Genomic DNA, 56,583 nt, shown 5'->3' on the forward strand with positions numbered 1-56,583 from the left:
GTGATCTACCAGGGCCACCACGGCGACAAGGGCGCGCACCGCGCCGACGTCATCCTGCCGGGTGCGGCCTACACCGAAAAGAACGCGACCTACGTCAACACTGAGGGCCGTCCGCAGACCGCCCGCCTGGCCGCCTTCCCGCCGGGCGAAGCGCGCGAAGACTGGAAGATCCTACGCGCCCTGTCGGAACTGCTCGGCACCAAGCTGCCCTACGACAGCCTGCCGCAGCTGCGCCAGCGCATGGTCGAGGTCAACCCGGTGTTCGGGAAGGTCGGGTCGGTGGTGCCCGCAGCCTGGGGGGCGTTCGGCTCCGCCGGTGCGCTGGATGCCGCGCCGTTCGTGTCGCCGGTCGCGAACTACTACATGACCGACCCGATCAGCCGCGCCTCGGTGACCATGGCTCGTTGCACCGAGACGTTCGTGAAGTCCGCCGAGAGCGCTCAGGAGAGGACCGGTACCCATGGCTGAGTTCTGGAGCGGCTTCCTGCTGCCGCTGATCATCATCGTCCTCAAGATCCTGGCGATCGTCGTGCCGCTTCTAGTCGGCGTGGCCTACATGACCTACGCCGAGCGCAAGATCATGGGCGCCATGCAGCTCCGCCAGGGGCCGAGCATCGTCGGCCCGTTCGGACTGCTGCAGCCTTTCGCGGACGGCCTCAAGCTGTTCTCGAAGGAGCACATCCTTCCGGCCGGGTCAAACCGCGTCCTGTTCTACATGGCGCCGATGCTGACCTTCTTCCTGGCGCTGGTCGCCTGGGCGGTCATTCCCTTCGACACGGGCATGGTGCTGGCGGACATCAACGTCGGCATCCTCTACCTGTTCGCGATCTCGTCGCTCGGCGTCTACGGCATCGTCGTGGCGGGATGGGCGTCGAACTCGCGCTACGCCTTTCTGGGCGCGCTCCGCTCCGCGGCGCAGATGGTGTCCTACGAAGTCTCCATGGGCCTCGTCATCATCTCGGTGCTGCTGTGCGTCGGCTCGCTGAACCTGACGAAGATCGTCGAGGCGCAGCAGACCATCTGGTTCGCCATCCCCTTGCTGCCGATGTTCGTGATCTTCTTCATCTCGGCTCTGGCGGAAACCAACCGTTCGCCCTTCGATCTTCCGGAAGGCGAGTCGGAACTGGTGGCCGGCTTCATGGTGGAATACAGCTCGATGCCCTTCGCGCTGTTTTTCCTCGGCGAATACGCGAACATGATCCTGATGAGCGGGATGACGAGCATCCTGTTCCTCGGCGGCTGGCTGCCTCCGCTGCCGTTCGCGCCTTTCACCTGGATCCCGGGCCCCATTTGGTTCGCCCTGAAGATCGCGCTTTGCCTGTTCGTGTATGTCTGGGTCCGCGCGACCATGCCGCGCTACCGCTACGACCAGCTGATGCGCCTGGGTTGGAAGGTGTTTCTGCCATTCTCGCTCGTGTGGGTTGTGCTGACGGCTGGCGTCCTGGTGACGTTCGGCTGGCTGCCGAAGTAACCCCGTCCATCCGGCGAGATATCAAAGAATGCGCGGGCGCCGTTGGTTCGGCGCCCGCAAGGAAGGAGACGAAGAGGCCATGGCGTTCCTCGATCGTGCGGCGCGCAGCCTGTTCCTGACCGAACTGTTGGGCGGCCTCGGGCTCACCCTGCGCTATATGTTCAAGCCCAAGGTGACCCTGAACTACCCGTTCGAGAAGGGCCCCATCAGCCCGCGCTTCCGCGGAGAGCACGTCCTGCGCCGGTATCCCGGCGGCGAGGAGCGCTGCATCGCGTGCAAGCTATGCGAGGCGGTGTGCCCGGCCCTGGCGATCACCATTGAGGCCGAACCGCGTGACGACGGCAGCCGCCGCACCACGCGCTACGACATCGACATGACCAAGTGCATCTACTGCGGCTATTGCCAGGAGGCATGCCCGGTGGACGCCATCGTCATGGGCCCGAACTTCGAGTTCTCGACCGAGAACCGCGAAGAGCTTTTCTACAACAAGCAGAAGCTGCTGGCGAACGGCGACCGCTGGGAGGCGGAAATTGCCCAGAACCTCGCGGCCGAGGCTCCTTACCGGTAAGTGCAAACAGGGCGGTAAGCGGAAACGGGGATTTCGATGATTATCCAAGGCATCGCCTTCTACGTGTTTGCCGCGCTTCTGGTGGCCTCCGGTGTGATGGTCATCTCGGCGCGGAATCCCGTTCATTCGGTCCTTTATCTGGTCCTGGCATTCTTCCAGGCCGCTGGCTTGTGCGTTCTGCTCGGCGCCGAGTTCATCGCGATGATCCTCGTGATCGTCTATGTGGGCGCGGTCGCGGTCCTGTTCCTGTTCGTGGTGATGATGCTGGACATCAATTTCCGCGAGCTGCAGGCGGGTGCCATGCAGTATCTGCCGCTGGGCGGCCTGATCGGCGTCATCCTGCTGGCCGAACTGGCCGCCGTGCTCGGTGGCTGGATCATAACGCCGGCGGCGCAGAAGATCGCGTCGGCTCCGGCCGCAGCGATGGGGTCGGCGACCAACACCGAACAACTCGGGCAGCTCATCTACACCCACTATGTCTACCTGTTCCAGGCATCGGGCATCGTGCTGCTGATCGCCATGATCGGCGCCATCGTGCTGACCCTGCGTTCGCGCGAGGGTGTCCGGAAGCAGAACGTCGGTGCCCAGCTCGCCCGTCGGCGCGAGGACGTGGTCGCCATCCGCAAGGTGCCGACCGGGGAGGGCGTGTGATCATGGACATCGGTCTCGGACATTACCTGACGGTCTCGGCCATCATCTTCACGCTCGGCGTCCTCGGCATTTTCCTGAACCGGAAGAACGTCATCATCATCCTGATGTCCATCGAGATGATGCTGCTGGCGGTGAACCTGAACCTCGTCTCCTTCTCGGTCTTCCTGAACGATCTGGTTGGGCAGGTTTTCTCCATGATCATCCTGACCGTGGCCGCCGCCGAGGCGGCAATTGGGCTGGCGATCCTGGTGGTCTACTTCCGCAACCGCGGCTCGATCCGAGTCGAAGACATCAATCTGATGAGGGGCTAAGGCCGCGCCATGGAAGTCCTTGTCGTATTCCTCCCGCTCCTGGCGTTCCTCGTCGCCGGTTCGATCGCGCTGTTCGGCGGTCCGAAGGCCGAGCCGGCTCCGGCCGGCCACGGGCACGGCCATGATCACGGACACGGGCATGGTCACGACGACCACGCCCACCACATCTCCCATGACGAGCTTCACAACGCGCACGACGATGCCCACGACGACCACCATGTGGTCGCGGGCCCGCCGACGCCGGCGGATCGCGCCGCCCAGTTCGTCACCGCCGGTGCCGTCCTGGTCGCCGCGGTCCTATCCTGGATCCTGTTCTTCGACGTCGCCGTCGGCGGTCATCCCCGCACGATCGAGCTGATGAGCTGGATCCGCAGCGGAAGCCTGGACGTGTCCTGGGCGCTGCGTGTCGACCAGCTGACCGCGGTCATGCTGGTGGTGGTCAACACCGTGTCGGCGATGGTGCATGTGTATTCCGTCGGCTACATGGCTGAGGATCCGCAGAAGCCGCGCTTCATGGGCTACCTGTCGCTGTTCACCTTCGCCATGCTCATGCTGGTGACGGCGGACAACCTGGTGCAGCTCTTCTTTGGCTGGGAGGGCGTTGGTCTCGCCTCCTACCTGCTGATCAACTTCTGGTACGAGAAACCCTCGGCCAACAACGCGGCCATCAAGGCCTTCCTGGTCAACCGCGTCGGCGACTTCGGCTTCGCGCTCGGCATCTTCGCGATCTTCGTGCTGACCAACTCGGTGCAGTTCGACGCAATCTTCACCAAGGCCCCGGCCCTGGTCGGCCAGAAGATGCATTTCCTGAGCTGGAACGTGGACGCGCTGACCGTCACCTGCCTGCTGCTCTTCATGGGCGCGATGGGCAAGTCGGCCCAGCTCGGCCTGCACACCTGGCTGCCGGACGCGATGGAAGGCCCGACCCCGGTGTCGGCGCTCATCCACGCGGCCACGATGGTCACCGCCGGCGTGTTCATGGTGTGCCGTCTGTCGCCGGTGTTCGAGTATGCCCCGACCGCCCTGGAGGTGGTCGCCGTGGTCGGCGCCCTGACGGCCTTCGTCGCCGCGACGATTGGCTTCACCCAGTTCGACATCAAGCGGGTCATCGCCTATTCGACCATGAGCCAGCTCGGCTACATGTTCTTCGCCGCGGGCGTGTCCGCCTACGGCGCCGCGATGTTCCACCTGTTCACGCACGCTTTCTTCAAGGCCCTGCTGTTCTTGGGCGCCGGTTCGGTGATCCACGCCCTGCATCATGAGCAGGACATGCGGAAGATGGGCGGTGTCTGGCGCAAGATCCCCTTCACCTACGCGGTGATGTGGATCGGCAACTTGGCACTCGCCGGCCTGCCGATCTTCGCCGGCTACTACTCCAAGGACATGATCCTGGAGGCCGCCTTCGCCTCGGCCAGCCCGGTCGGCAAGTTCGCTTTCGCCTTGGGCATCGCGGCTGCGTTGCTGACGGCATTCTACTCCTGGCGCCTGCTGTTCATGACCTTCCACGGCAAGCCGCGGATGGACAAAGAGGTCTACGACCACGCCCACGAGTCGCCGATCGTCATGCTGATCCCGCTGGCGGTGCTGGCTCTTGGTGCGCTGTTCGCGGGTATTGGCTTCCACAACCTGTTCATCGGTCACGAGATGGACCACTTCTGGGGCAAGGCCCTGCTGGTCCTGCACGACAACAACAGCATCGAAGCCGCTCACCATCACACCCCGGCTTGGGTCTCTCTGGCGCCGCTGGTCGTCGGTCTTATCGGCATCGCGCTCGCCTACATCATGTACATGGCGGTTCCGAGCCTTCCGGCGAAGGTCGCCGGCACGTTCCGTGGTCTCCACCAGTTCCTGTACAACAAGTGGTATTTCGACGAACTGTACGACTTCCTGTTCGTGCGCACGGCGAAGGCCCTTGGTTACGGTCTGTGGAAGTCCGGTGATGGTGCGGTGATCGACGGCGTCGGTCCGGACGGCGTTGCCGCGGCCACCCGCGACGTCGCGGCCCGCGCCAGCCGCCTGCAGTCCGGTTACGTCTACCATTACGCGTTTGCCATGGTGATCGGCGTCGTTCTGCTGGTCGCTTGGCTGTCGATGTTCGGTTGAGCGGTTTGAAGGGGAACAAGAACAATGGCTAGCTGGCCGCTCCTGTCGTTCACGACCTTCCTGCCGCTTGCCGGTGTGGCGCTGATCCTGCTGTTCTGCAGGGGCAACACCCCGGACGTCGTGCGGAACGTCCGTTACGTCGCGCTCTGGACGACGGTCATCACCTTCGTCCTGTCGCTGTTCATCTGGTTCAACTTCGACCCGCGCAACCCCGGCTACCAGCTGGTGGAGAAAGCGTCGTGGATCCCCGAGTTCGGGATTTCCTACCATATGGGCGTGGACGGCATTTCGATGCTGTTCGTCATCCTCTCGACCTTCCTGGTGCCGCTGTGCATCCTGTCGAGCTGGGAGGCGGTCCAGAACCGTGTGAAGGAGTACATGATCGCCTTCCTCGTGCTGGAAACCCTCATGGTGGGGATGTTCTGCGCGCTGGATTTCGTCCTCTTCTACATGTTCTTCGAGGGCGTCCTGATCCCGATGTTCCTGATCATCGGTGTCTGGGGCGGTCAGCGCCGGGTCTACGCGGCGTTCAAGTTCTTCCTCTACACGCTGCTCGGCTCGGTGCTGATGCTGCTGGCCATCCTGGCCATGTACTTCGTCGCCGGCACGACCGACATCCCGACCATCACCGCCACGCACTTCCCGCGGCAGATGCAGCTCTGGCTGTGGCTGGCCTTCTTCGCCTCCTTCGCGGTGAAGGTGCCGATGTGGCCCGTGCACACCTGGCTGCCGGACGCGCACGTCGAGGCGCCGACCGCCGGGTCGGTGATCCTGGCCGGCGTCCTGCTGAAGATGGGCGGCTACGGCTTCCTGCGCTTCAACATTCCGATCCTGCCGGAGGCAACCGAGTATTTCGCCCCGCTGATCTACACGCTGTCCATCGTCGCGGTGATCTACACCTCGCTGGTCGCTTTGGCGCAGGAGGACATGAAGAAGCTGATCGCCTATTCGTCCGTCGCGCACATGGGCTTCGTGACGATCGGCATGTTCGCGCTGAACCAGCAGGGCATCGAGGGCTCAATCTTCACGATGCTGTCGCACGGCATCGTGTCGGGCGCGCTCTTCCTCTGCGTCGGCGTCGTTTATGACCGTCTGCATACCCGCGAGATCGCCCGCTACGGCGGCCTCGTGAAGAACATGCCGAAGTACGCGGTGGTGTTCCTGTTCATGACCATGGCCTCGGTCGGTCTGCCGGGCACCTCCGGCTTCGTCGGGGAGTTCCTGGTCCTGCTCGGCGCCTTCCGCGACAACACCTGGGTGGCCTTCCTCGCCGCCACCGGCATGGTCCTGGGTGCCGCCTACGCGCTGTGGCTCTACCGCCGCATCGTCTACGGCAAGCTGACCAAGCCGGACGTCCGCGCGATGTTCGACCTGAGCCCGCGCGAGGTTGCGATCTTCCTGCCGCTGATCGCGGTGGTGCTGTGGATGGGCGTGTACCCGACCAGCTTCCTTTCGATCACCTCGGCTTCCGTGGGGCAGGTGATCCAGACGTACCAGACGAAGCTGGCCGCCGCGCATGGCGGCGAGACCGGCGACGTCTCCGTGGCCGCGCGTTGAGGGTTCCGACATGACCGCTGTGTTTCCTGACATCTGGCCGGCCCTGCCGGAGATCTTCCTCGCCTGCGCCGGCATGGCCCTGCTCATGATCGGTGTGTTCCGCGGCGACGGCTTTACCCGGCCGATCGGCTACATGACGATGGTGGCGCTGCTTCTCGGCGCCATCCTCACCATGGGCTACGGCACCGGCCGCGTCGTCACCTTCAACGGCCTCTTCGTGATGGACGCCTTCGGCGTCTTCATGAAGGTGCTGATCCTCGTCGCCGCAGCCCTGTCCGTCATGCTCTCGCTCAGCTTCAACGAGCGGGAGAAGATGGCGCGGTTCGAGTTCCCCGTGCTGATGCTCTTCGCGACGCTCGGCATGCTCATGATGGTGTCGGCCAACGACCTCATCTCGCTGTATGTCGGCCTGGAGACGCAGAGCTTGGCGCTCTACGTCATCGCGGCCTTCCGCCGCGACAGTGCGAAGTCGTCGGAAGCAGGCCTGAAGTACTTCGTCCTCGGCGCGCTGTCGTCCGGCATGCTGCTCTACGGCGCGTCGCTGGTGTACGGCTTCGCCGGCACGACGGCCTTCGACAAGATCGCGGCGCTGTTCGCCGGCGGTGCCCACCCGTCGGCCGGCGTGATCATCGGCCTTGTCTTCGTGACCGCCGGCTTGGCGTTCAAGATTTCGGCCGTGCCGTTCCACATGTGGACGCCGGACGTCTATGAGGGTGCGCCGACCCCGGTGACCGCCTTCTTCGCCGCCGCTCCGAAGGTGGCTGCGATCGCCCTGTTCACCCGCCTGCTGATCGAGCCGTTCGGTCATCTGGTGCACTCGTGGCAGCAGATCATCATCGTCAGCTCGATCCTGTCGATGGCGCTCGGTTCCTTCGCGGCGATCACGCAGACCAACATCAAGCGCCTGATGGCCTACAGCTCCATCGGCCACGTCGGCTACGCGCTCGTCGGACTTGCGTCGGGCAGCCAGGAAGGCGTGCGCGGCGTGCTGATCTACATGGCGGTCTACATCGTCATGAACATCGGCACCTTCGCGGTCATCCTCTGCATGAAGCAGCAGGGCCGCATGCTGGAGGAGATCAAGGATCTGTCCGGCCTGTCGCGCACCAACCCGCTGCTGGCGGGCGCGATGGCGGTGTTCATGTTCTCCATGGCCGGCATCCCGCCGATGGCCGGCTTCTTCAGCAAGCTGTACGTATTCCTCGCTGCCATCCAGGCGCAGCTCTACACGCTGGCTGTGATCGGTGTGCTGACCAGCGTCGTGGGTGCCTACTACTACCTGCGCATCGTCAAGATCATGTACTTCGACGAACCGGTCGAAGCCTTCGACAAGATCGGCGATGATGGCATGACCGGTATCGTGGTCGCGACCGGTCTGTTCACGCTGCTGTTCTTCGTGGTTCCGGCGCCGATCCTGAACTACGCGGCGGCGGCGGCGGCGTCCCTGTTCGCGGGATGACGCCCCACTCTGAGGCGGAGGCGGCGCAACTGCGCCTGCCTCCGGGCTTTCGGCTCAAGGCCTTCGACTCCGTCGGCAGTACGAACGACGAGGCGAAGGCCTTTGCCCGTTCTGGGGCACCCGAAGGCACCATCGTCTGGGCCAAGCGGCAGGAGGCGGGTCGGGGGAGGCGCGGGCGCGTCTGGACCTCGCCGGAGGGCAACCTCTACACCTCCACGATCCTGCGCCCGAACCGGGCGGCCGCGGAGTCCGCCCAGATCTCCTTCGTCGCCGCCCTGGCGATCGCGGACACCGCGGAGTCCGTGCTGCCGGAGTCGGCGGAGGTGCGGTGCAAATGGCCAAACGATGTCCTGGTGAACGGGCGAAAGGTGTCCGGCATTCTTCTGGAGTCGGAAGCGGCGCCAGCTGGCGGGCTGGCTTGGCTCGTCCTCGGAGTCGGCATCAATTTGCGCCATTTTCCCGAGTCGACGGAGTTCGCGGCGACCTCGCTGAGCGCGGAGGGGGCGCCGACCATGGCGCCCGCTGCGTTGCTCGAGGTCTATGCCGCCGCGCTGGAGCGCTGCTACGGGGCTTGGCGCGACCATGGTTTCGGCCCGATCCGCGATGCTTGGCTGCGGCGCGCCAAGGGGCTGGGGGAGCCGATCGTGGTGCGGCTTTCCGACCGGACGTTGTCCGGCACCTTCGCCGATCTGGACAGGGACGGGGTTCTGTTGCTTGATCGTGACGATGGCGCGGGGCGGCAACGCATCGCGGCCGGAGACGTGTTCTTCCCACCCGTGGTGGAGACCTGACATGCTGCTCGCCATTGATGCCGGCAACACCAACGTGGTGTTCGCGATTTACGACGGCGACGAACAGCGCGGCATCTGGCGGACGGCCACCGACCAGAAGCGCACGGCCGACGAATACATGGTTTGGCTGACGCACCTCATGGCTCTGAAGGGGCTGCGTCCGGTGGACATTCAGCACGCGATCATCGCGAGCGTGGTTCCCGGTGCCACCTTCAACCTCAAGCGCCTGACGAAGGACCATTTCGGCTGCGATCCGCTGGTCGTCGGCCAGCCGGGTGTCGACCTCGGCACCAAGGCGCTGGTCGATAAGCCCGAGGAGGTCGGGGCCGACCGCTTGGTGAACACCGTGGCGGCGGCCGCCACCTACAAGACGCCGCTGATCGTCATCGATTTCGGCACGGCGACGACCTTTGACGTGGTCGACCGGGACGGCAACTACCGTGGCGGCGTGATCGCGCCGGGGCTGAACCTGTCGCTCGAGGCGCTCCAGATGGCGGCGAGCAAGCTTCCGAGGGTCGAAATCCAGCAGCCGGGCCACATCATCGGCAAGAACACCATCGAGTGCATGCAGTCGGGCATCTTCTGGGGTTATGTCGGCTTGATCGAAGGTTTGGTCGCGCGCATCCGCGCGGAGTACGGCGAGCCGATGACCGTCGTTGCCACCGGCGGGCTGGGTGTGCTTTTTGCGAAGGCCACCCATGTAATCGAACACACCGACGGCGAATTGACGCTGCGCGGCCTCCTCCAGATCCACAAGCGCAACACGGCCCAATGACCCACACCCACCCCGCTCAGCCCGCCCTCACGGATGCGGGGGAGGGCGATCCGTTCGCTCCCGAGAACGACGCCCTGTATTTCCTGCCGCTGGGCGGATCGGGCGAAATCGGCATGAACCTCAACCTCTACGGCCATCGCGGCAAGTGGTTGATGGTCGATCTCGGGATCAGCTTCGCCGACGACACCATGCCGGGCCTGGACGTGATCATGCCGGACCCGGCCTTCATCGCGGAACGCAAGGACGACCTGGTCGGCCTCGTGCTGACGCACGCGCATGAGGATCACCTCGGCGCCGTCCAGTACCTGTGGCCGGACCTCCGCTGCCCGGTCTATTGCACGCCCTTCACCGCCGCTGTGTTGCGGGCGAAACTGCACGAGCGCGGGCTGGCGACGACGGTTCCGATCCACGAGGTCCCGCTCGGCGGCACCATTGAGGTTGGTCCGTTCTCGGTCGAATATGTCGCGATGACGCACTCGATCCCCGAGCCGAACGCGCTGGCCATCCGCACCGCGGCCGGGACGATCCTGCACACGGGCGACTGGAAGCTCGATCCGGAACCGCTCATCGGCCGCACCGCCGACGAGGATCGCCTCCGTCAGATCGGCGACGACGGGGTTCTGGCCCTCATCGGCGACAGCACCAACGCGCTCGTTCCCGGCAGCTCCGGGTCGGAGGCCGGCGTCCGCACGGCGTTGACCGAGGTGATCGGGCAGCACCCGACCGTCCGCGTCGCGGTCAGTTGCTTCGCCACCAACGTTGCCCGGCTGGAAAGCATCGCCCGCGCGGCGGCCGCTCACGGCCGTCATGTGGCGCTGGTCGGCCGCTCGCTCTGGCGCATCAACGAGGCGGCACGGTCCAACGGCTATTTGGCGGACCTTCCGCCCTTCCTGACCGAGCATGACGCCGGCTATCTCCCGCGCGAGAAGCTGGTGCTGATCTGCACCGGGAGCCAGGGGGAGCCACGGTCGGCCCTGGCACGCATCGCGTCCGACGACCATCCGCAGGTGTCGCTCCAGCGAGGAGACGTGGTGGTGTTCTCCTCGCGCGAGATCCCCGGGAACGAGCGCGCCATCGGCCGGATGCAGAACCAGCTGGTCTCGCAGGGCATCCAGGTGATCACCGCCGATGACGCGCCGGTCCATGTGTCCGGCCACCCTGCGCAGGACGAGCTTGTGCGTATGTACCAGTGGGTCCGCCCGCGCGTTGCGGTGCCGGTCCACGGCGAACAGCGCCACCAGCAGGAGCACGGCCGGATCGCGCTCGGCTGCCAGGTGCCCGAGGCCCTGATTCCCTCGAACGGCGATTTGATCCGGCTGGGCCCGGGCGGCCCCGCACGGGTCGTTGCCCAGGTGCGGACCGGCCGGCGCGCCCTGGACGGAAAGCGGCTGGTGCCGCTGGACACCGGGCTGATGCGGGCCCGTCATCGGATGGTCCACAACGGCGCCGCCGTCGTCACGTTGGTGATGAACGGCAAAGGCGAGCTGATCACCGCACCCCAGGTCGCGGTCATGGGGCTGGTCGACGACGCGAGCGACCGGGATCTGCTTCTGGACGTCGTGGACGCCGTGCGCGAGGCCGTGGCGGAAATGCCGAAGGCGGCGCGTATGGACGATGAGCAGGTGCGCAACGCCGCACGCATCTCCGTGCGCCGCTCCTTCAATGCGACGCATGGCAAGAAGCCGGTAACGGACGTGCACTTGGTCCGTGTATAAGCGGTTTCGATTGTTCGTGCAGTTGTGGGATTTTCGGGGGGAACCATGATCGGGAAGTTGAACCACGTCGCCATCGTCGTGCCGGACCTGCCGGCGGCCACGGCGCTGTACCGGGACACTCTGGGCGCGGCTGTGTCGCAACCGGTGGACCTGCCGCCGCATGGCGTTACCGTCGTCTTCGTCACCCTGCCCAACACGAAGATCGAACTGCTGCACCCCTTCGGCGAAAAGTCGCCGATCGCCGGCTTCCTGGAGAAGAACCCGTCGGGCGGCATCCACCACATCTGTTATGAGGTGGAGGACATCCTCGCGGCGCGCGATCGGCTGAAGGCGCAGGGCGCCCGCGTGCTGGGCGACGGCGAACCGAAAATCGGCGCCCACGACAAGCCGGTGCTGTTCCTCCACCCGAAAGACTTCGTCGGGACGCTGGTCGAGCTGGAGCAGGCGTAATCATCGGGGGAGGGTGCGATGGGCTGGGTGACCGGGGTTTCGGTCTATGTGGTCGTCTGGTGGGTGGTGCTGTTCGCGGTCCTGCCTTGGGGTGTCCGCACGCCGGACGCGCCGGAGCCTGGCATGGCCGACAGCGCGCCCGTGCGCCCACGCATCCTCCTGAAATTCGCGGTGACGTCTCTGGTCGCCGGGATCGTCTGGCTCGGCATCTACGGGCTGGTCGTGTCCGACCTGATTTCCTTCCGCGAGATGGCGAAGTCGCTGTAAGACCAGGGAGCGGCGCTCGTGAGCTTGACCTATTGTGAAGCCGCGCCGGGCCACCCGACGCACGCGCCCTATCACGACGGCGAGTATGGCTTTCCGAGCGGTGACGACCGTGTCCTGTTCGAACGGTTCGTGCTGGAGATCAATCAGGCCGGGCTGTCCTGGCTGACCATCCTGAAAAAGCGCGACGCCTTCCGCGTGGCTTTCGACGGCTTCGATGTCGATCGGGTGGCCGCCTACACCGACGACGACCGCGCGCGCTTGATGGCCGATGCGGGCATCATCCGCAACCGTCTGAAGATTGACGCCGTCATCGAGAACGCGCGCCGCATCGTCGCGTTGCGTGCGGACCACGGTTCCTTTGACGCTTGGCTGCGCGCTCACCACCCGCTGTCCAAGGCGGAGTGGATCAAGCTGTTCAAGCGCAGCTTCCGTTTCACCGGTGGGGAGATCGTCGGCGAATTCCTGATGAGCCTCGGCTATCTGCCCGGGGCGCATCACGCCGGCTGTCCGGTCTGGACCCGAGTCGCGGCCCTGGATCCTCCCTGGATGGCCGCGGTGCGCCAGGGGTTCGCAGGTTACGACGCCCAATCGTTGAGCAATTCCTTGCCTTCGCCGTAATCAAGCGCCCAACGCTTGTGCGGAATGATGGAATTATTGCGCAGAGACTTTGGTTACCCCGCAATCTGTCTTGTCAGGCCGGTAAGACAGGTTCACTCTACTTAGCGTGATGAGAGGGTTTCTTCCCTCTTTTCCGACGCCTGGTGGCGATTCCTCCCTAACCTCGGGCCGCGCCGCGTTTGCCGCGCGGTCCTTTTTTATGCGCGTTTGGCGGGACGGGTGCGATCGACCGTTTCTCTCGTGCGCCGGGCCATCTTTCTTCCCCGGTAGAGAATGAGTTAACGCTTCGCGGGGTAATGTTGTATCAAATTCCGGTGGCCGCTCCAGGCGATTGCCCGTGGCGCGCCGGTCCTATCGGAGAACCAGGCTTGGCGGCGCCCGAAGGACTCGGGCTTCCGAAGCGAGTGAAGTGGTGTCGAGGCATCGATGGCCGCCAATGACAGCGATAAGGTCGAACAGTTCGCGGCCGTCTTGTTGACCGAGATGCTGGAGCGCACTCGGAAGAACATGGAGCTTCTGTCGCCCGAGGAGCAGCCGAGTTCAAGGCTTCCCTTCGCGCTGACTCCCAGCTTCCGCGAACTCTATGCGGAATTGGTGCGGGTCGGCATTTTTCCGGTTGTGATCAGCCGGCGGCCGGTGCGCGCCATCGTCGGCGACGTGGATTGGCGGCGGGAAGGGCGCGAGTACCTGCTGACGGTGCTCGACGATCGGTCCAACGCGGTCTTCACGGCGTGGGACTACGCGTGGGACGCTCTTTGGGACGAGCGCAAGGTCAGCGCGGAGTCCATCCATGGGGCACAGTCGGGGAAGGAGAAGAAGGGCTTCTTCGCAAGCCTGTTCGGCCGCCGGGGCGCGGCGAAGCCCGATGCCAGGACGGTCGACGAAGACCACCACGGCGACGTGATGGCCGGACTTCACACCATGCTGACCGAACTGGCGGACCGCCGCGGCTATCTGCCGCTGTTCCACGACGACGTGAAGGTGCTGAAGGGCCTGATGCGCGTCAAGCCGGCGCGCCTGCTCAAGGCTTGGAAGGAGATCAACCAGTACCACCAGCAGGAATTCTACATGACCGGGCAAGACCAAGCGAAGCCGGGGGTGACCTCGGACTGCCTGCAGAAATGGCACTACAACCTGCCGGATCGAATCGGGGAGTTCCTGGTGCTGAAGGCGGCGGTGGACCTGGAGTTCGTGAACAAGCCTTTCATCGCCAAATACATCCGCCAGTCCGCACGGACCCAGGAAGAGGCGGAGAAGGGCATGCCCTACCTCTCCATCTACTGCAAGACCATGCCACACGCCCCGGTCACGCAGTCCTGAGGCCGTCCATGCGCATTGCCATTGCCGTCGCCGTCGCCGCTTCCCCGCTGATCCTCCTGGCCGGCTTCTCCGGCACCGCGGCGGCGCAGCCGGTCGACTTGTCTGTCTGCCAATACCTGACGGCGCACCGACCGGCGCCGGACGTGGAGTACACCCCCGGCGTGGATGTGAAGGGCCGGCCCGTGGCGCCCGCCGACCTGCCGGGCTCCGCCGGAACCGCGCCCGCGGCGGAGCGGTTCGACTTTCCGCTGACCATCGACTTCCTGCGCCGCTCCGGCGTCCGGGTTCCGCCCGGGGCCGCGGCGAAGGTGCCGGGCACGGGGGAGATCGGCGTTCTGACGCTCTACGGCAACCGCTTGTACTTCAACGGCCAACCGCTCGGCGGTGCGACCGAGGCCGAACTTTACGCCTATTGCCGCACGGTGAAGTGACGCCCCCGCCCTCCGTCCGGCTCTGTGACGATGGACTTTCCCGCCCGTCCTTCCTAAAGTCCCTGTCCCCAATGGCGGCCCCGCGACCGGCGGGTCCGGACACACCGAGACCGAGAGCAAAGCCATGCGGCTGTCCACCTTCTTCATGCCGACCCTCAAGGAGACCCCGACCGAGGCGCAGATCGTCTCGCACCGCCTGATGCTGCGCGCGGGCATGATCCGGCAGACCAGCGCCGGCATCTACGCTTGGCTGCCGCTGGGCCACCGGGTGCTGAAGAAGATCGAGCAGATCGTGCGGGAGGAGCAGGACGCCGCCGGCGCGCAGGAACTGCTGATGCCGACGATCCAGTCGGCGGAGTTGTGGAAGGAAAGCGGCCGCTACGACGACTACGGCAAGGAGATGCTGCGCATCACCGACCGTCACGACCGCGAGATGCTGTTCGGCCCCACGAACGAGGAGATGATCACCGACATCTTCCGCGCCTTCGTGCGGAGCTACCGCCAGCTGCCGCTGAACCTCTACCACATCCAGTGGAAGTTCCGGGACGAGATCCGGCCCCGCTTCGGCGTGATGCGTGGCCGCGAGTTCCTGATGAAGGACGCCTATTCCTTCGACATCGACCCGGCCAGCGCCCGGCGCTCGTACCAGAAGATGTTCCTGGCCTACCTGCGCACCTTCGCCCGCATGGGGCTGAAGGCCATCCCGATGCGCGCCGACACCGGCCCCATCGGCGGCGACCTCAGCCACGAGTTCATCATCCTGGCCGAGACCGGCGAGAGCGGCGTCTTCTGCCACAAGGACTGGCTGACCTTGGACGTGCTGCAGAACGCGCCGGGCTTCGACGAGGACCTGCAGCCCTTCTTCGACCAGTACACCTCGATCTACGCAGCGACCGACGAGAAGCACGAGCCCGGCAACTGCCCGGTGCCGGAGAGCGACCTCGTGTCGGCCCGCGGCATCGAGGTCGGTCACATCTTCAACTTCGGCACCAAATACTCCAAGCCGATGAACGCCGTTGTCGCCGGCCCGAACGGCGAGCCGGTGCCGGTCGAAATGGGGTCCTACGGCATCGGCGTGTCGCGCCTGATGGGCGCCATCATCGAGGCCAGCCACGACGACAACGGCATCATCTGGCCCGACTCGGTGGCCCCCTTCAACGTCGGCCTGATCAACCTGAAGGTCGGCGATGCCGAAACCGACCGGGTCTGCCAGGAGCTGTACTTCAAGCTGCGCGCCAACGGCCTCGACGTGCTCTACGACGACCGCGACGAGCGGCCGGGCGTGAAGTTCGCCGACATGGACCTGATCGGCGTGCCGTGGCAGCTCGTCGTCGGCCCGCGCGGCCTGAAGAGCGGCGTGGTCGAGCTGAAGCGCCGCGCCACCGGCGAAAAGCAGGAGCTGTCGGTGGAGAGCGCGCTGGAGAAGCTGACGAAGTAAGACTGCCGCGCAGGGCAGGGCACCTTCGCAGCGTGCCCTTTTCCTGCCACGGTTAAGTCCTTATGTTGCGGGGCGGCGGGCGACGGCTCGCCGCCCTTTTCGTTGCTGGGCTCTCCCAGTCCGAGGACATTCATGATTTTCTCCGCCTTCGAACGCATGGTCGCGATGCGCTATCTGCGGGCGCGCCGCCAGGAAGGGTTCATCTCGGTCATCGCCGGATTCTCGCTGCTGGGCATCGCGCTCGGCGTGGCGACGCTGATCATCGTCATGTCGGTGATGAACGGGTTCCGGGCGGAGCTGCTGGGCCGCGTGCTGGGCCTGAACGGGCACCTCAACGTCTACAACGTGCGCGGCGGACCGCTGCCCGACTACGACCCGCTGACGCAAAAGCTGCGCAGCCTGCCGGGCGTCATCAACGTGACGCCGACGGTGGAGGGGCAGGCGCTCGTCTCCGTGCGCGGGGTAGCGTCCGGCGCTGTGGTGCGCGGCGTGCCGCCAGAGGATTTCCGGGTGCGCCCGACGCTGGCCCGCAACATCGTGCGCGGCACCGTTGACGCCTTCGGGGAGGACAACATCGCCATCGGCGCGCGCATGGCGCAGCGGCTCGGCCTGTCGGTCGGCGACCAGCTGACGCTGATCGCGCCGCAGGGCAACGTGACCGCCTTCGGCACTGTGCCGCGCATGCGCGCCTTCACCATCGGCGCGGTGTTCGACGTCGGCATGTTCGAATACGACAACAGCTTCATCTTCCTGCCCCTGCCGGAGGCGCAGACCTTCTTCCGCACCGGGGAGGCGGTGACCTCGCTGGAGGTGTTCGTCAGCGACCCCACCCAGATCCGCGCTGCCCGCGACGCCATCCAGGCGGCGGTCGCCGGAATCGGCCGCGTGGTGGACTGGCAGCAGTCGAACGCCAGCTTCTTCACCGCACTCCAGGTCGAACGGAACGTGATGTTCCTGATCCTGTCGCTGATCATCATGGTCGCGGCCTTCAACATCATCTCCAGCCTGATCATGCTGGTGAAGGACAAGGGGCGCGACATCGCGATCCTGCGCACCATGGGCGCCACGCGCGGCATGATCATGCGCATCTTCTTCCTGTCCGGCGCCTCGGTCGGCGTCACGGGGACGATCCTGGGGCTGATCCTCGGCGTGTCCTTCGCGCTGAACATCGAGACCATCCGCCAAGCCATCCAGGGGCTGACCGGCACCAACCTGTTCAACGCCGAGATCTACTTCCTCTCGCAGCTGCCGGCGAAGATCGACTGGTCGGAGGTCATCCAGGTGGCGGTGATGGCGCTGGGCCTGTCCTTCGCCGCCACGATCTACCCGTCCTGGCGCGCCGCGCGCCTCGATCCGGTGGAGGCCCTGCGCTATGAGTGAGCCCATGCTGGAACTGTCGGGGATCGTCCGCACCTTCGAACAGGCGGGCACGGAGCTTCAGGTGCTGCGCGGCGCGGAACTGACCGTGCGGGCCGGCGAACTGGTCGCGCTGGTTGGCCCGTCCGGGGCGGGCAAGTCCACCTTGCTGCACATCGCTGGCCTGCTGGAGCGCCCCACCGCGGGGACCGTGCGCATCGCCGGGACGGACGTGTCCAGGCTGGACGACGGCAAGCGCACGGAGGTGCGGCGCCGCTCCATCGGGTTCGTCTACCAGTTCCACCACCTGCTGCCGGAGTTCTCCGCGCTGGAGAACATCGTGCTGCCGCAGATGATCAACCGTGTGCCGAAGCGCACCGCCAAGGCGCGTGCCATGGAGCTGTTGCGCATGGTCGGGCTGGAGCCGCGCGCCAGCCACCGGCCCGCCCGCCTGTCGGGCGGCGAGCAGCAGCGCGTCGCCATCGCCCGCGCCCTGGCCAACGCTCCCAGCCTGCTGATCGCCGACGAGCCGACGGGCAACCTCGACCCGCACACGGCGGACGGGGTGTTCGCCATGCTGACGGCCATCGTCCGGCAAGCCCGCGTCGGCGCGCTGATCGCGACGCACAACCTGGACTTGGCCCAGCGCATGGACCGGGTGCTGGAAATGCGCGACGGCCTGCTGGTGGAGCACACGCTAGCCCCGGCTTTCCCTGAAGGGGCCGACCCCGCGCATTTGTGAACGGACGGGTGGTTGTCAGTCTTCGATTCGGCCGCCACACTCCTGGCAAACCAACGGGAGGGTGATGGTGGACCAGAAGATCATCGACCTTTACGACGAGTATACCCACAGGCCGCTGCCGCGCCGGGTGTTCCTGGAGCGGCTGGCGGTGCTGGTGGGCAGCGCCACGGCGATCCCCGCCATCTTGGCGCAGATCGAGCCGAACTACGCGCTCGCCGCCCAGGTCCCCGGCGACGATAGCCGGATCGCCGCCGACCGCATCAGCTATCAGGGCGCCACCGGCGACGTGGCCGGCTATCTGGCGCGGCCGAAGCTGGTGGAAAAGGCGCCGGCGGTCATCGTCATCCACGAGAACCGTGGCCTGAACCCCTATGTCGAGGACGTCACCCGGCGCCTCGCCGTCGCCGGCTTCATCGCCATGGTCCCGGATCTGCTGTCGCCGCTCGGCGGCACGCCGCAGGACGCCGACCAGGCGCGCGACATGATCGCCAAGCTCGACCCCGACAAGACGGTGAACAACCTGATCGGCGGCATGAGCTTCCTGATGGCCCACCGCTATTCCAACGCCAAGGTCGGCGCCATCGGCTTCTGCTGGGGCGGTGGCTTCGTCAACCGGCTGGCCATCAAGGCCCCGGACCTGAAGGCCGCCGTGGCCTTCTACGGCCCGACGCCCGACCCGGCGCTGGTCGGCACCATCAAGGCGCCGCTGCTGCTGCACTACGCCGGCCTGGACCAGAACATCACCGCGAAGGTGCCGGCCTACGACGAGGCGCTGAAGAAGGCCGGGGTGGAGCACACGATCTACATCTACGAGGGCGTGAACCACGCCTTCCACAACGACACCTCGGCGGAGCGCTACAACAAGGACGCGGCCGAGCTGGCCTGGGGCCGGTCCATCGAGTTCCTGAAATCGAAGCTGTCTTAGTCGGCGCTCACGCCTTGTTGGCTGCCGGCCTCAGCGCCGGCAGCTTCAGCACCGCGACGGCCAGTCCGCCGAAGACCAGAAGGGCGCCGATCAGCTTCACCGGCGTGAACCCCTCGCCGAGCAGCAGCGCGCTGGAACTCATGCCGAAGATCGGCACCAGGAGCGAGAAGGGCGCGACCAGACTGGCCGGATAGTGCCGGAGCAGGAAGCCCCAGGCCGCGAAGCCGAACAGGGTCGCCCCGCCCGCGATGTAGGCCAGCGCCGCGAGGCCCGGCAGGGTCAGGCTGGTCAGGGCGTGGGCCATCCGCTCCGGCCCCTCCACCGCATAGGACAGCAGCAGAAGCGGAAGCGGCGGGACGAGGCTGACCCACAGCATCAGGCGCAGCAGGTCCGGCGCCTTGGCCTGCTTCATCAGGATGTTCCCGACACCCCAGGCCGCCGCCGCACCGATCAGCAGCGCAAGGCCCAGCAGCGAATCGCCGGTGGGCATCTCCGTCGCGATCACGCCGATTCCGGAAAAGGCGACGACCATGCCCAGGATTTGCCGGGCGCTGGGTCGGTCGCCCAGAACGACCGCGGCGAACAGGGCCGTGAAGAAGGCTTGGGATTGCAGCACCAGGGAGGAAAGGCCGGCCGGCATCCCGATGTTGATGCCGGCGAACAGCAGGGAGAACTGGATCGCTCCCAGGAACAGCCCGATGCCCAGCACATAGCGCCACGCCACCGGCGGTCCCTGGCGGAACCCCAGGAACAGCAAAGGCGTTGCGGCCAGCACGAAGCGCAGCACGCAGAACAGGATGGGCGGGAAATCCTTCAGCCCGACCTTGATGGCGACGAAGTTGAAGCCCCAGACCGCGGCGACCGCGACGGCAAGGCCGATGTGGGATGTGCGCATGGCCGGAAGGCTAGAATCCCGGCCCGCGGGGGTCAACGCGTCACGGTTGCGCGGGGCGCGGGGCAGCCTCGGCGAATTGTCCGTCGGTGTGCAGGATGCGGCACTCGTCCAACGCATTCAGCGCCCAGGAGGAGCCGCCCAGGCTGACGTCTCCAATCTTGTCGGCATCCGCCGACTTCAGCGTCACGGCCTTGGACCGCATGAAAGGTTCGAACAGATCCTCGTACTTGGGCAGTTCGACCGGCACGATCACGCCGCCGTTGGGCAGTGGCTTCGCCTCCAGCGCCATGCTCGCCCCGTCGGGGAAAATGGCCGTCAGGCGGCTTTCCCCGGCCCTTTCCCCGGTTGGCGGCTGCGCCTTCTGGTCGCCGTTGACCAGCATCGCAGCACCCTTCGCGGTGGCGCGGAAGGACAGGGGCGACGCCGAGTCGGCCCGCGTCGCGAGGCAATAGGCGGAGCCGGTCTGTGTGGCGGGGTGGGCGCGCACGACCCAGCCCTTGTTCTGCGCCACGACCCGGCCCGGCGCGTCGGACAGGCCGGAGTCGCTGGGCCGGACAAAGGCGGTCGGAACCGCGGCGCGCGGCAGGGGCGGGGAGTTGGTCGCTTGGCAGGCGGGCAGCAGGGCTATGGGCAGCAGCAGGGCTGCGACGCGGACGGCGGTGCGGCCGGAACGGGCTCGGCGCATCGGATGGGTCACCCCCAAAGTGGTGGCGCTAGGCCTTTCGATAGCATGAACACGCACAATCGGCGAATCTTCCCGCCGTCCCCTCCTTCATACCGCGAGGGCTTCGCTTGATCGCTTGATTCAAACGGGGTGGATGCGCGACCACTAGGGGACACGCTACCCATTCCGCCCGACACGGTGCCGAACCCGACCATGCCCCACGCCGACTTCATCCACCTGCGCGTCCACTCCGCCTATTCCCTGTCCGAGGGCGCCATCAAGGTGAAGGAGCTGGTCAAGCTCTGCCAGAAGAAGGGGATGCCGGCGGTCGCCGTGACCGACACCGGCAACCTGTTCGGCGCGCTGGAATTCGCGCTGGCCGCCGCCGATTCGGGCGTGCAGCCGATCGTCGGCACGGTGCTGGGCATCACTCGCGTCGGCCCGGCCAACAGCAAGCCCGGCCTGCCGGGCAAGGGCGCCGCCGTTCCCGACCAACTCGTCCTGCTCTGCCAGACGGACGAGGGCTACCGGAACCTGATGAAGCTGGTCTCCAAGGCCTTCCTCGAGTCGGACCCCATGGCCGGCCCGCAGGTGACGCTCGATGCGCTGGAGGGGCATTCGGCCGGCCTCATCGCGCTGACCGGCGGCCCCGGCGGCTCGGTCGGGCGGCTGCTGGGGGAGGGGCAGAAGGATCTCGCGCTGGAGGTGCTGGAAACGCTGAAGCGGCTGTTCCCCGGCCGCCTCTACGTGGAGCTTCAGCGGCACGGCGGGCATTTCACCGCGGTCGAGGACGCCATCGAGCCGGCGCTGATCGACCTCGCCTACGCGCACGACCTGCCGCTGGTCGCCACCAACGACTGCTACTTCGCGACCGAGGACATGCACGAGGCGCACGACGCGCTGCTCTGCATCGCCGAGGGCGCCTATATCAGCCAGACCGAGCGCCGCCGCCTGACCGCCGACCACCGCTTCAAGTCGGCCGAGGAAATGCGGGAGCTGTTCAAGGACCTGCCGGAGGCGGTGGACAACACCGTGGCCATCGCCCGGCGCTGCTCCTTCCTGCTGAAGCCGATCAAGCCGATCCTGCCGCCCTTCCCCTGCGAAGGCGACCGCGACGAGTCGGAGGAACTGCGCGCCCAGTCCCGCGAGGGTTTGGCGATGCGCCTCGACACCGTCGTCTTCCGCCCGGACATGACGCCGGAGCAGCGGGAGGAGACGCGCAAGACCTACTTCGAGCGGCTTGAGTTCGAGCTGGACGTCATCGTGAAGATGAAGTTCCCCGGCTACTTCCTGATCGTGTCGGACTTCATCAAGTGGGCGAAGTCGCACGACATCCCCGTGGGGCCGGGCCGCGGTTCGGGTGCCGGTTCCGTCGTCGCCTGGGCGCTGACCATCACCGACCTCGACCCCCTGCGATTCGGACTGCTGTTCGAGCGTTTCCTGAACCCCGAACGCGTGTCCATGCCCGACTTCGACGTGGACTTCTGCCAGGACCGCCGCGAAGAGGTGATCCGCTACGTCCAGGACAAGTACGGCTACGACCGCGTCGCGCAGATCATCACCTTCGGTAAGCTCCAGGCGCGCGCCGTGCTGCGCGACGTCGGGCGCGTGCTGCAGATGCCCTACGGGCAGGTCGACAAGATCTGCAAGATGGTGCCGAACAACCCGGCCAACCCGGTGACGCTCCAGCAGGCGCTGGACAGCGAGGAGATGCTGCGCCAGGCCCGCGACGGCGACGAGACGGTGGCCCGCCTGATCAACATCGCGCTGAAACTGGAGGGCCTGTACCGCCACGCCTCGACCCACGCGGCCGGCGTGGTGATCGCCGACCGCCCGCTGCACGAGCTGGTGCCGCTGTACCGAGACCCGCGCTCGGACATGCCGGTCACCCAGTTCAACATGAAGTTCGTGGAGCAGGCCGGGCTGGTGAAGTTCGACTTCCTGGGCCTTAAGACGCTGACCGTGCTGAAGACGGCGGTGGACCTGATCCCCGAGAAGCCGGACTTGACCACCGTCACGCTGGACGACCCGCGAAGCTACGAGATCCTGGGGCGCGCGGAATCGACCGGCGTGTTCCAGCTGGAAAGTTCGGGCATGCGCGACGTGCTGCGCCGCCTGAAGCCAAACCGGCTGGAGGACATCATCGCGCTGGTGTCGCTCTACCGTCCGGGCCCAATGGACAACATCCCCAAATACATCAAGGTCAAGAACGGGGAGGAACTGCCCGACTACATGAACGATGCCCTGGAGCCGATCCTGAAGGAGACCTTCGGGATCATGATCTACCAGGAGCAGGTCATGCAGATCGCCCAGGTGCTGTCCGGCTACTCGCTGGGTGGCGCCGATCTTCTGCGCCGCGCCATGGGCAAGAAGATCAAGGAGGAGATGGACAAGGAGCGCGACAAGTTCGTCGCCGGCGCCCAGGGCAAGGGCGTGGACCCCGACCAGGCCAGCATGATCTTCGACCAAGTGGCGAAGTTCGCGGGATACGGCTTCAACAAGTCGCACGCCGCCGCCTATGCGCTCGTCGCCTACCACACGGCCTACCTGAAGGCGAATCACCCGGTGGAGTTCATGGCGGCGTCGATGACGCTCGACCTCGGCAACACCGACAAGCTGAACGTCTTCCGGCAGGAGCTGTCGCGCCTGAAGATCAAGCTGCTGACCCCGGACATCAACAAGTCCGACAGCATCTTCGGGGTGGAGACCCTGCCCGACGGCAGCAAGGCCGTGCGCTACGCGCTGGCGGCGGTGAAGGGCGTCGGCCTGCCGGCCATGAAGGCCGTGGTGGAGGAGCGGCGCAAGAACGGCCCGTACAAAAGCCTGTTCGACTTCGCCCGGCGCCTCGACCTGAAGACCATCAACAAGCGCCAGCTGGAAAACCTGAGCTGCGCCGGGGCGTTCGACGAGATCAACCCCAACCGCGCCCAGGTGCACGCCGCGCTGGAGACGCTGATCCGCTACGCCCAGGCCGAGACGGCGGAGCGCGAAAGCGGCATCGGCAACCTGTTCGGCGGCAGCGGCGGCGGGTTGAAGGAACCGGATCTGCCGAAGGTCGCGGAGTGGGAACCGCTGGAGAAGCTGAAGCACGAGTTCGGCGCCATCGGCTTCTACCTGTCCGCCCACCCCCTAGACGCCTTCGCCGGCCCGCTGGCGCGCATGCGGGTGGTGAAGTCGGCCGACCTCGCCCAGGCCGTGTCCGGCGGCGGCATGACTCGGCGCAGCGTCGCCGGCATCGTGGTCAGCCGCAAGGAGAAGACCGCCAAGTCGGGCAACCGCTTCGCCTTCGTGGAGCTGTCCGACTCCAGCGGCGGCTACGAGGTAACCGTCTTCTCCGAAATTCTGGCCGGCAACCGCGAGCTTCTGGAGGCCGGGCGCCCGGTGCTGATGACTGTGGACGTCCAGATGAACGGCGAGGACATGCGCCTGACCTGCCAGGAGGTGAAGCCCCTGGAGGACGCCGTCGCGCAGGTTTCCGACGGCCTGAAGGTGGTGCTGCGCGACGGCGCCCCGGTGGACAGCATCCGCGGCATGCTCGATCGCCTCGGTCGAGGCAAGGGCAAGATCCACGTTCTGGTCGAAATCGACCCGCTGAAGGAGGTCGAAATCCAGCTCCCCGGCGCCTACAGCATCACCAAGCAGAGCCGCGCCGCCCTGAAGGCCGTGCCGGGGGTGGTGGAGGTGGTGGAGCTGTAGCGGGCGGGGGGGCGCTACCCCGTCGTCCCTGTCCGGATCACCCGGATCCGGTCCAGCCCCGACTCCGGCACCCACACCTCGCCCGGCCGTCCCAGCAGTTGGCGCACATCCGCGTTGTTGGCGCTGTTGGGGAAGGGCGTGAATCGCTCGGTAGCCGGGTCGAAGCGCAGGACGGCGTTGGAACCCCAGTCGCTGACCCACACCATGTCCCGGTCGTCCACATAGACGGCGTAGGCCGACGGGTTGCGGCCGGGCAGGGGCCAGACCTTCCATTCCCGGGTCGCCGGGCTGTAGCGGCTGAGCTGGCCCACGTTCCATTCGCTGACCCACAGGTTGCCCTTGGAGTCGGACCAGATGCGCCGCGCCCCTTGCTCCTTGGTCGGCGGCTCGATGACCGTCGCCTCGGCGGTCGCCGGGTCGATGCGGGCGATGTGGTTGCCGGCCAACGAGGCGTAATAGACGGCACCGTCCGGAGTCGCCGTGATCCCGTAGGGGCCGGTCCCCCTCGGTGCCTTGCGCACCAGCATGGCCCCACTCTTCGGGTCGAACCGCCCGTACACGCCGTTCTGCCCGGTGAACCACAGGATGCCTGATCGGTCGAACACCGCGGTGTTGAGGTTCGCCCGCCCGGACTCGGTCGGTAGCGGCCAGACATCCACCTTGTCCGTCCGGGGATCGACGCGGACAATGGCGTTCTGCCCGCCATCCGTGATCCAGGCGGCACCGTCCGGCCCGGCGATCACGCCGTGCGGGGCCGATCCCTTCCCCAGCGGCACCTGCCGCACCTTGCCCGTGGCCGGGTCCAGGATGCCCAAGGCGCCCTGGCCCTGCGCGGTGTACCAGACCTTGCCGTCCAGGGTCGGGGCGACGTCGTGCGGACGGGCTCCCTTGGGCACCTCGAAGGTTTGCGTCTCCGAAGCGGCCGACGCGCCGGTGGCGATTCCCATGATCAGAAGAAGGGCCGCGAGGGCAGGGCGAAGGGACGGCATGGACATCTCCATGGCTCGGGTGTTGGAGTCAGATGGTGCAGTTCTGCGGCGGGGCCAACGTACGTATCCCGCCAACGCTGTTGCCAAAGCGGTTTCGCCGGGCTATGTAAGCGCCGTCGTCAAAACCTCACGCGGGCTGGCGGACCCTCGGCTTTACCCCGAAGGCCCGATCCGGTGTCTTGTCACAGGGACAATGCCCGCGGCGGAGCAACCGGAAAAGGACGTTTTCCAAATGGCTATCCCGACCTTCACCATGCGCCAGCTGCTCGAAGCCGGCGTGCACTTCGGCCACCACACCCGCCGCTGGAACCCGAAGATGTCCCAGTACATCTTCGGCGTGCGCAACGGCGTGCACATTATCGACCTGGAGCAGACCGTCCCGTCGCTGCACCGCGCCCTGCAGGCTGTCCGTGACGTCGTCGCTGGCGGTGGCCGCGTCCTGTTCGTCGGCACCAAGCGCCAGGCCCAGGAGAAGGTGGCCGAGGCCGCGTCGAAGTGCGGCCAGTACTACGTCAACCACCGCTGGCTCGGCGGCATGCTGACCAACTGGAAGACCATCTCCCAGTCGATCAAGCGCCTGCGCGAGATGGAAGAGCGTCTGGCCGGCGACACCTCGGGCCTGACCAAGCGCGAAATCCTGGAGCTGACCCGCGAGCGCGACAAGCTGGAGCGCGCGCTGGGCGGCATCAAGGAGATGGGCGGCCTGCCGGACGTCCTCTTCATCATCGACACCAACAAGGAGTCGATCGCGGTCAAGGAAGCCAACAAGCTCGGCATCCCGGTCATCGCGGTGATCGACAGCAACTCCGATCCGGACGGCGTGGCCTTCCCGATCCCGGGCAACGACGACGCGCTGCGCGCCATCGACCTGTACTGCGAGCTGGTCAACGGCGCCGTGCTCTCCGGCCTGCAGGCCGAGATGAGCGCCGCCGGCATTGACGTCGGCTCCAGCGAGGAAGCCCCGGCCGAGCAGCTGCCGGAAGAGGAAGGGGTCGCGGCCGAGCAAGCCCAGGCCTGATCCCGGTGATACGGGGCAGCCGGGCCTTATGACCTATGGCCCGGCTGCCTTTTTTATGAGTTGTTTGCGTCAACCCGATCCGCTTGGATCCGTTCGGAAGGAAGAGGGCGAAACCATGGCCGAGATTACCGCCGCGCTCGTCAAGGAACTGCGCGAGAAGACCGGTGCGGGCATGATGGACTGCAAGAAGGCGCTGGCCGAGACTTCGGGCGACCTCGAGGGCGCCGTCGACTGGCTGCGCAAGAAGGGCCTCGCCGCCGCCGCCAAGAAGTCGGGCCGCGTCGCCGCCGAGGGCTTGGTCGCCGTCGCCACCGCCGGCACCGCCGGTGCCGTCGTCGAGGTGAACGCCGAGACCGACTTCGTCGCCCGCAACGACAAGTTCCAGGGCTTCGCCCTCAAGGCCGCCGAACTGGCGCTGACCAGCGCTGGCGACGTCGAGGGCTTGAAGGCGACCGCCTATCCGGGCGCCGGCCGTTCGGTCCAGGAAGAACTGACCAACCTGATCGCCACCATCGGCGAGAACATGAACATCCGCCGCTCGACCAAGCTGTCGGTCCCGGCGGGCGTCGTCGTGTCCTACGTCCACTCGGCCATCGCGCCGGGCCTCGGCAAGATCGGCGTTCTGGTCGCCCTGGAGTCGACCGGCGACGCCGCGAAGCTCAACGATCTGGGCAAGCAGATCGCGATGCACATCGCCGCCGCCCGCCCGGATGCGCTCGACATCGCCGATGTCGACACCTCGGCGCTCGAACGTGAGCGCAACGTGCTCGCCGAGCAGGCCCGCGCCTCCGGCAAGCCAGAGAACATCGTCGAGAAGATGCTCGAAGGCCGCATCCGCAAGTACTACGAGGAAGTGGTGCTGCTGGAGCAGACCTACGTCATCGACGGTGAGACCAAGGTCCGCAAGGTCGTCGAGAACGCCGCCAAGGACATCGGCGCCCCGGTCAAGGTGACGGGCTTCGTCCGTTACGCGCTGGGCGAGGGCATCGAGAAGGCGGAAAGCGATTTCGCTGCTGAGGTCGCCGCCGCCGCCGGCCAGAAGTAAGGACCCAGAAGTAAGGACCGGGCCGCAACCGCCGCAATCCTTTCATGCCAATCGGGAGAATGCCCCCCATGCCCCAGACCACCGGGACCACCGTGCCGGCTGACGGCGTCCGCTTCCGCCGCGTCCTTCTGAAGGTGTCCGGCGAAGCGCTGATGGGTCAGCGCGATTACGGTCTCGACCCGGAGGTGGTGAACCGCGTCGCCAACGAGGTGAAGGCGGTGATCCAACTCGGTGTCCAGGTCAGCCTGGTCATCGGCGGGGGCAACATCTTCCGCGGCGTGAAGGGTGCGGCGGGCGGCATGGAACGCGCGTCGGCCGACTACATCGGGATGCTCGCCACCGTCATGAACGCGCTCTCCATGCAGAGCGCGCTGGAACGGATGGGCGTGGTGACCCGCGTGCAGTCGGCCATCCCGATGTCGTCGGTGTGCGAGCCGTACATCCGGCGCCGGGCGATCCGCCACATGGAGAAGGGCCGGGTGGTGATTTTCGCCGCCGGCACCGGCAACCCGTTCTTCACCACCGACACGGCCGCAGCGCTCCGCGCGTCGGAGATGGGCTGCGACGCCTTGCTGAAGGGCACACAGGTCGACGGCGTCTACACCGCCGACCCGAAGAAGGTGCCGGACGCGTCGCGCTACGAACGTCTTACCTACCTCGACGTGCTCGCGAATGACCTTCAGGTGATGGACGCGTCCGCAATCTCCTTGGCGCGCGAGAACCGCATCCCCATACTCGTCTTCTCGATCCATACGCCCGGCGCCTTCGCCGAGGTCATGCAGGGTCGGGGCAAGTTCACCATCATAACAGAAGAAACGGAGTGAGCCCGTGGCTGCACCCGACACATCGGATCTCAAGCGCCGCATGGAAGGAGCGCTTGAGGCGTTTCGCAAGGAGTTGAGCGGCCTCCGCACCGGCCGTGCCTCCGCCAGCCTGCTTGAGCCCGTGACCGTCGAGGCCTACGGCAGCAAGATGCATCTGAAGGAGGTCGGCACCGTCAGCGTGCCGGAGCCGCGCCTGATCGTCGTCCAGGTCTGGGACCGGGGCATGGTCAAGGCGGTGGAGAAGGGCATCCGCGATTCGGGCCTGGGCCTGAACCCACAGACCGAGGGGCAGAGCATCCGCGTGCCGCTGCCCGACCTGACGCAGGAGCGCCGCAAGGAACTCGCGAAGGTCGCCCACAAGTACGCGGAGCAGGCCCGCGTCGCCGTGCGCAACGTGCGCCGCGACGGCATGGACATGCTGAAGAAGGCCGAGAAGGCCAGCGACATCTCCCAGGACGAGCACAAGGGCCTGGGCGAGAAGGTGCAGCAGCTCACCGACCAGTACATCAAGCTGGTCGACGATGCGCTTGCGCAAAAAGAAAAGGACATCATGCAGGTCTGACGGTATGCGCGACGCGGAAGACAGCCGTCCCTTGCGCCCGCCCGCGCACGTGGCCGTGATCATGGACGGCAACGGGCGCTGGGCGAAGGCCAGGGGCCTGCCGCGCACCGCCGGCCACAAAAAGGGCGTGGACGCGGTCCGGCGCACGGTCGAGGCCGCGGGCGATCTGGGGATCGGTTATCTGACGATCTTCAGTTTCTCCTCCGAGAACTGGCGCCGGCCGGAAGAGGAGGTGACCGACCTCATGCAGCTCCTGCGCTTTTACCTGCGCAGCGAGATCGCCGACCTGCATCGGAACGGCGTGCGCCTGCGCGTGATCGGCGATCGCGCGAGGCTGTCGGCGGACATCAACCGCCTGATCGACAACGCCGAGTCCCTGACCAAGGACAACCGCAAGCTGACGCTCGTGGTGGCGCTCAGCTACGGGTCCCGGCAGGAGATGACGCTGGCCGCGCGCCGGCTGGCGGAGGAGGTCAAGGCGGGGACGCTCGATCCGCAGGACATCGACGAGGAACTGTTCTCCAGCCGCCTGTTCACGGCCGACATTCCCGACCCCGACCTGATCGTCCGCACCAGCGGCGAGAAGCGCATCAGCAACTTCCTGCTCTGGCAGGCGGCGTACGCCGAGCTGGTCTTCGTGGACACGCTCTGGCCCGATTTTACCAAGCGTGACCTGGAGGCGGCGATTGAAGAGTTCCACCGACGGGAGCGTCGCTTCGGCGCCACGGCCGGCTCCCGCTAAATCCGGGGATCTCAAGACACGCGTGCTGTCGGCGCTGGTCATGGCGCCGGTGGTGCTCGCGGCCGTCTGGGCCGGCGGCTGGTTCTTCCGCGCGCTGATCGCCGTCGGCGCCGTCGCGGCGGCCGTGGAGTGGGTCAACCTCGTTCCCAGCGCGCGCAAGACGCCGGCCTTGGCCCTGTCGGTCGCCGGCGTCCTTCTGGCGTTTGCCGTGCAGATCGCCATAGGGCCATTGGAAGCGGTGATCGTCGCCGCGGTCTTTGCCGTTGCGGTGGCGCTGGTCGGCGGCGGAGCCGACCGGGGCCTTCTCGGGATCGGCGTCCTGTATGTGGCCGCGGGCGTTCTCGGCCTGGTGTGGCTGCGCGACCTTCCCGCCGGCGGGCTTTCCCTGTTCCTCTTCACCATGCTCGCGGTCTGGGCGACCGACGTCGGCGCCTACGCGGCCGGCCGGACGATCGGCGGGCCGAAGCTGGCGCCGCGCATCAGCCCGAAGAAGACCTGGGCCGGCCTGATCGGGGGCATGGTCAGTTCCGCGCTCGTTGGATGGGGCATCGCTGCGGCCTTCGGCGCGCAGCGCCCGATCCTGGCGTTCGCCGTCGGCGGACTCCTCGCTGTGGTGGCGCAAGCGGGTGATCTCTTCGAATCCGCGGTAAAACGTCGTTTCAACGTCAAGGACAGTGGCCATCTCATACCCGGGCATGGTGGAATCCTTGACCGCATCGATGGGCTTTTGGTCGCCGCCCCGGTGCTGGCTCTTTTCCACGCGACTTTGGGGACGGCGTTGTCATGGTGGTGACCCCTGATGCGGCCACGGTGGATCTCGTGGCTCCTCAATCGGCCGATGCGATGCGCCGGGTGACGATCTTGGGTTCCACCGGATCGGTCGGGACGCAGACAATCGACATCGTCGCGCGCAATCCGGACCGCTACGCCGTCGAGGCATTGACCGCCAACCGGAACGTCGCACTGCTCGCCGAACAGGCCCGGCAACTGAAGCCCAGGCTTGCTGTGGTGGCCAATCCGTCGAAGTACGCGGACTTGAAGGATGCCCTTGCCGGGACCGGCGTCGAGGCTGCGGCGGGGCCAGAGGCGGTCGCCGCGGCTGCGGCGCTGCCGTCGGACTGGGTGATGGCCGCCATCGTCGGCGCGGCGGGGCTGGAGCCGACGCTCGCCGCCGTTCGCCGCGGCGCCTGCGTGGCCTTCGCCAACAAGGAGGTGCTGGTCTGCGCCGGCGCGCTGATGATGGAGGAGGTCGGCCGCCATGGTGCCACTCTTCTGCCGGTCGACAGCGAGCATTCGGCCATCTACCAAGTCTTCGACTTCGACCGGGTGGACAGCGTCCAGCGCCTGATCCTGACCGCGTCCGGCGGGCCGTTCCGCACCAAGGACCGCGCCTTCATGGCGACGGCCACGCGGGAACAGGCGGTGGCGCACCCGACCTGGGACATGGGCGCGAAGATTTCCGTCGACAGCGCCACGATGATGAACAAGGGCCTGGAGATCATCGAGGCCCATTTTCTGTTCGGCATCCCGGAGTCGAAGATCGACGTGCTGGTCCACCCGCAGTCGGTCGTGCACTCTCTGGTCGAGTATGTGGACGGGTCCGTGCTGGCCCAACTCGGCACGCCGGACATGCGGACGCCGATCGCCTACGCGCTCGGCTGGCCCGCGCGCATCCCGACACCGGCGGAGCGACTCGACCTCGTCAAGGCCGGCACCCTGACCTTCGAGGCACCGGATCCGGAGCGTTTCCCCGCCCTCCGGCTCTCCCGGGCCGCCTTGCAAAGCGGTGGTGGCGCTCCTACTATTCTCAGTGCTGCCAATGAAGTGGCCGTGCAGGCCTTCCTCGACCGCCGCATCGGCTTCCTCGACATCGAACGCGTCGTCGAGGGAACGATGGAGGCGCTGCCGCACCGGCCGATCCGCGACCTCGGAGAGGTCCGGGACGCCGATGCCGAGGCCCGCCGCGTGGCGGCCGATCGGGTGGCCGCCGTCAGCCGATGATCCCCGGACGATGAGCGGGGGCGGCACCACGGCGCTTAAAGGCGATTTGCAAAGGGTGTGATGGGCGTCATGGGCGGATTCGGGACCACGCTGCTGTCTTTCCTGCTGGTCCTAACCGTGCTCGTGTTTGTGCACGAACTCGGCCACTACCTCGTCGCGCGCCGCAACGGCGTGCGCATCGAGGTCTTCTCCATCGGGTTCGGGCCGGAGCTGTTCGGATGGACCGACCGCTCCGGCACGCGCTGGAAATTCAGCGCGATCCCGCTGGGAGGCTACGTGAAGATGTTCGGCGACGCGGACCCGGCCAGCACGCCGGGCGCCCACACGCATGACATGACGCCTGCCGAAAAGGACGTGTCCTTCCACCACAAGCGACTGGGTCAGCGCGCCGCCATCGTCGCCGCGGGCCCGATCGCCAACTTCGTCTTCGCCATCGTCACGCTGACGGTGCTGTTCGCCACGGCGGGCCAGTCCTTCACCCCGCCTGACGTCGGCGGTGTGCAGCCGGGCAGCGCCGCGGAGCGCGCCGGGCTTCAGCCGGGCGACGTCATCCAGTCGATCAACGGCAGCGGTATCCAGCGCTTCGAGGAAATCCGCCAGATCGTCTCCATCCAGCCGGGCGAACCGCTGCAGATGGTCGTGCTGCGCGACGGCCGCACCGTGAACCTGACCGCCACGCCGGACGTGAAGGAGGTCAGCGACCGATTCGGCAACACGCACCGCATCGGCCAGCTGGGCATCATGCGCGGCGGCGCCGAGAACAAGCGCCACGACCCGCTGACCGCCTTCTGGCAGGCCGGGCGGGAGGTAACCGGGATGGTCACGGGGACCTTCACCGCGCTCGGCCAGATGATTCAGGGATCGCGCGGGACCGAGGAATTGGGCGGCCCGCTGCGCATCGCGCAGATGTCCGGGGAGGTCGCGCAGAGCGGTTGGTACCCGCTGGTCTGGTTCATGACCTTCCTGTCGGTCAACCTGGGTCTGATCAACCTGTTCCCCGTTCCCCTCCTGGACGGCGGCCATCTGATGTTTTATGCGTTCGAAGGTCTGCGTGGCCGCCCGCTTGGACCTAAAGCGCAAGAATACGGTTTCCGCATCGGTCTTGCTTTGGTATTAACGCTCATGGTTTTCGCCACGTGGAACGATCTTGTTCAGCTTCGCGTGGTGGAATTCTTTCGGGGGCTGATTTCCTAGTCGCCTCCAAAGCCAGGGAGCGTGCTTTGCGGGTGTCGAGCAAGGTTCTGGCGTTCAGCCTGATGGCTGGGTGCGCCATGACGACGGTTACTCTTGCCCTTTCTCAAACCGGCTGGGCCCAGACGGGTGGGGCTGCCGGTGGGGCTGCACCCGGGGCCGCCGGGAATCCGGGGGCGATCGGCCAGATGTTCTCGGGTGGGACCATCCGCGACATCCGCGTGGAGGGGGTGCAGCGCATCGAGCCCACCACCGTGCGCTCCTATCTGGCCGTGTCGCCCGGCGATCCCTTCGAACCAGACCGCATCGACCAGTCGCTGAAGAACCTGTTCAACACGGGCCTCTTCGCCGACGTGGTGCTGAAGCGCGACGGCGACGTGCTGGTGGTGTCGGTGGTCGAGAACCCGATCATCAACCGCATCGCCTTCGAGGGCAATCGGCGCATCGAGAAGGACAACCTGGAAAAGGAAATCCAGCTGCGCCCCCGCGTCGTCTACACGCGCACCCGCGTGCAGAGCGACGTGCAGCGCATCCTGGACATCTACCGCCGCCAGGGCCGCTTCGCCGCGACGGTCGAGCCGAAGATCATCCAGCTCGACCAGAACCGCGTCGACCTGGTGTTCGAGATCAACGAAGGCACCCGCACCGGCGTTCGCCAGATCAGCTTCGTCGGCAACGAGAAGTTCTCCGACGGATCGCTGCGCGAGGCGATCCAGACGAAGGAGAGCGCCTGGTGGCGATTCCTGACGTCGGACGACAACTATGATCCGGACCGTCTGAACTTCGACCGCGACCTGCTGCGCCGCTTCTACCTGAAGGAAGGCTACGCCGACTTCCGCGTCGTCTCCGCCGTCGCCGAGCTGACGCCGGACCGCGAGGACTTCGTCATCACCTTCACGGTGGATGAGGGCGAGCGGTACAAGTTCGGCAAGATCGACGTCAACACCACGCTGAAGGCGCTCGACCCGGAGCAGGTCCGCGGCGTGATGACGACCAACGAGGGCGACTGGTACAACGCGCAGGAGGTGGAGAACACCATCAACAAGCTGGCCACCGCGGTCGGCGACCTGCAGTACGCCTTCGTCGACGTCCGCCCGCGCATCACGCGCAACCGCGAAAACCAGACGATCGACATCACCTACGAGATCGTCGAGGGACCGCGCGTCTTCGTCGAGCGCATCGACGTCACGGGCAACGTCCGCACGCTGGACAAAGTCGTCCGGCGCGAGATGCTGGTATCCGAAGGCGATCCGTTCAGCGCGACGAAGCTGCGCCGCTCGGAGCAGCGCATCAAGGACCTCGGCTTCTTCGAGAAGGTGAACGTCACCACGGCCGAAGGGTCGGCTCCCGACCGCAGCATCGTGAACGTCGAGGTGACGGAGCAGTCCACCGGCGAAATCGCCATCGGCGCCGGTTACTCGACCTCCGACGGCCCGCTGGCCGACTTCTCGATTCGCGAGCGCAACCTGCTCGGCCGCGGCCAGGACCTGCGGTTCGGCGCGACCATCTCCGGCCGGCGCAAGGAGTACGACGTCTCCTTCACCGAGCCGTACTTCATGGATCGCGACATCTCGGCCGGCATCGACCTGTTCCGCATCACGCGCGACTACCAGGACGAAAGCTCCTTCGACGAGAAGAACACGGGCTTCGCCCTGCGCATGGGCTATCCGCTGACCGAAAACCTGCGGCAGCGGCTGTACTACCAGCTGCAGAACACGGACATCACCAGCGTCCCGTCGACGGCGTCGCAGTACATTCAGGACCAGAAGGGCGCGCGTCTGACCTCGCTGATCGGCCAGGAACTGACCTACGATCGCCGGAACAGCCGCCTGGATCCGACCGACGGCTACTACGTCAAACTGTCGACCGACTTCGCCGGCGTGGGCGGCAACGCCCGCTACGTCCGCGGCCGTCTGTCCGGTGGCTATTACCTGCCGCTGTTCAACGAGAGCTGGGTGCTCGCGACATCCGGTGAAATCGGCTACATCGCCGGCGTGGGCAAGGACGTGTCGCTGTCCGACCGCTTCTTCATCGGCGGCGACACGCTGCGCGGCTTCAACACCGCCGGCATCGGCCCGCGCGACCTGCGCACCGGCGACGCGCTGGGCGGCGAGCGCTACTACCGTGCCTCGGTGGAGTTGAACTTCCCGCTTGGCCTGCCGGAGGAGTTCGGCCTGAAGGGGCACGCCTTCTCCGACGTGGGCACGCTGACCGAGACGAACATCAAAAACGATCCGCTCGTCGCGGACAGCGGGTCGATCCGTCTGTCGGCGGGCGCCGGCGTGTCGTGGAAATCGCCCTTCGGGCCGATCCGCCTTGATATCGCCGTACCAATCCTCAAGGAAAGCTACGACAAGAAAGAGCTTTTCCGTTTCAGCTTTGGAACCAGGTTCTAACCATGCAGTTCAGCAAGTTCAGGGCGTTGGTCGCCGCCGGCGCGGTCATGGCGGGGGTGGCCTTCGCCGCCCCGATGGCCTCGGCGCAGGAAACGAAAACCGATCTGAAGGCTCCCGTCATCGCAGTGATGGATGTCCAGAAGGTCATGCAGGAGTCGAACGCGTCCAAGGGCGTGTCGAAATCCTTCGAGACGCTGCGCGACGCCTACCAGAAGGAGGTCGCCTCGCTGGAGGACAAGCTGCGCAAGTCCGACGAGGAACTGCGCAAGCAGCAGACGGTGCTGTCTCAGGACGCGCTGGCCGCCAAACGCCGCGATTTCGAGAAGCAGCTGGCCGACGTGCAGAAGACGGTCCAGAACCGCAAGCGCGCCCTGGAAGGCGCGCTGAACGAGGCGATGGGCGTCATTCACCAGAACATGGTGCAGATCGTCCAGGATGTCGCCAAGGAGCGCGGCGCCAACCTGGTGCTGACGCGCCAGCAGTTCGTTTTGGTGGACACCCAGCTCGACATCACCGACACGGTGATGGATCGGGTGAACAAGAAGCTGCCTCAGGTCGCGCTGAACGTTCCGAAGCAGTGACGCCGCTGCGTGGACCCACCGGTCCACGGACGTCCGGGATCATCCGGGCTGCATGGGAAGGGCCGCGGTCGCCGGTCAGGCGAGCGCGGCCTTCTGTGTTTGGTGCCGGGCCGCGACCGTGGGCGCAGACGGGCGCGGCGGGCGCGGGATTGCCAATTCCCGGAAAATGGGGCACAAGGGGCGTCTCCCCACCGGACCGCGTGCGGCGCGGCGGGGGAAACACCCGGAGATTTGAAAGGCGAGCGTCCGGACCATGGATGTGACGGCGGAAAACAAGAAGATGGCCGACCTCGATATCACGCGGATCATGCAGATGATCCCGCATCGATATCCGATTCTGATGATCGACCGCGTGGTGGACATCACGCTTGGCGAGAGCGCAACGGGCGTCAAGAACGTCACGATCAATGAGCCGTACTTCCAAGGGCATTTCCCGTCGCGTCCGGTCATGCCCGGTGTCCTGATCATCGAGGCGATGGCGCAGACCTCCGCCGTTCTGGTCGTCGGCACGCTGGGCGCCGAGGCTGAGGGCAAGCTCGTCTATTTCATGACGGTGGACGAGGCGCGTTTCCGCCGGCCGGTCACGCCCGGCGACACCATCCACATCCATGTGTCGAAGCAGCGCCAGCGCGCCAACGTGTGGAAGTTCAAGGGCGAGGCCAAGGTCAACGGCGTCCTCGTCGCCGAAGCCATCTATTCCGCCATGATTCTGGACGAGAAATGAGCGTTTCCATACACCCGTCCGCGGCCGTCGATCCGGCGGCCAAGCTGGGCGAGGGCGTTTTCATCGGTCCCTTCTGCGTCGTCGGCCCGGATGTCGAGCTGGGCGACCGCGTCCGGCTGGCCTCCCACGTCGTGGTGGAGGGGCGCACGAAGGTCGGTGAGGACACGGTCATCTACCCCTTCGCGTCCATCGGCCATCGGCCGCAGGACCTGAAGTTCAAGGGAGAGCCGTCGGAACTGGTCATCGGGCGCCGCAACCAGATCCGCGAGCACGTGACGATGAGCCCGGGGACCGAGGGCGGCGGTATGATCACCCGCGTCGGTGACAACGGCCTGTTCATGGTCGGCGTCCACGTCGCCCACGACTGCGTCGTCGGCAACAACGTGGTTCTGGCGAACAACGCCACGCTCGCCGGGCATGTGGAACTGGGTGACTTCGTCACCATCGGCGGCCTGTCGGCGGTGCACCAGTTCGTCCGCATCGGCTCGCACGCCATGATCGGCGGCATGTCCGGGGTGGAGAAGGACGTCATCCCCTACGGCCTCGTCATGGGGGAACGCGCGCGGCTGGCCGGCCTGAACCTGGTCGGGCTTGAGCGCCGCGGCTTCCAGAAAGACGACATCCACGCGCTCCGCGCCGCCTACCGCCTGCTGTTCGGTGCCGAAGGCACCTTCGCGGAGCGGATGGACGAGGTCGGGCGTGACTTTGGGGAGAAGACGCTCGTCTCCGACGTGTTGGACTTCATCCGGTCGCGGGCCTCGCGTTCGCTGTGCCAGCCCCGCGAGGGCTGACGGGACCGCCTGAGTTCCCGACGTCATGGCAGCTGGAGTGGAAGCCGTGTCGCAGCCGCGTCCAAAGCTCGGCATCCTGGCCGGCGGCGGCACCTTGCCCGCCCGGATCGCCGAGGCGGTGCGCGGGCAGGGGCGCGACGTGTTTATCGTCGCCTTCGAAGGCCACACGGACCCGGCGACGGTTGATGGACGCGCCCATCTGTGGAGCCGCTTCGGCGCGGCCGGCAGCATCATCGCGCGCCTGAAGCAGGAAGGCGTCGGCGACCTTGTGTTCGCCGGTCCGGTGCGCCGGCCGTCCTTCACCGAACTTCTTCCCGATTGGTACACGACGAAATTCCTCGCCAAGGTCGGCACGCGCGCGCTCGGCGACGACGGGCTGCTGCGCTCCGTGGCGAAGCAATTGGAAGGCGAAGGGTTCCGGGTGGTCGGTCTCCACGAGCTGCTGACCGGCCTTTTGACCGCCCCCGGGCCGGTCGGGCGCCTGATGCCCGACGAGGAGGCGGCGGGCGATATCGCCCGCGCCGTCGAGGTCGCCCGCGCCCTCGGGGCGCTCGACGTCGGGCAGGGGGCGGTGGTCCAGCAGGGCATCGTGCTGGCGGTGGAGGCCATCGAAGGGACGGACGCCATGCTCGACCGCTGCGCCGTCCTGCGCCGTCCCGGTCCCGGAGGGGTCCTCGTCAAGGTGAAGAAGCCGCAGCAGGACCGCCGCGTCGACCTGCCGACCATGGGCGTCACCACGGTGGAGAACGCCGCCCGCGCCGGGCTGCGCGGCATTGCGGTGGAGGCCGGCGGCAGCCTGCTTGTGGACCGCGCCGCCGTGGCCGAGGCCGCGGACCGGCTTGGCCTGTTCGTCGTGGGAATCGCGGTTCCGGACGCGCGTCCTGGGGAGCCATCGGCGTGAACGAAACCCGCGGGCCGCTGCTGTTCCTAATCGCGGGCGAGCCGTCGGGCGACGCGTTGGGCGCGCGTTTCATGGCGGCGTGCAAGCGCCTGACCGGCGGCCGAGTCCGCTTCGCCGGGATTGGCGGGGAACGGATGATCGCCGAGGGGCTGGAGAGCCTCTTCCCCATGGGCGAACTGACTCTGTTCGGCGTGTTCGAGCTGCTGCCGCACCTGCCAAACCTGCTCCGCCGGATGGACCAGACGGTGGAGGAGGTGCTGCGCCTGCGGCCGGACGCGGTGATCGGCATCGATTCGCCCGGTTTCACCGTCCGCATCGCCAAGCGCTTGCGCCAGCAGGCGCCCGACATCGCGCTGGTCCATTACGTCGCCCCGACGGTCTGGGCCTGGAAGCCGAAGCGCGCCGCCAAATACGCCGCGATCTACGACCATCTTTTGGCGATCCTGCCCTTCGAGCCGCCCTATTTCGAACGCGAGGGGCTGGCCTGCAGTTTCGTCGGCCATTCGGTGGTGGAGAGCGGGGCGGGGCAGGGCGACGCAGCCCGGTTCCGGGCCGAGCACGGGATCGCTGATGACGCGCGGGTGGTGGCGGTGCTCCCCGGCAGCCGCAAGGGGGAGGTGAGCCGCCTGTTGCCGGATTTCCGCGCAACGGTTGAACGCCTTCTTTCGACGCATCCGAATTTGGTCGTCGTGGTGCCGACGGTCGCCACCGTCCGGGATCGCGTCGCCGCGGCCTTGGCTGATTGGCCCTTGCGGACCATCCTCGTCGAAGGCGATTCGGCCAAGTACGACGCCTTCGCGGCGGCGGAGGCCGCGCTGGCGGCGTCTGGCACCGTGGCGCTGGAACTGGCCCAGGCCCGGCTACCGGCGGTGATCGCCTATCGGCTGAATCCGGTGACGGTCGCCTTGTATCGGCGCCTCATCCGGGTCAAATACGTCAATCTGGTCAACCTGATGCTCGACCGCATGCTGGTGCCGGAACTGCTGCAGGAGGAGTGCCGGCCGGACCGGCTGGCCGCCGAACTCGGCCGCCTGCTCGACGATCCCGCCGCGCGCGCCGCGCAGGTGGACGGGGTCGCCGAGGTTGCCCGCTGGCTCGGCCAGGGCGGCACGCCGCCCAGCGAACGCGCCGCCCGCGTGGTTCTGGACCTCGTCGCGATGCGTCAGGGCGATCACGTTGCCGATCAGGCGCCACGCCTTTCCGAAAGCCCGTTCAAGGGAGAAGAGACATCATGAGCGAGTTCCGCCTGCTCCACACCATGCTCCGGGTGTTCGACCTGGAGAAGTCGCTGGACTTCTACACCCGGCTGCTCGGCATGAAGCTGCTGCGCCGCAACGACTATGAGGGCGGTCGCTTCACGCTGGCCTTTGTCGGCTACGGCGACGAGAAGGACACCGCCGTCCTGGAACTGACCCACAATTGGGACCAGGCTGAGCCCTACCAGATCGGCACCGCCTACGGGCACATCGCGCTGGGCGTTCCGGACATCTACGCTACCTGCGAGCAGCTCGCGAAGGAAGGCGTGAAGATCCCGCGCCCGCCCGGTCCGATGAAGCACGGCACCACCGTGATCGCCTTCATTGAGGACCCGGACGGCTACAAGGTCGAGCTGATCGAGCGGAAGTAACGCGGTTCCGGGCGTCAGATGTTTTTGTAGAAGAGGACGGTGGCATGCCGGCTGCCGTCCGCTTCGACCGTGTAGCCCGGGATCTCACCGGCCCGCATCCAGCCGGTCCGCTCGTAAAAGGGTTCCCCGACGTTGCCCTTCAGAGTGTCGAGCACCAGAAGGGAGCGCCCCAGGCCGCGCGCAAACTCCTCCACATCGGTCATCAGACGCCGAGCGATACCGCGACCGCGGTGTCGGGTGAGGACCAGCAGCTTCTGGACCTCGGCGCGGTGCGCCCCGTTCGGGCGCGTGCAGAGCGCCAATTGAACACTGCCTAGCACCGTGCCGTCCGGTGCGCGCGCGACCAGCAGGCGGTGTGCTCCTCCCTCCAATTGCCGGGACACACCGGTCCAGAAATCGCGGTTCAGCGCCGGTGACAGCGGGGCGTGGTACCCGACGGACGCGCCGCTCGCGACGGCGTCCTCTAGGAGCGCTTCAAGGCCGGCCATCAGGGCCGGGTCGTCCAGGCGGTCGATTCGGGTGATCGTCAGGTCGGTGGTTGCAAAATTGGCGTTCATGGCGTTCGTGGGGAAGGTTGCGTGACAGCGCCAAGCTGCCGTCTGGAACCGTGGTGGCGCAATTGACTTCGCACAGGGACGGTGTGAGGATTTCTCACACGACGAATCCGGTACACCCATGCCGCGCCTTCCCTTCACCGCCCTGGCCGCCTTCGAATCCGCGTCGCGTCACGGCAGCATGACCCGCGCGGCCGAAGACCTCGGCCTCACACACGGGGCGGTCAGCCGGCAGGTCGGCGACTTGGAAAAGCAGCTCGGCACACGGCTGTTTGAACGCACGGCCCGCGGCCTCGTTCTCACCGACGCCGGAATCGACCTCGCGCGCGCCTGCACGGCCGGTTTCGGGCGCGTCCAGGAAAGCTGGGGGCGGATCGCCAGCGGCGGCCCGGAGCGTCTGCGGATCGCTGCGCCGCGGTCGTGGGCGGCCCTATGGCTGGTGCCGCGGCTTGGACGCTTCCTCGACCAGTGGCCGGACCTGCGGGTGGACATTGAAGGCGGCAATTCGGACCGGGCGTCGGAGGCGGAAACGGGATGGGCGGTCATCCGCTATGTGCGCGGCGGCGAGGGTGGACCCGACGGCACGACGCTGTCGGAGGAGCCGCTCTTTCCCATCTGCGCGCCGTCCATCGCCGCGGATCTGTGCACGCACATGGATTTGCACCGGCACCGTCTGCTGCATTTCCAGGCCTCGGCGGACTGGATCGTCTGGCGTGCGGCGACAGGCGCGGACGTCGACGTCGCGCAGGGCCTCAGCTTTTCCGAATCGGTGATGGTGGTTCAGGCGGCGATGGCGGGGCAGGGCGTGGCCATGGGCCGTCCGTCCCTGGTTCTCGACGCGTTGCGCGACGGGCGCTTGGCTTGCCCGCTCAGACCGGCGGTGCCGTCCGGGGATCGCTATGTGCTGACGGCCCCGAAGGAGGGGCGCGGACGCCGCGCGTTGCGGGCGTTCCGAGACTGGCTTTTGGACGAGGCGGACAGGGATCGCGCGGAACTGGCGAGGCGCGGGCTGTCTTGCTGAGCTGGTGATCGACGTCGGTGCGGACGCAAGCCCGTGCGGTGGAGGCGCAGCGGCCGCCACACCAGGAATCGCCCGGACGAATGGGTCAGACCAGCACCACCGCGGCGATCATCGCCAGGAGCACGACATAGACCAACAAACGACGCAGCCGCCGCGACAGCGGCGGCTTGTTGTCGTTGGCGGCCGGCAGGCCCAGGCGGGCCCGCCGTGCCGGAACGATGTACGCAGCCGGGCTGCGGGCGGCCCCGTCGGAGCCGCCCGTTCCGATGTGTGCTGTGGGCCGGTTAGCCACGCTCGGCCAGCGGCACGAACGACCGCTTGGTTTCGCCGGTGTAGAGCTGACGCGGACGGCCGATCTTCTGGACCGGATCCTCGATCATTTCCTTCCACTGGGAGATCCAGCCGACCGTGCGGGCCACGGCGAACAGCACGGTGAACATGCTGGTCGGGAAGCCCATCGCCTTCAGGATGATGCCCGAGTAGAAGTCGACGTTCGGGTACAGCTTCTTCTCGATGAAGTATTCGTCCGACAGGGCGATCTTCTCCAGCTCCATCGCGATGTCGAGGAGCGGCTCGTCCTTGATGCCCAGCTCGGAGAGCACTTCGTGGCAGGTCTTGCGCATGACCTGGGCGCGCGGGTCGTAGTTCTTGTAGACCCGGTGGCCGAAGCCCATCAGGCGGAAGTTGTCGTTCTTGTCCTTGGCGCGGCGGACGATCTCCGGAATGCGATCGACGGAGCCGATCTCCTCCAGCATCTTCAGCACGGCCTCGTTGGCGCCGCCGTGGGCCGGACCCCACAGAGAGGCGATGCCGGCGGCGATGCAAGCAAAGGGGTTCGCGCCGGAGGAGCCGGCCAGACGGACGGTCGAGGTCGAAGCGTTCTGCTCGTGGTCGGCGTGCAGGATGAAGATCTTGTCCATGGCCTTGGACAGGACCGGGTTGACCTTGAACGGCTCGCAGGGCGTGCCGAAGGTCATGTACAGGAAGTTCTCCGCGTAGGACAGGTCGTTGCGCGGATACATGAAGGGCTGGCCGACCGAGTACTTGTAGGCCATCGCGGCGATCGTCGGGATCTTCGCGATCAGGCGGTGCGCGGCGATCTTGCGCTGCACCGGATCCTCGATGTCCGTCGAGTCGTGGTAGAAGGCCGACAGCGCGCCGACGACGCCGCACAGGACGGCCATCGGGTGGGCGTCACGGCGGAAGCCGCTGTAGAAGCGGGTCAGCTGCTCGTGCACCATCGAGTGCCGGCGCAGGATGCTCTCGAACTCTTCCTTCTCGGCGGCGTTCGGGAGGTGGTTGTTCAGGAGGAGGTAGCACACCTCCGGGAAGGTCGCGTGCTCGGCCAGATCGTCGATGGCGTACCCGCGGTGCAGCAGGACACCCTCGTCACCGTCGATGTAGGTGATCTGCGATTCGCAGCTGCCCGTCGAAGTGAAGCCCGGATCGTAGGTAAAACAACCCGTCTCGGCGTACAGCTTGCGGATGTCGATCACGTCCGGACCGGTGCTTCCCTTCATAACGGGCAGGGTGACCTGCTTGCCGGTCCGATTGTCGGTAAGGGTGAAGGTTTCGGCCTTGTCCGCGGTTTGGGTCATCTCGGCACGTCCTTAGTTTTAGGGTTGGGGCTTACCGCCCTTTTCGAATCGGCGCAGCATAGTTCCATGCCGTAAGGATATCAACGCACGGAAGTTATCGCCGTGCTGCACCTGCGGCATCACTCATCCGCCCCAGCGTCTCGTCGCGACCGAGAATTTCCGCGACCTCGAAAATCGGCGGCGAGACGGTCGTGCCGGTCAGCGCGGCGCGCAGCGGCTGGGCGATTTTGCCCAGCTTCTCGCCGCGTTCTTCCGCAAAACGCCGGACTTGCGCCTCCAGCGCGGCGGCCGTGAAGTCCGCCTCCGCCCCGAACAGGGCGGCCAGCTCGACCAGGACGCCCCGGCCCTTGTCGTCGAGCAGGGCGGCCGCCTTGTCGTCCATGGGCAGCGGGCGGGCGGCCAGATAGAAGCGCGCGCTCTGCGCCAGATCCACGACGGTGCGGGCGCGCTGCTTAAGGCCGTTCATGGCCCGCTTCAAAATGCCGCGGTCGGCGTCGGTCAGCGAGCGGCCGAGGTCCGCCTCCAACCGCGGTGCGATCAGGCCGAGCAGGCGGTCGTCATCCGCCTGGCGCATGTAGTGCGCGTTCAGGTTCTCCAGCTTCGCGAAGTCGAAGCGGGACGGCGAGCGGCCGATGCCCTCCAGGTTGAACCACTCCACGGCCTGCTCGGTCGAGATGATCTCGTCGTCGCCGTGCGCCCAGCCGAGCCGCAGCAGGTAGTTGCGCACCGCCTCCGGCAGGTAGCCCATGTCGCGGTAGGCGTCGACGCCGAGCGCGCCGTGGCGCTTCGACAGCTTGGCGCCGTCCGGACCGTGGATCAGCGGGATGTGGCCGAACTCCGGCAAATCCCAGCCCATGGCGTTGTAGATCTGGATCTGGCGGAAGGTGTTGGTCAGGTGGTCGTCGCCGCGGATGACGTGGGTCACGCCCATGTCATGGTCGTCCACCACCACGGCCAGCAGGTAGGTCGGCGTGCCGTCGGCGCGCAGCAGGATCAGGTCGTCCAGCTGCGCGTTCTGCACGCGCACCTCGCCCTGGACATGGTCCTTCAGCACCGTTTCGCCGGTTTGCGGCGCCTTCAGCCGGATCACCGGCTTCACGCCGGCGGGGGCCTCCGACGGGTCGCGGTCGCGCCAGCGGCCGTCGTAGCGGACCGGCAGGCCGGCCGCCTTCTGCGCGGCGCGCATCTCGTCCAATTCTTCCGGGCTGGCGTAGCAATAGTAGGCGTTGCCGGCGGCCAGCATCTGCTGGGCGACCTCGGCGTGGCGGTCCTTGCGGGCGAACTGGCTGACGGCCTCGCCATCCCAGTCCAGGCCGAGCCAGGTCAAGCCGTCCAGGATTGCGTCCACCGCGGCGTCCGTCGAGCGTTGCCGGTCGGTGTCCTCGATGCGCAGCAAGTACGTGCCGCCGGTGTGGCGGGCGTACAGCCAGTTGAACAGCGCGGTGCGGGCGCCGCCGATATGGAGAAAACCGGTGGGCGACGGGGCGAAACGGGTGACGACGGTCATCGGTGGCTCAATTCCGGGTTCAGCACTGCTACAGTGGTGCGGTGGTGTAACACATTAAGCGCGCCGCGGGCATTTGCCATGCGCGCATAGGCGACAGTATGGGCGGCGGGGTGGCGACGGACAGCCTGTTGGAGGAGGATGGGGCGGCAGCGGGCGAGATCGGAGAGCGCTCCGGACCGCTGGCGCGCGCTTTGATGTGGCTGGCTGGCCGGCTTGTGGCGGAGCGGGAGCGCTGGGCGCTCTGGAGTCCCGTCGGAGTCGGCGGCGGTGTGGCCGCCTACTTCGCGTTGCCGTTCGAGCCTCCCCTGTGGCTTGGGCCGGCCGTTGCCGCCGGCGCGATCCTGCTTCTGTGGGCGTTGCGGCGGCGCCTTGGCGCGGTGGCGGCGTTGGTCGCGCTGCTGGCCGTTGCGCTGGGGTTCGCGGTGGCACAGACCCGCACCGTCCTGGTGTCCGCGCCGATCCCGGCGCGGGATATCGGGCCGACCACGGTCACCGGTCGCGTGCTGTCGGTCGAGCGGCAGCCGGCCGGCGCGCGGATGATCCTGGGCGGGCTGACCGTCGACAAGCTGAAGCCGGAGGCGACTCCGGACCGCGCGCGGCTGCGCCTTCCGGCGAAGTTCAAGCCGCCGGAAGCCGGCACCGTGGTCCGTTTGCGGGCGATGCTGCACCCGCCGGCGCCGCCGGCCGAGCCCGGCGCCTTCGATTTCCAGCGCCGCGCCTTCTTCCAAGGCTTTGGCGCCGTCGGATTCGTCCTTGGCACGCCGGAGGTGGTGGACGCCCCGCCGGTGTCCGGCTGGGATGCCGTGTCGGTGGCCTTCGACCGCGCGCGGGCGGTGATCGCCGAGCGGGTGCAGCGCGCCATCCCCGACCCGGTGGAGGCCAGCGTCACCGCCGCCCTACTGAACGGCGAGGAGGTGGCGATTCCCGAACCGGTGATGGACGCCTTCCGCAACAGCGGCCTCGCGCACCTCCTGTCGATCTCCGGCCTTCATGTGGGCATCGCCGCGGGGATCGTGTTCTGGGTGGTCCGCGCCCTGTTGGCGCTGGTGCCCTGGATTGCGCTGCGCTGGCCGATCAAGAAGATCGCCGCGGCGTTCGGCATCGTCTCAGCGCTGGCCTACACGATGCTGGTCGGGGCGCCGGTTCCGACGGTGCGGTCGGTGCTGTCCACCGGCCTGATCATGGGGGCGGTGATCCTGGACCGGTCACCGATCAGCATGCGGCTGGTCGCCTTCGCCGGCATCGTCACCATCGCCATGGAGCCGGAGGGGATGCTCGGCCCCAGCTTCCAGATGTCTTTCGCGGCGGTGGCGGCGCTGATCGCGGCCTTCGAGGTGGTCAATCCGATCCTGGCGCGCTGGCGGCAGGCGCTGGGCTGGGTAGGAGCACGATTGCTGGACCTCGGCACCATCGCCTTCACCAGCGTCATCGCCACAGCCGCGACCACGCCCTATTCGCTGTACCATTTTCAGCAGGTGGCCTTTTACGGCGTCCTATCGAACATGGTCGCCATCCCGATCACCTCGGTCTGGGTGATGCCCTGCAGCCTGCTCGCCTACCTGCTGATGCCCTTCGGCTTGGAAGAGCCGGCGTTGATCGCCATGAACTGGGGAGACCGTCTCGTCATCTGGACGGCGGAGTTCACGGCCGGCCTGCCGGGGGCTACGGCCTTCATCCCGGCCATGCCGACGGCGGGAATCGTGGCGGTGTCTCTGGGCGGGCTGTGGTTGCTGGTTTGGACCAGGCGCTGGCGGTTGCTGGGCCTGCTGCCGATCCTGTGGGGCATGGCGACTCCAATCCTGACCCATCGACCCGATGTGCTGGTCTCAAGCGACGGAGCCGTCATGGCCGTCCGTGGAGCCGACGGCCACCTCATCCTCTCCGGCAAGAGCGAGGGGCACGTTGCGGAGACGTGGCAGCGGCGGGACGGCCACGACGACGTTCCCGGCGTATGGCCGGATGCCGGGGCGACTCTTGACGACCGCATGCGCTGCGATGTCCTGGGTTGCCTCTATGCTGTTGAAGGCCGAACCATCGCCTTGCTGCGCGCCCCGGACGCCCTGGTCGAGGATTGCGCCCTCGCCGACATCGTGATCATCGCGACACCGGCGCGGGGATGCCGGGCGCCCCTGGTGATCGACCGGTGGCGCCTGCGCCGGGAAGGGGCGCAGGCGCTGTACGTCTCGCCGTCGGGCGTGCGCGTCGAAAGCGTGCGGGACGTACGCGGCGACCGGCCGTGGACAAAGATGCGCTAGCCCTCAGTACTTGCGGACCAGCCCGACGAGCTTGCCCTGCACCCGCACGCGGTCGGCGCCGAAGATGCGGGTTTCATAGGCGGCGTTGGCAGGCTCCAGCGCGACGGTGTTGCCCTTGCGGCGCAGCCGCTTCAGCGTCACTTCGGCGTCGTCCACCAATGCTACGACGATGGAGCCGTTGTCCGCCCCGTCGCAGCGCTGGATGATCACCGTGTCGTGGTCGAGGATGCCCGCCTCGACCATCGAGTCGCCGGCGACCTCCAGCGCGTAATGATCGCCCATGCCCAGCATGGCGGCCGGGATGTCCACGAAGGCCGAATTGTCGCGCAGCGCCTCAATGGGCGTGCCGGCGGCGATCCGTCCGTACAGGGGCAGTTGCACCGTCTCGGACGCGGGATTGGCTTCCCGTCCGGCAAAGGCGAAGTCGCCCTTGATGACGTTGGGCTGGAACTTCGCCCGCGGCGGACGGGCGCGGGCGGCCTCCAGCCCCTCGGGCAGGCGCAGGACCTCCAGGGCCCGGGCGCGGTGGGGAAGGCGGCGGATGAAGCCGCGCTCCTCAAGCCCCGTGATCAGGCGGTGGATGCCCGATTTGGACTTCAGGCTGAGCGCGTCCTTCATCTCGTCGAAGGAGGGGGACACACCGCCCTGTCCGAGCCGCTCGTGAATGAAAAGCAGCAATTCGTGCTGCTTGCGCGTGAGCATTTGTGCCTCCCGGCCGGTGCCGCACTAGATATGGAACAAAAGCAAAACGTTCCATTATGTTCTAGTTTGGTTCTTGGGCACCGTCAAGCCCCGCGGGGCGTGTTCGGCACAATTCTTTGGCTGCTCTTACAAAGTGAGTACGCCGCCCGAGAGCATGATGATCGTCACCGGGTCGCCGGCCTGCGCGGGCGGGGTGTTGGGCGGGCGGACGATCAGGCAATCGGCCTTGGCGAGCCGGGACATCATGGCGTTGTCCTGCCGCGCGAAAGGGGTCGCGACCAGGGTGCCATCGGTCTCCACCGTCACAGTCGCGCGCAAGTAATCCTCGCGCGAATCGTTCGCCCTCAGGGCGGCCCCCAGCTTGGCCGTCTGAGAAAAGCCCGGCCCCTCGGGCGCCAGTCCTTGCAGCACGCGCAGGATCGGCCGCAGGAACAGGATCGCGGCCACGCCCGTGGATACCGGGTTACCGGGCAGGCCCAGCAGCGGCACCACACCGGCGCGGGCCTTGGCCCTGCCAAACATCATCGCCTTACCGGGCTTCATGGCGATGGTGTAGAAATCGAGGTCCAACCCGCCCAGCACGTCCCGAACATGGTCGTGCTCGCCCTGCGAGGCGCCGCCGGTCGTCACCAGCAGGTCGCAGCCGGCCGCACCCGCGGCCATGGCGGCGAGGCTTTCGGGATCGTCCTTGGCGACGCCCAGATTGTGCGCGACGCCGCCCTGGGCCGCGACGAGCGCGCAGAGCCCCAGCGCGTTGGAACTGACGATCTGGCTCGGCCCTAGCGGCTCGCCGGGCAGGGCGATCTCGTCGCCGGTGGCGAGTACCGCGACGCGCGGACGCCGGTGCACCCGCAGCCAAGGCACGTTGGCGCAGGCGGCGAGCGCCACGTCGCGGGCCGTGATCAGGCGCCCCTTGGGCAGCAGCTCATCGCCGGCGGAAAAGTCGAGCCCCGCAGGGCGCACGAAGCGGCCGGCCTGAACGGCGCGGCCGACGCGGACGTGGTCGCCGTCCGCTTCGCAATCCTCCTGCATCACCACCGCGTCGGCCCCGGCGGGCAGGGGCGCCCCGGTGAAGATGCGCACGGTCTCGCCCGGATTTACCGTTCCACCGAAGGCGTGGCCGGCGGCGGCCTCGCCAATGCGGCGCAGGGATACGGGGTGGTCCGCCTCAGCCGCTGCAATATCGGCGGCGCGGATGGCCCAGCCGTCCATGGAGGACGCCGCGAAGGGCGGCTGGGTCAGGCGGGCGACGACCGGTTCGGCGAGCACGCGGCCGAGCGCGTCCGGCAGCGCCACCGTCTCCGCCGGCAGAGGCGCAAAGGCGGCGAGGATGCGGGCGCGGGCCTCAGCGACCGAGATCACGCGGGCGCCCCCCACTCACCGCTCTTGCCGCCGGCCTTGTGGAGCAGGCGGACGTCGGTGATGGTCATGCCGCGGTCCACCGCCTTGCACATGTCGTAGACCGTCAGGGCGGCGACCGACACGGCGGTCAGCGCCTCCATCTCCACGCCCGTCTGGCCCTTCAGCTTGCAGGTGGCGGTGATGTCCACCGCATTGCGGTCGGGGTCGCAGGTCAGGTCGACCTTGACGGAGGTCAGCGCCAGCGGGTGGCACAGCGGGATCAGGTCCGGCGTGCGCTTGGCGCCCATGATGCCGGCCAGCCGCGCCACCGACAGCACGTCGCCCTTCTTCATCCCGCCCTGCATGATCAGCGCCAGCGTCTCCGGCTGCATGACGACGGAACCTCGGGCGGTCGCCGTGCGCTCCGTCTCCGCCTTGTCGGAGACGTCGACCATCACGGCGCGCCCTTCGGAATCGAAATGGGTGAAGCCGGTCATGGGGCAGCCTCCGGTGTCAGGCGAGCAGGGCGCGGGTGGCGGCGGTCACGTCATCCTGGCGCATCAGCGACTCGCCGACCAGGAAGCAGCGCGCGCCGACCGCGGCCATGCGCGACAGGTCAGCGGGGGTGTAGAGGCCGCTTTCGGCGACCAGCATGCGGTCGGCCGGAACGTGGCGCGCCAACTCCTCCGTCGTCGCGATGTCCACGGCGAGCGTTTTAAGGTTCCTGTTGTTCACGCCCAGCAGCGGAGTCTTCAGCGCCAGCGCGCGGTCCAGCTCTTCGCGGTTGTGCACCTCGACCAGCACGTCGAGGCCCCAGGAGATCGCCGCGTCCTCGATCTCCACCGCCTGCGCGTCGCTCAGCGCGGCCATGATGATCAGGATGCAGTCGGCGCCCAGCGCGCGGGACTCCGCGAGCTGGTACGGGTCGACCATGAAGTCCTTGCGCAGCGCCGGCAGGTCGACCGCGGCGCGGGCGGCCATCAGATACTCGTCGCGGCCCTGGAAATAGGGTTCGTCGGTCAGCACCGACAGGCAGGTGGCGCCGCCCTCGCGGTAGGCGCGGGCAAGAGTCGGCGGGTCGAAGTCGGCGCGGATCAGGCCCTTGGACGGGCTGGCCTTCTTGATCTCGGCGATCAGGCCGTAGCGGCCGGCCTCCACCGCCCCGCGCAGCGCGCGGATGAAGCCGCGGGTCGGGCCGGCGTCGCGGGCGGCGGCCTCCACGTCCGACAGGGGGCGGGCGGCCTTGCGGGACGCGACCAGCGCGCGCTTGTCGTCGTTGATCCTGGTCAGGACGTCGCTCATGACGCGGGCACCGGCTCGTTGGAGATGGACACGAGATGCTGCAGGACGCTGAGTGCCCCGCCGCCATCGATGGCGTGGCGGGCCCGCTCCACACCCTCCTTCAGGTCGCCCGCCTTGCCGGCGACGTAGAGCGCGGCGGCTGCGTTCAGCAGGACGATGTCGCGGTAGGCGCCCTGCGCGCCGTCAAACAGGGCGCGGATGGCCTCCGCGTTCTCGTGGGCGTCGCCGCCCTTCAGGAGTTCCGGGCTGGCGCGGAAGATGCCGGCCTGCTCCGGCTCGATCTCGAACACCGTGACCTCGCCGTCCTTCAAATGGGCGACGGTGGTCGGGCCGGTCGTGGTGATCTCGTCCAGCCCGTCGGAGCCGTGGACGACCCACGCGGCCTCCGACCCCAGCCGCTTCAGCACTTGGGCCAGCGGCTCCACCCACTGCTTGGCGTAGACGCCCAGCAGTTGGCGCTTGGCGCTGGCCGGGTTGGACAGAGGGCCGAGAAGGTTGAAGATGGTGCGGGTGCCAAGCTCCACCCGTGTCGGGCCGACGTTGCGCATGGCGAGGTGGTGGCGCGGCGCCATCAGGAAGCCGATGCGCGCGTCCCACAGGGCCTTGCGCACCAGCCCCAGGTCGCAATCCAGGTTGACGCCCAGCGCCCCCAGCACGTCCGCCGCGCCGGACTTCGACGACATGGCGCGGTTGCCGTGCTTGGCGACCGGCACGCCGCAGGCGGCGATCACGATAGCCGCGGCGGTGGAGATGTTGTAGGTGCCGGCCCCGTCGCCGCCGGTGCCGCAGGTGTCGATGGTGCCCACAGGCGCCTCAACCGGGATGGCCTTCGACCGCATGACGCGGGCGGCCCCGGTGATCTCGTCCACCGTTTCCCCGCGCACGCGCAGCGCCATCAGGAAGGCGCCCATCTGCGACGGGGTGGCGTTGCCGGACATGATGATGTCGAAGGCGAGCGACGCCTCCGCCTCGGTCAGGGCGTTGCCGCCCGCGACCTTGGCGATGATGGCCTTCATGTCGTTCAGGTCGCCCGACGGGTGGGGTGCGGCGGGCGTGCTCATGCGGCGGTCTCCAGCGGGCGGCGGGTGGTGTCCAGGAAGTTTTTCAGGATCGTGTGGCCGTGCTCGCTCTCGATGCTCTCCGGGTGGAACTGCACGCCGTGGATCGGCAGCTCCTTGTGGGACAGCGCCATGATCAGCCCGTCCTCCGTCTCGCCCGTAACCTCCAGGCAGGAGGGCAGCGAGGAACGCTCGACGATCAGCGAGTGATAGCGCGTGGCTCGGAACGGGGAGGGCAACCCCCGCAGCACGCCGCGCCCCTGGTGGATCATGCGGTCGACCTTGCCGTGCATGGGCACCGGCGCGCGCACGACCTTGCCGCCGAAGGCCTGGCCGATGGCTTGGTGGCCCAGGCACACGCCCATCAGCGGCACGCCGGCCTTCGCGGCGGCGTCGATCAGGGGAAGGCAGACGCCGGCCTTGTCCGGGTCGCAGGGGCCGGGCGACAGGACGATGCCATCGGGGCGGAGCGACAGGGCATCCTGCACCGTCAGGCTGTCGTTGCGGCGCACGTCGATGTCGGCGCCCAGCTCGCCCAGGTAATGGACGAGGTTGTAGGTAAAGCTGTCGTAATTGTCGATGAGCAGCAGCATCGGGCGCCCCAGATCCTTCCGGCCTCGCGGTCCGGATCACCGTTCCGGCCTTGTTCCAAGGCCCGTACCCTAGCCGCTGAAGACGGGGATTTCTAGCCCCGACGGACCCTTCAACGGCACAGAATTAGCGGCACAGAAACTGCGGCGGGCTGCGTGGGCTGTCCACCATCGCGCCGCGCGCGTCGATCTCGAAGGTGAACTGGCAGCGGCGCACCTCGCGCGGCAGGTCCAGAGCGATGGTCGCCTGCGTTCCCGTGTAGCGGCAGATAAGGAAGACTTTGTCCCGCCGCGGGCCGATGAAGTCCCATTGCTGCGTCTCCGACCGGCCGCGGCGGAGGCTGCGGTCCGGCGCCTGCGTCGCGGGGGCGGGGGCGGGGGCGGCCATCTCCTTAGCGCGGTCTCCCTCGACCAGGGAGACTCCAGCGAACGCATGGCTGTCCTTGGCCGGGTAGGGCGACCAGCCGCCGGGGGCCTCGGGCTGGGCCTGCACGGTCAGGCTTGCCGGGCAGCGGACCTCCGCCGCGACGGCGTTGGACGCGCACAGGGCGAGGAGTGTGGACAGCAGGATCGTTCGCATGGCGGGTCACAGCATAGTCCCAGCCGCGGGGCGTCTCCAGCCCGCTCGGCTGTTGCAGGGCTGTGCCGGCGGTGCCACCCTGCGCGCCAACGAATAAGGGTTCGAGAGACAGCTTCCCATGGCCAGCAAAACGCCGCGCAAGCCCCGCAAAGCAGCGGCCCGGACGCCATCGGCAAAGACGCCATCCGCAAACCCCATTGTCCTGGCGCTGGCGGCCGTCGCGGTCGTCTTGGTCGTTGGGCTGGGCGCCAAGTTCCTGATCGGGCGCGATGCGCCGGAGACCCCGCGCACGGTCGCCGAGGCGCCGAAGCCCGCGCCGACTCCGGCGCAAGCTCCCGTCGCAGCGCTGCCTCCCGTGGCCAAGCCGGTTCCGCCACCCGCGGCGGTCGTGCCCCCACCTCCTGTGGTCGCCGAACCCCCGCTGGCCGTCACCGAGCCCGAGCCGGGCGAGTCCGCCGAAGAGCCGGAGGTGCAGACGGCCAAGCCGGCGCCGCCCCCACCCACGCCCATGCCGCAGACCAAGCCCGAGGTGGCGATGCTGCCGCCGCCGATCGCGCCGGTGCAGCCGCCGTCCGGCACTCCGGCCTGGAAGCGGAACGCCGTGCCGTCGCACCCGCCGTCGGACAAGCCGGCCATCGCCATCGTCATCGACGACATGGGCGTGGACCGCAAGCGTTCCACCCGCGCGGCCTCCCTCCCGGCGCCGCTGACGCTGGCGTGGCTGCCCTACGCCCACGACCTGTCGGCGCAGGCGCGCGCCGCGCGCGCCTCCGGCCACGAGCTGTTGCTGCATTTGCCGATGGAGCCCAGCGGCCACGCCGATCCGGGGCCGGACGCGCTGCTGGTCTCGCTGGGCAAGGCGGAGATTCTGCGGCGGGCCAAGGCCGCGCTGGACAGCTACGACGGCTTCGTCGGCGTGAACAACCACATGGGCAGCCGCTTCACCTCCGATTACGCGTCCATGGCGCTGGTCCTGCCGGAGATCGCCAAGCGGGGCCTGCTCTGGCTGGACAGCCGGACCACGGCGAAGAGCGCCGGCATCTCCATCGCGCAGGAACTGCGGATGCCCTACGCCGGTCGCGACATCTTCCTGGACAACGAGATGACGGTCCCCGCGGTGCGCGCGCAGCTGGCGAAGACGGAGCAGGTCGCCCGGCACCAGGGCTTCGCCATCGCCATCGGCCATCCGCACGATGCGACAATCGAGGCCCTGGCGTCCTGGCTGCCGGAGGTGCAGAAGCGTGGCTTCGTCCTGGTTCCGGTCAGCGCGGTCGTGCGCGCCCATCACGCCGGCGGGTGACCGCCGGCCCAGGGGAGGATCAACGCGGCCTCGAAGCCGTCAGCCCGCCTGCACTGCCCGACGCATCCGCCGTGCCCGCCAGATCAGCAGGGCGCCCGCCCAGGCCAACGACACCAGCAGCGCGGCGGTCAGCGCCACCGCCCGGCCGAACGGCTCGGCCATCAGATGCGCGGCCAGCATGGCCAGCCCGATCGCCGGATTGGTCAGCAAGGCGCTGCGCATTGCGGCGGCCACGGTTTCTCCGCCCATGCGCGGGTGCAGGATCACCGTCAGGCAGGTCAAGGCGATGGGATAGACGGCGGCGACCCCGGTCGCCCGCGGCCCGATGACGTGGCTGAGCGTGGTCACGGCCGCGACCAGCAGGCCGACGAGGGCGGCGCGCGCCGGAATGTCGTACCAGCGCGGCCCGCCTTTCGGCAGGGGCGCCTGCCCCGGCCGGAAGGTCCGGACCAACCCATAGGCGATGCCGTACGCAGCCAGGTTCACGAGCAGCGCGCCCGCCAGCGTCCAGTCGCCGGCCGAACGCAGCGCGACCGCGATGGCGATCCACAGCGCGGAGCTTAGGAGCACCGTGGCCCCGACGCCGAAACGCGGGGCGATGCGTACCAGCGCCGCGAGGAAGAGGATCATCGCCCCGTTGGTGACGAGACTGGACAGCGCGCTGTCGGCGATGAAGCGGTCGTCATGCTCCATGGCCAGCAGGACGTAGGCCGGCCCGGTGGACACGGGCAGGGCGGAGATCACCCCGCCGACGAACGGCCCGGCCTTTTCCGACGCGATGGACGCAATAACGACCACGAGGGCCGCCGCCACCACCTTGATGAGCAGCGGCAGCAGAACCGAATCAAGCGGCATCGTTCACGAACTGATGAGTGTCGGGGAGGAGGGATTCACCACAGAGACACGGAGACACAGAGGAGTCACTCTCTGTATCTCCGTGTCTCTGTGGTGAAGGAAGAACGCCGGAATTTACCGCGCCGAGGTCTCGCGCACGGTTTCCTCGGCGGCGCGGATCAGGGCCATCGACTTGTTGACGGTCTCCTGGTATTCGGCCTCCGGGTCGCTGTCGGCGACCACGCCGCCGCCGGCCTGCACGTACATCATGCCGTCCTTCAGCACGGCGGTGCGCAGCGCGATGCAGGTGTCCATGGCGCCGGACGCGCCGAAATAGCCCACGCAGCCGGCGTAGACGCCGCGCCGCGCCTTCTCCAGCTCGTCGATGATCTCCATGGCGCGGACCTTCGGCGCGCCGGACACCGTGCCGGCCGGGAAGCCGGCGACCAGCGCGTCGAGCGCGTCGTGCTTCGGGTCCAGCTCGCCCTCGACGTTGGAGACGATGTGCATGACGTGGCTGTACAGCTCCACGATCATCTTCTGCGTCACCTTGACCGTGCCGACCCGGGCAACGCGGCCCACGTCGTTGCGCCCGAGGTCGAGCAGCATCAGATGCTCGGCCAGTTCCTTGGGATCGCTCAGCAGATCCTCGGCCAGAGCCTGGTCCTCCGCCGTGGTGGCGCCGCGCTTGCGGGTGCCGGCGATCGGGCGGATGGTCACCTTGCCGTCGCGCACGCGCACCAGGATCTCCGGGCTGGAGCCGACGATGGACAGCTCCCCGAAGTCGCAATGGAACAGGAACGGCGATGGGTTCAGGCGGCGCAGCGTGCGGTACAGCGCCAGCGGCGACGGCTTGAAGGGGAAGCGGATGCGCTGCGACGGCACGACCTGGAAGATGTCGCCGGCGCGGATGTACTCCTTCGCCCGCTCCACGATCGCGTGATACTCCTCGCGCGTCGTGTTGGACGTCCAGGCGAGCGGCAGCCCGTCCTTGGTGCGCGGCTCCCGCCGGTAGGGAAGGGGGCGCTCCAGGTCGGCGACGGCATCCATCAGCCGCTCCCGCGCGTCGCCGTAAGCGGCGCGGGTGTCCAGGCCGGGTTTCGGCCAGACCGAGGTGACCAGCGTCACCGAATCGGTGTGGCTGTCAAAGATGGCGACAATGCTCGGCCGGGTCAGGATGGCGTCGGGGATGCCCAGTTCATCGGGATTGTCGTCCGGCAGCCGCTCCATCAGTCGGACCATGTCGTAGGTCAGGTAGCCGAACAGGCCGGCCGCCATGGGCGGCAGCTCGTCGGGCAGGTCGATCCGGCTCTCCCCGATCAGCGCGCGCAGCGACTCCAGCGGTGCTGCGTCCACCGGCTCGTAGGCGTCGCGGTCGTGCAAGGCGTGGCGGTTGACCTCCGCCTGGTTGCGCCGGCAGCGCCAGACGAGGTCCGGCTTGAAGCCGATCACCGAATAGCGGTCGCGGCGGGAGCCCGCCCCGCGCTCCGCCGACTCCAGAAGGAAGCCGAAGGGGCGCCCGTCGGCCAGCTTCATGTAGGCGGAGACGGGCGTTTCCAGGTCGCTCACCAGCGTGGTCCAGACGACCTGCGGCTTGCCGGCCGAATAGACGCTGTCGAACGCGGTGAATTCCGGCTGAACCTTCACGGGACGGACCCTCGATAAGACGCTGTTACTGATTACCGGTCGCGAAGAACTGGTCGATCCGCGCGTGGTGGATGTCGACCGGGTATTCCTTGCGCAGGGCGTTGCCGAACTGGGACATGATGTCGCTCTCCATGCCCTGGGCGACGGTGCTCTCGACGCTCGCCAGATTGGCGTCGGATGCCTTCGGGTCGACCGGGATGACCTCCTTCAGGCGGGCGACGACCTGGGCGTCGCTGGACGTGCCTGTGACCACCTCGCCGGGCTTGGCGGCGAACAGCTTGCCGACCATCTCCGCCGGCAGACCTTCGACCGACTTGGCGTCGCGGGTGAAGGGGGCGGTCATGGCGAAGCTGCCGCCGGCCTGGGTGGCCACGTCCTGCGCCGCGGCCTCGGAGCCCTGCTTCAGCTTGCCGACAATCTCCTCCGCCTTGGCGGCGGCGGCCTGAGCACGCTTATCCTCCTGCCAGCCGGCGACGACCTGGTCGCGCACCTCGGCCAGCGGCTTCACCTTTGCCGGCGTCACGCCGTCGACGCGCACCGCGAAGAAGCTGTTGTTGGCGCCCTCGGTCAGGGTGGAGGTGGCGCCGGAGGCGAGCTGGAAGGCGGCCTTCAGCATGTTGGGCAGGTCCGGCTGGTCCGGGGCGGCGTTCTTGCCGTCCGGCGCCTTGCCGCTGCTGTCCACGGCGGCGATCTTGGAGA

Annotated in this window: 56 protein-coding genes (2 of these 56 only partly in view); 39 read left to right on the top strand and 17 right to left on the bottom strand. The window is 67.4% G+C overall.

The annotated features are described in order from the left end of the window. The 20 genes from nuoG to M2351_RS06495 form a co-directional block, all read left to right on the top strand. A protein-coding gene (gene nuoG / locus M2351_RS06400) for an NADH-quinone oxidoreductase subunit NuoG (RefSeq protein WP_264655277.1) crosses the window boundary here: on the top strand, positions 1–468 show its 3' end. The gene continues 1,605 nt to the left of window position 1, outside the view; only the last 468 of its 2,073 coding nucleotides appear in the window; its start codon lies off the left edge, out of view; its stop codon occupies positions 466–468. Further along, positions 461–1,471 carry an NADH-quinone oxidoreductase subunit NuoH gene (nuoH, locus tag M2351_RS06405; protein WP_209764337.1) on the top strand — a complete coding sequence of 337 codons (1,011 nt, stop codon included), beginning with the start codon at positions 461–463 and terminating at the stop codon, positions 1,469–1,471. Before nuoG ends, nuoH begins: the two co-directional genes overlap by 8 nt. Before the next feature lie 79 nt (positions 1,472–1,550). Beyond that, entirely contained in the window at positions 1,551–2,039 is a 489-nt protein-coding gene (gene nuoI, locus M2351_RS06410; protein ID WP_209764338.1) for an NADH-quinone oxidoreductase subunit NuoI, read from the top strand. 36 nt (positions 2,040–2,075) lie between these two features. After that, positions 2,076–2,690, top strand: coding sequence for an NADH-quinone oxidoreductase subunit J (locus M2351_RS06415; protein ID WP_264655278.1), 615 nt, complete (start codon positions 2,076–2,078; stop codon positions 2,688–2,690). Positions 2,691–2,692: 2 nt separating this feature from the next. After that, entirely contained in the window at positions 2,693–3,001 is a 309-nt protein-coding gene (gene nuoK, locus M2351_RS06420; protein WP_209764350.1) for an NADH-quinone oxidoreductase subunit NuoK, read from the top strand. 9 nt (positions 3,002–3,010) lie between these two features. Continuing rightward, positions 3,011–5,104: an NADH-quinone oxidoreductase subunit L gene (gene nuoL / locus M2351_RS06425; protein WP_264655279.1), complete on the top strand. Its 2,094-nt coding sequence runs from the start codon at positions 3,011–3,013 to the stop codon at positions 5,102–5,104. Between the two features lie 24 nt (positions 5,105–5,128). Continuing rightward, on the top strand, positions 5,129–6,661 hold the full coding sequence (locus M2351_RS06430; RefSeq protein WP_264655280.1) for an NADH-quinone oxidoreductase subunit M: 1,533 nt from the start codon (positions 5,129–5,131) through the stop codon (positions 6,659–6,661). 10 nt (positions 6,662–6,671) lie between these two features. After that, positions 6,672–8,120 carry an NADH-quinone oxidoreductase subunit NuoN gene (gene nuoN, locus M2351_RS06435; protein ID WP_264655281.1) on the top strand — a complete coding sequence of 483 codons (1,449 nt, stop codon included), beginning with the start codon at positions 6,672–6,674 and terminating at the stop codon, positions 8,118–8,120. Next, positions 8,117–8,911 (top strand): biotin--[acetyl-CoA-carboxylase] ligase, encoded by a 795-nt coding sequence (locus M2351_RS06440; RefSeq protein WP_264655282.1) that lies wholly within the window; start codon positions 8,117–8,119, stop codon positions 8,909–8,911. The genes nuoN and M2351_RS06440 overlap by 4 nt, the downstream gene beginning before the upstream one ends. Position 8,912: 1 nt before the next feature. Then, the gene (locus M2351_RS06445) at positions 8,913–9,686 is read left to right on the top strand and encodes a type III pantothenate kinase (protein WP_264655283.1); all 774 of its coding nucleotides are present in this window, start codon (positions 8,913–8,915) and stop codon (positions 9,684–9,686) included. Continuing rightward, positions 9,683–11,401, top strand: a complete 1,719-nt coding sequence (locus tag M2351_RS06450; protein ID WP_406567366.1) for a ribonuclease J — start codon at positions 9,683–9,685, stop codon at positions 11,399–11,401. The genes M2351_RS06445 and M2351_RS06450 overlap by 4 nt, the downstream gene beginning before the upstream one ends. Before the next feature lie 45 nt (positions 11,402–11,446). Beyond that, positions 11,447–11,851: a methylmalonyl-CoA epimerase gene (mce, locus tag M2351_RS06455; protein WP_264655284.1), complete on the top strand. Its 405-nt coding sequence runs from the start codon at positions 11,447–11,449 to the stop codon at positions 11,849–11,851. Positions 11,852–11,869: 18 nt separating this feature from the next. Continuing rightward, a complete protein-coding gene (locus tag M2351_RS06460) occupies positions 11,870–12,118 on the top strand; it encodes a DUF1467 family protein (RefSeq protein WP_264655285.1) in 249 nt (82 codons plus the stop codon). A gap of 18 nt (positions 12,119–12,136) precedes the next feature. Then, positions 12,137–12,736 carry a DNA-3-methyladenine glycosylase I gene (locus M2351_RS06465; protein WP_264655286.1) on the top strand — a complete coding sequence of 200 codons (600 nt, stop codon included), beginning with the start codon at positions 12,137–12,139 and terminating at the stop codon, positions 12,734–12,736. A gap of 426 nt (positions 12,737–13,162) precedes the next feature. Further along, positions 13,163–14,056, top strand: a complete 894-nt coding sequence (locus tag M2351_RS06470) for a hypothetical protein (RefSeq protein WP_264655287.1) — start codon at positions 13,163–13,165, stop codon at positions 14,054–14,056. 8 nt (positions 14,057–14,064) lie between these two features. Beyond that, entirely contained in the window at positions 14,065–14,487 is a 423-nt protein-coding gene (locus M2351_RS06475; RefSeq protein ID WP_264655288.1) for a hypothetical protein, read from the top strand. A 124-nt stretch (positions 14,488–14,611) separates the two neighbouring features. Beyond that, positions 14,612–15,925, top strand: coding sequence for a proline--tRNA ligase (gene proS, locus M2351_RS06480; protein WP_264655289.1), 1,314 nt, complete (start codon positions 14,612–14,614; stop codon positions 15,923–15,925). 132 nt (positions 15,926–16,057) lie between these two features. Continuing rightward, complete coding sequence (locus M2351_RS06485; protein ID WP_264655290.1) at positions 16,058–17,305, top strand: lipoprotein-releasing ABC transporter permease subunit; 1,248 nt, start codon at positions 16,058–16,060, stop codon at positions 17,303–17,305. Further along, positions 17,298–18,023 carry an ABC transporter ATP-binding protein gene (locus M2351_RS06490; protein WP_264655291.1) on the top strand — a complete coding sequence of 242 codons (726 nt, stop codon included), beginning with the start codon at positions 17,298–17,300 and terminating at the stop codon, positions 18,021–18,023. The genes M2351_RS06485 and M2351_RS06490 overlap by 8 nt, the downstream gene beginning before the upstream one ends. Positions 18,024–18,087: 64 nt before the next feature. Continuing rightward, positions 18,088–18,948, top strand: coding sequence for a dienelactone hydrolase family protein (locus M2351_RS06495; RefSeq protein ID WP_264655292.1), 861 nt, complete (start codon positions 18,088–18,090; stop codon positions 18,946–18,948). Between the two features lie 7 nt (positions 18,949–18,955). Here the strand turns inward: M2351_RS06495 and M2351_RS06500 are convergent, their stop codons facing one another. Together M2351_RS06500 and M2351_RS06505 are read right to left on the bottom strand one after the other, a co-directional pair. Then, entirely contained in the window at positions 18,956–19,843 is an 888-nt protein-coding gene (locus tag M2351_RS06500; protein ID WP_264655293.1) for an EamA family transporter, read from the bottom strand. A gap of 40 nt (positions 19,844–19,883) precedes the next feature. Beyond that, positions 19,884–20,528 (bottom strand): hypothetical protein, encoded by a 645-nt coding sequence (locus M2351_RS06505; RefSeq protein WP_264655294.1) that lies wholly within the window; start codon positions 20,526–20,528, stop codon positions 19,884–19,886. Between the two features lie 192 nt (positions 20,529–20,720). Between M2351_RS06505 and dnaE the strand changes: the two genes are divergently transcribed. After that, positions 20,721–24,203: a DNA polymerase III subunit alpha gene (gene dnaE / locus M2351_RS06510; RefSeq protein WP_264655295.1), complete on the top strand. Its 3,483-nt coding sequence runs from the start codon at positions 20,721–20,723 to the stop codon at positions 24,201–24,203. 14 nt (positions 24,204–24,217) lie between these two features. On the opposite strand, the gene M2351_RS06515 is transcribed toward dnaE, so the two are convergent. Continuing rightward, positions 24,218–25,192: a Vgb family protein gene (locus tag M2351_RS06515; protein ID WP_264655296.1), complete on the bottom strand. Its 975-nt coding sequence runs from the start codon at positions 25,190–25,192 to the stop codon at positions 24,218–24,220. Positions 25,193–25,424: 232 nt separating this feature from the next. Between M2351_RS06515 and rpsB the strand changes: the two genes are divergently transcribed. The 15 genes from rpsB (at position 25,425) to gloA (ending at position 39,595) form a co-directional block, all read left to right on the top strand. Further along, positions 25,425–26,210, top strand: coding sequence for a 30S ribosomal protein S2 (rpsB, locus tag M2351_RS06520; RefSeq protein WP_264655297.1), 786 nt, complete (start codon positions 25,425–25,427; stop codon positions 26,208–26,210). Between the two features lie 115 nt (positions 26,211–26,325). Then, a complete protein-coding gene (tsf, locus tag M2351_RS06525) occupies positions 26,326–27,255 on the top strand; it encodes a translation elongation factor Ts (protein WP_264655298.1) in 930 nt (309 codons plus the stop codon). 68 nt (positions 27,256–27,323) lie between these two features. Next, complete coding sequence (pyrH, locus tag M2351_RS06530; protein WP_264655299.1) at positions 27,324–28,079, top strand: UMP kinase; 756 nt, start codon at positions 27,324–27,326, stop codon at positions 28,077–28,079. Positions 28,080–28,083: 4 nt separating this feature from the next. After that, positions 28,084–28,641, top strand: coding sequence for a ribosome recycling factor (gene frr, locus M2351_RS06535; RefSeq protein WP_264655300.1), 558 nt, complete (start codon positions 28,084–28,086; stop codon positions 28,639–28,641). 4 nt (positions 28,642–28,645) lie between these two features. Further along, positions 28,646–29,383: an isoprenyl transferase gene (locus M2351_RS06540; RefSeq protein ID WP_264655301.1), complete on the top strand. Its 738-nt coding sequence runs from the start codon at positions 28,646–28,648 to the stop codon at positions 29,381–29,383. Positions 29,384–29,405: 22 nt separating this feature from the next. Beyond that, complete coding sequence (locus M2351_RS06545; RefSeq protein ID WP_319801874.1) at positions 29,406–30,176, top strand: phosphatidate cytidylyltransferase; 771 nt, start codon at positions 29,406–29,408, stop codon at positions 30,174–30,176. Continuing rightward, entirely contained in the window at positions 30,167–31,384 is a 1,218-nt protein-coding gene (locus tag M2351_RS06550; protein WP_406567367.1) for a 1-deoxy-D-xylulose-5-phosphate reductoisomerase, read from the top strand. Before M2351_RS06545 ends, M2351_RS06550 begins: the two co-directional genes overlap by 10 nt. A gap of 60 nt (positions 31,385–31,444) precedes the next feature. Further along, positions 31,445–32,578 carry an RIP metalloprotease RseP gene (rseP, locus tag M2351_RS06555; protein ID WP_264655303.1) on the top strand — a complete coding sequence of 378 codons (1,134 nt, stop codon included), beginning with the start codon at positions 31,445–31,447 and terminating at the stop codon, positions 32,576–32,578. 62 nt (positions 32,579–32,640) lie between these two features. Continuing rightward, positions 32,641–34,971: an outer membrane protein assembly factor BamA gene (gene bamA, locus M2351_RS06560; protein ID WP_454464586.1), complete on the top strand. Its 2,331-nt coding sequence runs from the start codon at positions 32,641–32,643 to the stop codon at positions 34,969–34,971. Between the two features lie 2 nt (positions 34,972–34,973). Beyond that, positions 34,974–35,552 carry an OmpH family outer membrane protein gene (locus M2351_RS06565; protein ID WP_264655305.1) on the top strand — a complete coding sequence of 193 codons (579 nt, stop codon included), beginning with the start codon at positions 34,974–34,976 and terminating at the stop codon, positions 35,550–35,552. A 253-nt stretch (positions 35,553–35,805) separates the two neighbouring features. Then, entirely contained in the window at positions 35,806–36,276 is a 471-nt protein-coding gene (gene fabZ / locus M2351_RS06570) for a 3-hydroxyacyl-ACP dehydratase FabZ (RefSeq protein ID WP_264655306.1), read from the top strand. After that, positions 36,273–37,067 carry an acyl-ACP--UDP-N-acetylglucosamine O-acyltransferase gene (gene lpxA / locus M2351_RS06575; RefSeq protein WP_264655307.1) on the top strand — a complete coding sequence of 265 codons (795 nt, stop codon included), beginning with the start codon at positions 36,273–36,275 and terminating at the stop codon, positions 37,065–37,067. Before fabZ ends, lpxA begins: the two co-directional genes overlap by 4 nt. 46 nt (positions 37,068–37,113) lie before the next feature. After that, positions 37,114–37,968: an LpxI family protein gene (locus M2351_RS06580; RefSeq protein WP_264655308.1), complete on the top strand. Its 855-nt coding sequence runs from the start codon at positions 37,114–37,116 to the stop codon at positions 37,966–37,968. After that, a complete protein-coding gene (gene lpxB, locus M2351_RS06585) occupies positions 37,965–39,203 on the top strand; it encodes a lipid-A-disaccharide synthase (protein WP_264655309.1) in 1,239 nt (412 codons plus the stop codon). Before M2351_RS06580 ends, lpxB begins: the two co-directional genes overlap by 4 nt. After that, positions 39,200–39,595, top strand: coding sequence for a lactoylglutathione lyase (gloA, locus tag M2351_RS06590; protein WP_209764428.1), 396 nt, complete (start codon positions 39,200–39,202; stop codon positions 39,593–39,595). The genes lpxB and gloA overlap by 4 nt, the downstream gene beginning before the upstream one ends. Positions 39,596–39,609: 14 nt before the next feature. Here gloA and M2351_RS06595 read toward each other — a convergent pair whose 3' ends face one another. Then, positions 39,610–40,152, bottom strand: coding sequence for a GNAT family N-acetyltransferase (locus M2351_RS06595; protein WP_264655310.1), 543 nt, complete (start codon positions 40,150–40,152; stop codon positions 39,610–39,612). Between the two features lie 118 nt (positions 40,153–40,270). Between M2351_RS06595 and M2351_RS06600 the strand changes: the two genes are divergently transcribed. Continuing rightward, positions 40,271–41,170 carry a LysR substrate-binding domain-containing protein gene (locus tag M2351_RS06600; RefSeq protein ID WP_264655311.1) on the top strand — a complete coding sequence of 300 codons (900 nt, stop codon included), beginning with the start codon at positions 40,271–40,273 and terminating at the stop codon, positions 41,168–41,170. Between the two features lie 85 nt (positions 41,171–41,255). Here M2351_RS06600 and M2351_RS06605 read toward each other — a convergent pair whose 3' ends face one another. From M2351_RS06605 to gltX, 3 genes are all read right to left on the bottom strand, one after another. Next, complete coding sequence (locus tag M2351_RS06605; protein ID WP_264655312.1) at positions 41,256–41,462, bottom strand: hypothetical protein; 207 nt, start codon at positions 41,460–41,462, stop codon at positions 41,256–41,258. Further along, positions 41,455–42,768 (bottom strand): citrate synthase, encoded by a 1,314-nt coding sequence (gene gltA / locus M2351_RS06610; protein ID WP_264655313.1) that lies wholly within the window; start codon positions 42,766–42,768, stop codon positions 41,455–41,457. Before gltA ends, M2351_RS06605 begins: the two co-directional genes overlap by 8 nt. A 94-nt stretch (positions 42,769–42,862) precedes the next feature. Then, positions 42,863–44,275: a glutamate--tRNA ligase gene (gene gltX / locus M2351_RS06615; RefSeq protein ID WP_264655314.1), complete on the bottom strand. Its 1,413-nt coding sequence runs from the start codon at positions 44,273–44,275 to the stop codon at positions 42,863–42,865. Between the two features lie 110 nt (positions 44,276–44,385). On the opposite strand from gltX, the gene M2351_RS06620 reads away from it, so the two are divergent. Beyond that, entirely contained in the window at positions 44,386–46,530 is a 2,145-nt protein-coding gene (locus M2351_RS06620) for a ComEC/Rec2 family competence protein (RefSeq protein ID WP_264655315.1), read from the top strand. A 3-nt stretch (positions 46,531–46,533) separates the two neighbouring features. Here the strand turns inward: M2351_RS06620 and lexA are convergent, their stop codons facing one another. The 7 genes from lexA to M2351_RS06655 form a co-directional block, all read right to left on the bottom strand. Then, positions 46,534–47,232, bottom strand: coding sequence for a transcriptional repressor LexA (lexA, locus tag M2351_RS06625; protein WP_264655316.1), 699 nt, complete (start codon positions 47,230–47,232; stop codon positions 46,534–46,536). 126 nt (positions 47,233–47,358) lie between these two features. Next, positions 47,359–48,594, bottom strand: a complete 1,236-nt coding sequence (locus M2351_RS06630) for a molybdopterin molybdotransferase MoeA (protein WP_264655317.1) — start codon at positions 48,592–48,594, stop codon at positions 47,359–47,361. Continuing rightward, positions 48,591–49,070 (bottom strand): cyclic pyranopterin monophosphate synthase MoaC, encoded by a 480-nt coding sequence (moaC, locus tag M2351_RS06635; RefSeq protein WP_264655318.1) that lies wholly within the window; start codon positions 49,068–49,070, stop codon positions 48,591–48,593. The genes M2351_RS06630 and moaC overlap by 4 nt, the downstream gene beginning before the upstream one ends. Positions 49,071–49,086: 16 nt before the next feature. Further along, a complete protein-coding gene (gene trpC, locus M2351_RS06640) occupies positions 49,087–49,875 on the bottom strand; it encodes an indole-3-glycerol phosphate synthase TrpC (protein ID WP_264655319.1) in 789 nt (262 codons plus the stop codon). Further along, a complete protein-coding gene (gene trpD, locus M2351_RS06645; RefSeq protein WP_264655320.1) occupies positions 49,872–50,936 on the bottom strand; it encodes an anthranilate phosphoribosyltransferase in 1,065 nt (354 codons plus the stop codon). The genes trpC and trpD overlap by 4 nt, the downstream gene beginning before the upstream one ends. Continuing rightward, entirely contained in the window at positions 50,933–51,526 is a 594-nt protein-coding gene (locus M2351_RS06650) for an anthranilate synthase component II (protein WP_264655321.1), read from the bottom strand. Before M2351_RS06650 ends, trpD begins: the two co-directional genes overlap by 4 nt. 124 nt (positions 51,527–51,650) lie before the next feature. Further along, on the bottom strand, positions 51,651–52,103 hold the full coding sequence (locus M2351_RS06655) for an STY0301 family protein (RefSeq protein ID WP_264655322.1): 453 nt from the start codon (positions 52,101–52,103) through the stop codon (positions 51,651–51,653). 118 nt (positions 52,104–52,221) lie between these two features. Here M2351_RS06655 and M2351_RS06660 point away from each other — a divergent pair, with 118 nt between their 5' ends. After that, the gene (locus M2351_RS06660) at positions 52,222–53,403 is read left to right on the top strand and encodes a divergent polysaccharide deacetylase family protein (RefSeq protein WP_264655323.1); all 1,182 of its coding nucleotides are present in this window, start codon (positions 52,222–52,224) and stop codon (positions 53,401–53,403) included. Between the two features lie 39 nt (positions 53,404–53,442). Here M2351_RS06660 and M2351_RS06665 read toward each other — a convergent pair whose 3' ends face one another. The 3 genes from M2351_RS06665 to M2351_RS06675 all read right to left on the bottom strand — a co-directional run. Then, complete coding sequence (locus tag M2351_RS06665; protein WP_264655324.1) at positions 53,443–54,258, bottom strand: hypothetical protein; 816 nt, start codon at positions 54,256–54,258, stop codon at positions 53,443–53,445. 114 nt (positions 54,259–54,372) lie between these two features. Next, positions 54,373–55,884: an anthranilate synthase component I gene (trpE, locus tag M2351_RS06670; protein ID WP_264655325.1), complete on the bottom strand. Its 1,512-nt coding sequence runs from the start codon at positions 55,882–55,884 to the stop codon at positions 54,373–54,375. A gap of 25 nt (positions 55,885–55,909) precedes the next feature. After that, a protein-coding gene (locus M2351_RS06675) for a peptidylprolyl isomerase (protein ID WP_264655326.1) crosses the window boundary here: on the bottom strand, positions 55,910–56,583 show its end. 1,216 nt of this gene lie beyond the right edge of the window; only the last 674 of its 1,890 coding nucleotides appear in the window; the start codon falls outside the window, past its right edge; the stop codon is at positions 55,910–55,912.

Origin of the sequence: Azospirillum canadense, from assembly GCF_025961225.1 — a bacterium.
Taxonomy (GTDB): Bacteria; Pseudomonadota; Alphaproteobacteria; order Azospirillales; family Azospirillaceae; genus Azospirillum; species Azospirillum canadense.

Bases quoted from the DNA above. Each gene is read 5' to 3' on its own strand.
- tsf (WP_264655298.1), top strand. From the start codon at position 26,326: ATGGCCGAGATTACCGCCGCGCTCGTCAAGGAACTGCGCGAGAAGACC.
- M2351_RS06485 (WP_264655290.1), top strand. From the start codon at position 16,058: ATGATTTTCTCCGCCTTCGAACGCATGGTCGCGATGCGCTATCTGCGG.
- nuoK (WP_209764350.1), top strand. From the start codon at position 2,693: ATGGACATCGGTCTCGGACATTACCTGACGGTCTCGGCCATCATCTTC.
- nuoN (WP_264655281.1), top strand. From the start codon at position 6,672: ATGACCGCTGTGTTTCCTGACATCTGGCCGGCCCTGCCGGAGATCTTC.
- nuoH (WP_209764337.1), top strand. From the start codon at position 461: ATGGCTGAGTTCTGGAGCGGCTTCCTGCTGCCGCTGATCATCATCGTC.
- trpC (WP_264655319.1), bottom strand. From the start codon at position 49,875: ATGAGCGACGTCCTGACCAGGATCAACGACGACAAGCGCGCGCTGGTC.
- lexA (WP_264655316.1), bottom strand. From the start codon at position 47,232: ATGCTCACGCGCAAGCAGCACGAATTGCTGCTTTTCATTCACGAGCGG.
- rseP (WP_264655303.1), top strand. From the start codon at position 31,445: ATGGGCGTCATGGGCGGATTCGGGACCACGCTGCTGTCTTTCCTGCTG.
- bamA (WP_454464586.1), top strand. From the start codon at position 32,641: ATGGCTGGGTGCGCCATGACGACGGTTACTCTTGCCCTTTCTCAAACC.
- pyrH (WP_264655299.1), top strand. From the start codon at position 27,324: ATGCCCCAGACCACCGGGACCACCGTGCCGGCTGACGGCGTCCGCTTC.
- dnaE (WP_264655295.1), top strand. From the start codon at position 20,721: ATGCCCCACGCCGACTTCATCCACCTGCGCGTCCACTCCGCCTATTCC.
- M2351_RS06490 (WP_264655291.1), top strand. From the start codon at position 17,298: ATGAGTGAGCCCATGCTGGAACTGTCGGGGATCGTCCGCACCTTCGAA.
- M2351_RS06655 (WP_264655322.1), bottom strand. From the start codon at position 52,103: ATGCGAACGATCCTGCTGTCCACACTCCTCGCCCTGTGCGCGTCCAAC.
- M2351_RS06460 (WP_264655285.1), top strand. From the start codon at position 11,870: ATGGGCTGGGTGACCGGGGTTTCGGTCTATGTGGTCGTCTGGTGGGTG.
- M2351_RS06540 (WP_264655301.1), top strand. From the start codon at position 28,646: ATGCGCGACGCGGAAGACAGCCGTCCCTTGCGCCCGCCCGCGCACGTG.
- M2351_RS06450 (WP_406567366.1), top strand. From the start codon at position 9,683: ATGACCCACACCCACCCCGCTCAGCCCGCCCTCACGGATGCGGGGGAG.
- M2351_RS06660 (WP_264655323.1), top strand. From the start codon at position 52,222: ATGGCCAGCAAAACGCCGCGCAAGCCCCGCAAAGCAGCGGCCCGGACG.
- trpD (WP_264655320.1), bottom strand. From the start codon at position 50,936: ATGAGCACGCCCGCCGCACCCCACCCGTCGGGCGACCTGAACGACATG.
- gloA (WP_209764428.1), top strand. From the start codon at position 39,200: ATGAGCGAGTTCCGCCTGCTCCACACCATGCTCCGGGTGTTCGACCTG.
- proS (WP_264655289.1), top strand. From the start codon at position 14,612: ATGCGGCTGTCCACCTTCTTCATGCCGACCCTCAAGGAGACCCCGACC.
- M2351_RS06495 (WP_264655292.1), top strand. From the start codon at position 18,088: ATGGTGGACCAGAAGATCATCGACCTTTACGACGAGTATACCCACAGG.
- gltA (WP_264655313.1), bottom strand. From the start codon at position 42,768: ATGACCCAAACCGCGGACAAGGCCGAAACCTTCACCCTTACCGACAAT.
- M2351_RS06665 (WP_264655324.1), bottom strand. From the start codon at position 54,258: ATGCCGCTTGATTCGGTTCTGCTGCCGCTGCTCATCAAGGTGGTGGCG.
- M2351_RS06475 (WP_264655288.1), top strand. From the start codon at position 14,065: ATGCGCATTGCCATTGCCGTCGCCGTCGCCGCTTCCCCGCTGATCCTC.
- M2351_RS06440 (WP_264655282.1), top strand. From the start codon at position 8,117: ATGACGCCCCACTCTGAGGCGGAGGCGGCGCAACTGCGCCTGCCTCCG.
- M2351_RS06550 (WP_406567367.1), top strand. From the start codon at position 30,167: ATGGTGGTGACCCCTGATGCGGCCACGGTGGATCTCGTGGCTCCTCAA.
- M2351_RS06470 (WP_264655287.1), top strand. From the start codon at position 13,163: ATGGCCGCCAATGACAGCGATAAGGTCGAACAGTTCGCGGCCGTCTTG.
- rpsB (WP_264655297.1), top strand. From the start codon at position 25,425: ATGGCTATCCCGACCTTCACCATGCGCCAGCTGCTCGAAGCCGGCGTG.
- mce (WP_264655284.1), top strand. From the start codon at position 11,447: ATGATCGGGAAGTTGAACCACGTCGCCATCGTCGTGCCGGACCTGCCG.
- M2351_RS06445 (WP_264655283.1), top strand. From the start codon at position 8,913: ATGCTGCTCGCCATTGATGCCGGCAACACCAACGTGGTGTTCGCGATT.
- M2351_RS06515 (WP_264655296.1), bottom strand. From the start codon at position 25,192: ATGCCGTCCCTTCGCCCTGCCCTCGCGGCCCTTCTTCTGATCATGGGA.
- M2351_RS06600 (WP_264655311.1), top strand. From the start codon at position 40,271: ATGCCGCGCCTTCCCTTCACCGCCCTGGCCGCCTTCGAATCCGCGTCG.
- nuoL (WP_264655279.1), top strand. From the start codon at position 3,011: ATGGAAGTCCTTGTCGTATTCCTCCCGCTCCTGGCGTTCCTCGTCGCC.
- gltX (WP_264655314.1), bottom strand. From the start codon at position 44,275: ATGACCGTCGTCACCCGTTTCGCCCCGTCGCCCACCGGTTTTCTCCAT.
- M2351_RS06500 (WP_264655293.1), bottom strand. From the start codon at position 19,843: ATGCGCACATCCCACATCGGCCTTGCCGTCGCGGTCGCCGCGGTCTGG.
- fabZ (WP_264655306.1), top strand. From the start codon at position 35,806: ATGGATGTGACGGCGGAAAACAAGAAGATGGCCGACCTCGATATCACG.
- M2351_RS06415 (WP_264655278.1), top strand. From the start codon at position 2,076: ATGATTATCCAAGGCATCGCCTTCTACGTGTTTGCCGCGCTTCTGGTG.
- M2351_RS06595 (WP_264655310.1), bottom strand. From the start codon at position 40,152: ATGAACGCCAATTTTGCAACCACCGACCTGACGATCACCCGAATCGAC.
- M2351_RS06565 (WP_264655305.1), top strand. From the start codon at position 34,974: ATGCAGTTCAGCAAGTTCAGGGCGTTGGTCGCCGCCGGCGCGGTCATG.
- M2351_RS06430 (WP_264655280.1), top strand. From the start codon at position 5,129: ATGGCTAGCTGGCCGCTCCTGTCGTTCACGACCTTCCTGCCGCTTGCC.
- moaC (WP_264655318.1), bottom strand. From the start codon at position 49,070: ATGACCGGCTTCACCCATTTCGATTCCGAAGGGCGCGCCGTGATGGTC.
- M2351_RS06505 (WP_264655294.1), bottom strand. From the start codon at position 20,528: ATGCGCCGAGCCCGTTCCGGCCGCACCGCCGTCCGCGTCGCAGCCCTG.
- lpxA (WP_264655307.1), top strand. From the start codon at position 36,273: ATGAGCGTTTCCATACACCCGTCCGCGGCCGTCGATCCGGCGGCCAAG.
- nuoI (WP_209764338.1), top strand. From the start codon at position 1,551: ATGGCGTTCCTCGATCGTGCGGCGCGCAGCCTGTTCCTGACCGAACTG.
- M2351_RS06650 (WP_264655321.1), bottom strand. From the start codon at position 51,526: ATGCTGCTGCTCATCGACAATTACGACAGCTTTACCTACAACCTCGTC.